General features: G+C 61.6%; 37 protein-coding genes. 17 read left to right on the top strand and 20 right to left on the bottom strand.

Going from position 1 to position 42,868, the window contains the following annotated elements; all coding sequences use genetic code 11:
* Positions 1-752 precede the first annotated feature (752 nt).
* Both CXZ05_RS21225 and CXZ05_RS21220 read left to right on the top strand, forming a co-directional pair.
* Positions 753-929 carry a CsbD family protein gene (locus CXZ05_RS21225; protein ID WP_102974441.1) on the top strand — a complete coding sequence of 59 codons (177 nt, stop codon included), beginning with the start codon at positions 753-755 and terminating at the stop codon, positions 927-929.
* Between the two features lie 466 nt (positions 930-1,395).
* Positions 1,396-1,818, top strand: a complete 423-nt coding sequence (locus CXZ05_RS21220; protein WP_102974440.1) for a hypothetical protein — start codon at positions 1,396-1,398, stop codon at positions 1,816-1,818.
* A 274-nt stretch (positions 1,819-2,092) separates the two neighbouring features.
* On the opposite strand, the gene CXZ05_RS21215 is transcribed toward CXZ05_RS21220, so the two are convergent.
* Complete coding sequence (locus tag CXZ05_RS21215; protein WP_102974439.1) at positions 2,093-2,548, bottom strand: 6,7-dimethyl-8-ribityllumazine synthase; 456 nt, start codon at positions 2,546-2,548, stop codon at positions 2,093-2,095.
* 349 nt (positions 2,549-2,897) lie between these two features.
* Between CXZ05_RS21215 and CXZ05_RS21210 the strand changes: the two genes are divergently transcribed.
* The gene (locus CXZ05_RS21210; protein WP_180987486.1) at positions 2,898-3,710 is read left to right on the top strand and encodes an HAD family hydrolase; all 813 of its coding nucleotides are present in this window, start codon (positions 2,898-2,900) and stop codon (positions 3,708-3,710) included.
* A 337-nt stretch (positions 3,711-4,047) separates the two neighbouring features.
* Here CXZ05_RS21210 and CXZ05_RS21205 read toward each other — a convergent pair whose 3' ends face one another.
* Genes CXZ05_RS21205 through CXZ05_RS21195 form a run of 3 tightly spaced genes read right to left on the bottom strand, consistent with a single transcriptional unit; the run spans position 4,048 to position 6,304 of the window.
* Complete coding sequence (locus CXZ05_RS21205) at positions 4,048-4,986, bottom strand: transketolase family protein (RefSeq protein WP_102974437.1); 939 nt, start codon at positions 4,984-4,986, stop codon at positions 4,048-4,050.
* Positions 4,983-5,864, bottom strand: a complete 882-nt coding sequence (locus CXZ05_RS21200; RefSeq protein ID WP_102974436.1) for a transketolase — start codon at positions 5,862-5,864, stop codon at positions 4,983-4,985. The genes CXZ05_RS21205 and CXZ05_RS21200 overlap by 4 nt, the downstream gene beginning before the upstream one ends.
* Positions 5,864-6,304, bottom strand: coding sequence for an RpiB/LacA/LacB family sugar-phosphate isomerase (locus tag CXZ05_RS21195; protein ID WP_102974435.1), 441 nt, complete (start codon positions 6,302-6,304; stop codon positions 5,864-5,866). Before CXZ05_RS21195 ends, CXZ05_RS21200 begins: the two co-directional genes overlap by 1 nt.
* A 230-nt stretch (positions 6,305-6,534) precedes the next feature.
* Between CXZ05_RS21195 and CXZ05_RS21190 the strand changes: the two genes are divergently transcribed.
* The 6 genes from CXZ05_RS21190 to CXZ05_RS21165 all read left to right on the top strand — a co-directional run bounded on the left by CXZ05_RS21190 (position 6,535) and on the right by CXZ05_RS21165 (position 11,957).
* Positions 6,535-7,185 carry a GntR family transcriptional regulator gene (locus tag CXZ05_RS21190; protein ID WP_102974434.1) on the top strand — a complete coding sequence of 217 codons (651 nt, stop codon included), beginning with the start codon at positions 6,535-6,537 and terminating at the stop codon, positions 7,183-7,185.
* A complete protein-coding gene (locus tag CXZ05_RS21185; RefSeq protein ID WP_102974433.1) occupies positions 7,178-8,698 on the top strand; it encodes an MmgE/PrpD family protein in 1,521 nt (506 codons plus the stop codon). The genes CXZ05_RS21190 and CXZ05_RS21185 overlap by 8 nt, the downstream gene beginning before the upstream one ends.
* 1 nt (position 8,699) lies before the next feature.
* Entirely contained in the window at positions 8,700-9,605 is a 906-nt protein-coding gene (prpB, locus tag CXZ05_RS21180) for a methylisocitrate lyase (protein ID WP_102974432.1), read from the top strand.
* A 38-nt stretch (positions 9,606-9,643) separates the two neighbouring features.
* Positions 9,644-10,786, top strand: coding sequence for a bifunctional 2-methylcitrate synthase/citrate synthase (locus CXZ05_RS21175; RefSeq protein WP_102974431.1), 1,143 nt, complete (start codon positions 9,644-9,646; stop codon positions 10,784-10,786).
* A 39-nt stretch (positions 10,787-10,825) separates the two neighbouring features.
* Positions 10,826-11,152 (top strand): hypothetical protein, encoded by a 327-nt coding sequence (locus tag CXZ05_RS21170; protein ID WP_146033133.1) that lies wholly within the window; start codon positions 10,826-10,828, stop codon positions 11,150-11,152.
* Positions 11,153-11,387: 235 nt separating this feature from the next.
* Entirely contained in the window at positions 11,388-11,957 is a 570-nt protein-coding gene (locus CXZ05_RS21165; RefSeq protein ID WP_180987485.1) for an adenylate kinase, read from the top strand.
* A 406-nt stretch (positions 11,958-12,363) separates the two neighbouring features.
* On the opposite strand, the gene CXZ05_RS21160 is transcribed toward CXZ05_RS21165, so the two are convergent.
* The 9 genes from CXZ05_RS21160 to deoC form a co-directional block, all read right to left on the bottom strand.
* Positions 12,364-13,245, bottom strand: a complete 882-nt coding sequence (locus CXZ05_RS21160; protein ID WP_102974428.1) for an enoyl-CoA hydratase/isomerase family protein — start codon at positions 13,243-13,245, stop codon at positions 12,364-12,366.
* 832 nt (positions 13,246-14,077) lie between these two features.
* Positions 14,078-14,470: a DUF779 domain-containing protein gene (locus CXZ05_RS21155; protein ID WP_102974427.1), complete on the bottom strand. Its 393-nt coding sequence runs from the start codon at positions 14,468-14,470 to the stop codon at positions 14,078-14,080.
* Complete coding sequence (locus CXZ05_RS21150; RefSeq protein WP_102974426.1) at positions 14,470-15,993, bottom strand: aldehyde dehydrogenase family protein; 1,524 nt, start codon at positions 15,991-15,993, stop codon at positions 14,470-14,472. The genes CXZ05_RS21155 and CXZ05_RS21150 overlap by 1 nt, the downstream gene beginning before the upstream one ends.
* Before the next feature lie 144 nt (positions 15,994-16,137).
* Positions 16,138-16,932: an HAD-IA family hydrolase gene (locus CXZ05_RS21145; RefSeq protein ID WP_102974425.1), complete on the bottom strand. Its 795-nt coding sequence runs from the start codon at positions 16,930-16,932 to the stop codon at positions 16,138-16,140.
* Positions 16,929-17,801: a class II fructose-bisphosphate aldolase gene (locus CXZ05_RS21140; protein WP_102974424.1), complete on the bottom strand. Its 873-nt coding sequence runs from the start codon at positions 17,799-17,801 to the stop codon at positions 16,929-16,931. Before CXZ05_RS21140 ends, CXZ05_RS21145 begins: the two co-directional genes overlap by 4 nt.
* A gap of 37 nt (positions 17,802-17,838) precedes the next feature.
* Entirely contained in the window at positions 17,839-18,918 is a 1,080-nt protein-coding gene (locus CXZ05_RS21135; protein WP_102974423.1) for a hypothetical protein, read from the bottom strand.
* A 36-nt stretch (positions 18,919-18,954) separates the two neighbouring features.
* Positions 18,955-20,517 (bottom strand): FGGY-family carbohydrate kinase, encoded by a 1,563-nt coding sequence (locus tag CXZ05_RS21130; RefSeq protein WP_102974422.1) that lies wholly within the window; start codon positions 20,515-20,517, stop codon positions 18,955-18,957.
* 63 nt (positions 20,518-20,580) lie between these two features.
* The gene (locus tag CXZ05_RS21125) at positions 20,581-21,345 is read right to left on the bottom strand and encodes an SDR family NAD(P)-dependent oxidoreductase (RefSeq protein ID WP_102974421.1); all 765 of its coding nucleotides are present in this window, start codon (positions 21,343-21,345) and stop codon (positions 20,581-20,583) included.
* Positions 21,346-21,400: 55 nt separating this feature from the next.
* A complete protein-coding gene (deoC, locus tag CXZ05_RS21120; protein ID WP_102974420.1) occupies positions 21,401-22,126 on the bottom strand; it encodes a deoxyribose-phosphate aldolase in 726 nt (241 codons plus the stop codon).
* 409 nt (positions 22,127-22,535) lie between these two features.
* On the opposite strand from deoC, the gene CXZ05_RS21115 reads away from it, so the two are divergent.
* From CXZ05_RS21115 to CXZ05_RS23220, 6 genes are all read left to right on the top strand, one after another.
* Positions 22,536-23,633 carry an NADH:flavin oxidoreductase/NADH oxidase gene (locus CXZ05_RS21115; RefSeq protein WP_219726578.1) on the top strand — a complete coding sequence of 366 codons (1,098 nt, stop codon included), beginning with the start codon at positions 22,536-22,538 and terminating at the stop codon, positions 23,631-23,633.
* A gap of 235 nt (positions 23,634-23,868) precedes the next feature.
* Positions 23,869-24,609 (top strand): GntR family transcriptional regulator, encoded by a 741-nt coding sequence (locus tag CXZ05_RS21110; RefSeq protein ID WP_180987484.1) that lies wholly within the window; start codon positions 23,869-23,871, stop codon positions 24,607-24,609.
* Positions 24,610-24,790: 181 nt separating this feature from the next.
* The gene (locus CXZ05_RS21105) at positions 24,791-26,671 is read left to right on the top strand and encodes a propionyl-CoA synthetase (RefSeq protein ID WP_102974418.1); all 1,881 of its coding nucleotides are present in this window, start codon (positions 24,791-24,793) and stop codon (positions 26,669-26,671) included.
* Positions 26,672-26,907: 236 nt separating this feature from the next.
* Positions 26,908-27,702 carry a triose-phosphate isomerase gene (gene tpiA / locus CXZ05_RS21100; protein WP_102974417.1) on the top strand — a complete coding sequence of 265 codons (795 nt, stop codon included), beginning with the start codon at positions 26,908-26,910 and terminating at the stop codon, positions 27,700-27,702.
* A 266-nt stretch (positions 27,703-27,968) separates the two neighbouring features.
* Entirely contained in the window at positions 27,969-29,000 is a 1,032-nt protein-coding gene (locus CXZ05_RS21095) for a zinc-binding alcohol dehydrogenase family protein (RefSeq protein WP_219726577.1), read from the top strand.
* Positions 29,001-29,185: 185 nt separating this feature from the next.
* Complete coding sequence (locus tag CXZ05_RS23220) at positions 29,186-29,329, top strand: hypothetical protein (RefSeq protein ID WP_180987483.1); 144 nt, start codon at positions 29,186-29,188, stop codon at positions 29,327-29,329.
* Between the two features lie 345 nt (positions 29,330-29,674).
* Here CXZ05_RS23220 and CXZ05_RS21090 read toward each other — a convergent pair whose 3' ends face one another.
* The 4 genes from CXZ05_RS21090 to CXZ05_RS21075 form a co-directional block, all read right to left on the bottom strand.
* Positions 29,675-30,919: an MFS transporter gene (locus tag CXZ05_RS21090; RefSeq protein ID WP_374754683.1), complete on the bottom strand. Its 1,245-nt coding sequence runs from the start codon at positions 30,917-30,919 to the stop codon at positions 29,675-29,677.
* Positions 30,897-31,475: an adenylate kinase gene (locus CXZ05_RS21085; protein WP_180987488.1), complete on the bottom strand. Its 579-nt coding sequence runs from the start codon at positions 31,473-31,475 to the stop codon at positions 30,897-30,899. Before CXZ05_RS21085 ends, CXZ05_RS21090 begins: the two co-directional genes overlap by 23 nt.
* 632 nt (positions 31,476-32,107) lie before the next feature.
* Complete coding sequence (locus CXZ05_RS21080; RefSeq protein WP_102974414.1) at positions 32,108-32,887, bottom strand: enoyl-CoA hydratase/isomerase family protein; 780 nt, start codon at positions 32,885-32,887, stop codon at positions 32,108-32,110.
* 72 nt (positions 32,888-32,959) lie between these two features.
* Positions 32,960-34,312 carry an MFS transporter gene (locus tag CXZ05_RS21075; RefSeq protein ID WP_102974413.1) on the bottom strand — a complete coding sequence of 451 codons (1,353 nt, stop codon included), beginning with the start codon at positions 34,310-34,312 and terminating at the stop codon, positions 32,960-32,962.
* 299 nt (positions 34,313-34,611) lie between these two features.
* Here CXZ05_RS21075 and CXZ05_RS21070 point away from each other — a divergent pair, with 299 nt between their 5' ends.
* Together CXZ05_RS21070 and CXZ05_RS21065 are read left to right on the top strand one after the other, a co-directional pair.
* A complete protein-coding gene (locus CXZ05_RS21070) occupies positions 34,612-35,493 on the top strand; it encodes a hypothetical protein (protein ID WP_102974412.1) in 882 nt (293 codons plus the stop codon).
* A complete protein-coding gene (locus tag CXZ05_RS21065; protein ID WP_180987482.1) occupies positions 35,490-37,064 on the top strand; it encodes an AMP-binding protein in 1,575 nt (524 codons plus the stop codon). Before CXZ05_RS21070 ends, CXZ05_RS21065 begins: the two co-directional genes overlap by 4 nt.
* Positions 37,065-38,519: 1,455 nt before the next feature.
* Here CXZ05_RS21065 and CXZ05_RS21060 read toward each other — a convergent pair.
* The 3 genes from CXZ05_RS21060 to CXZ05_RS21050 form a co-directional block, all read right to left on the bottom strand.
* Positions 38,520-39,761 (bottom strand): acetyl-CoA hydrolase/transferase family protein, encoded by a 1,242-nt coding sequence (locus CXZ05_RS21060; protein WP_258006677.1) that lies wholly within the window; start codon positions 39,759-39,761, stop codon positions 38,520-38,522.
* Positions 39,762-39,824: 63 nt separating this feature from the next.
* On the bottom strand, positions 39,825-41,249 hold the full coding sequence (locus tag CXZ05_RS21055) for an aldehyde dehydrogenase family protein (protein ID WP_258006676.1): 1,425 nt from the start codon (positions 41,247-41,249) through the stop codon (positions 39,825-39,827).
* Between the two features lie 617 nt (positions 41,250-41,866).
* On the bottom strand, positions 41,867-42,868 hold a 1,002-nt coding region (locus CXZ05_RS21050; protein WP_102974409.1), incomplete at its 5' end, for an aldehyde dehydrogenase family protein.

The following is a 42,868-nucleotide window of genomic DNA, read 5'->3' as shown; positions in this document are numbered from 1 at the left end:
TCCTTCGGCGCCAGCAGGTGTTCGACGACGGAGAATCCTCCTTCCGTTGCTCCTGCTTCGAGTATTGTCCGGGCAGTCATGGCGTCACCGAAACGGACCATGGGACCAATGTCGGCGCCGACGGGTCCGAATTTATCTGGGCTCATGGAGCAATGGTCCGCCTGGCCGGGCACTTCAATCAACGGTAAAGATAGATGCACGGCCAACAGTGGCAGGGAATCGTCGAACGTCGTTGCCCCGCCGTCAAGGCAATCTGTGGATGTACGCGGAGCCCTGCGAACGCAAACTGATCGACACGGAAGTTTAGATCAGCAGGTCCGAATGGGCATCCGTCGCGAACCACTTCATCGGAACCTCAGGGCAGCCAGGGGTCTCCGGTTGCAGCCCCCGCGCCCGGCCAAGTTGCAGTACAGCCCCTCACTTGCCGACCCAGTAGTTTTGCCGCAGCTGAACCGTGCGGCTTGACATAACGCCGATTATCGGCGTTCAAACAACGGGAGTAGAAGTAGCTGCGAGAGCTCCCGTTCCATGGTCGATCCGGTGGTTCCCCGGGTCATCCTGATGTGCGCCGATCAGCGCCAAAGCATAGGTGCCAGGCATCTAACGCACGTTTCCGCAGTAGCTATTCACTACGACAGTCAGGCCTTCCTAGGGTGCTGAGCAGCGGATTAGGACTTGAAAACAAGATTCTAAGCATGCTTATTATGTTCGTAGTCGAATGCGAACGGCTGCCAACCAGAGGAGGAAACACCATGGGATTGGGCGACAAGATTGAGAATGCCGCTGAGAAGGCCGGCGGCAAGGGCAAAGAGGCGGCAGGTGCCGCCACGGGCGATGAGAGCCTGCGGACCGAGGGCCAGGCCGATCAGGCCAAAGACGATTTGAAGCAGGCCGGCGAGAAGGTCAAGGACGCTTTCAAGAAGGACTAACCAAGCTGCAACGAAGGGCGCGCTCAGCGAACGCAGTGCGCCCTTTGTTATGCCCGGAAGAGCAAGCCGTTGAACGGGGCCCCTGCGCCGTACAGGGCGTAACGCAGGGGCTCCTAGACCCTCCAGCTCTTGGGGAAAGCTGGGTGCCTGCAGATAACCTATTCGGAGCGCCGGCACCGAAGCCGCCGTCACATCCGATTTCGATGATTCTTGAGCAAACCTTGAGCCCAACAGTGTGAAAGGGTTCCCTTGGATGTTCTTAACGCTGCTGCCGTTACCCGCTTCTTATGAGCACTGCACGGCGGATGCGCCCGCCTGTGAGTGGCTATGCGAGACCGGGTGTCATGATCGTCAACTCAATCAGTGGCGGGCAGCCCGTCGGGGCGATGGAACGCCGGTAACCCCTTGCGTGCGCGGTATTGGCGTTTCTCTTGACCCGTCGGTGACGTCAAGCTAGCTTGACTTCATGGATGGTGATGCAGGGTCGGTCGAGCAAGCTCTCAGCAGCGGTGATATCCACGAGTTGCTCAAAGTATGGGAAGACTTCAACCGCGGCGAAACCTGGCGCGAAATCTCTGCCACCGGCAGCGACCAGGCGCGGGCGGCTGCAGCACAGTTCCTTGCGGAGGTATCGGAAGTCGCAGCGCTGGAGGCGCTGCGCGCGAACGCGAAGGCCGTCGAGCTGCTGACAGGCAGGCGCTGGTATGTCATCAAATCCGCCCGTGAGGGTGGCGCGACGTGGGCCCAGATCGGAGAAGCGCTCGGGATCACGAAACAAGCCGCCCACGACTTCTACCGCCGCAAAATCGAAGAACAGGAGAAGTACCTTCCAGACCTTCACGACGCGGCAGCCGCGCGGGCAGTCCTGGAAGAAGGGAAGGAAGACTAGTAAAGGCTCCCGTATTCAGCCTCGCCTGCAGGTGGAGCATGATTAGTCGGACTACTCCCCTAGATTGACGGAATCACGGTTATGGGCGGTCCGAAAATAGGCAAAGTAGGGGAACGGCATAGCTACGTGTTGCTGGTGAGGCCGGTATAGCAAGGGTCCGGACTGAATTGGGAACGTTGTGCTGCATCTACCTCGCTAACCGGTAGGTCCGGAATTGGCCCCAGGACCCGACTGGGCACCGCATGCTGGAGGGATGGGGGTGAGTGGCAAGGGGTCAGGCCTGCAGGGAAGCCAACGTTGTGAGGGTTGACGCGACGGCGTCTGCCAGTTCCTCCCCCTTGGTTACGAAATGCCTGGAGAACTGATTGCGATGTTCTTCGTGCTCGTGAAAGTGGTGAGGGGTTAAGACGCCGGAAAATACCGGTGTATCCATTTCCAATTGCACTGTCATGAGGGCCTCCACGACGCTCTGCGCGACAAACTCATGGCGATAGATACCTCCGTCGACCACGAGGGCGGAAGTGGCGATACCGTCATACCGGCCAGACGCCGCAAGTCGTCGGACGAGTAGCGGAATTTCGAAGGCCCCGGGCACTCGGTAGACATCCACATTGACGACGCCGAGTTCCCTGAGGCGCGCCTGGAAGCTTTCGACGGCCCGGTCAACGATATCCGCGTGCCATTGCGCACTAACGATTGCTACGCGTGAAGAAATGGAGAGAGGTGACAAGAAAAATCCCTTTCTTTCGGAAGTCTTTGCAGGATTCTTTCAGATGGGGCACTGGCCCGGGTCTGATGGTAACTATACTTGATACATCTTGTATATACTGGCTAAGGATCGGGATAGCGCTTCCGCCGAGAACGAGCTCCCCGTCCCGCTCGCTGTAATAAGTGCTAAAGGGCTAGGCCCCAGATGTTGCATGAGCATGGATTGCGTTTCACGCTCAATGCCTTCACGGCGGTCCGGCCACAGGCCCAGAGTTCCTCGGACCAGCCGAGGGGCGGCCTAGTAACGGGCGTCGGCAGGGTGACGGTGAGAGGGTTTGAGGCTTATGGCACGGGCACTAGAAGGGATCGGGATGGAACTGGGACTGGATGCAATCCGGGCGGTTGCTGTGGACGTGGACGGCACATTGGCCAACACCGATCACGAGGTGTCGGAGCGCACCCTCAGGGCCCTGCGTGCGGTGCAAGACGCTGGCCTGCTGGTGGTGCTGGTTACCGGCCGCTCTCGGCAGAGCGCCCTGGGGATTGCCCATGGCGCGGGACTGCGAACGCCGCTGATCTGCTGTAATGGCGCACTTATCGTCGACCCTACGACCACCACAACCCTGCGCAAGGTCGCCCTCCCGGACGAGGAGGTCCAAGCGTTGCTGGACACGGCAGACGAGTTGGACCTGATGTCCACGTGGTGGAGCGCCGACGAAATTAATGTTTCCCGCGCTGGGGAGGGAGCGCGACTGCTGGAGCTCCTCAATGACCAGCCCATGGTGGTCGCCGACCCGGAGAATGTCCAATCCGGAACGGTGCTGAAGGCGATGGTGTACGGTACGACCGAAGAGCTGGACCGGGCGAAGGACTATCTCCTGTCGCGCCTACCGCGACTCAGCCGATCCATGGACCAGTTCTTCGAGCTCAGTCCCGCCACAGCCGGCAAGTGGCAGAGCTTGCAGTACGTGCTCGATGAGCACCGGATTTCCCCGAAGGATTGCCTCGGCTTCGGCGACGGGGGAAACGACGTCCCGTGGTTGCGGGAGATCGGACATCCGGTAGCCGTAGCGAACGCGCGCGAGGAGGTAAAAGCCGTTGCCCGGTACAGCACCGGGCACCATGGGGATGACGGCGTCGCAGCGTTCCTCGAACAACTCCTCAACACCGGATATGTAGCTTAAAAGAGCTCAACACCGGATATGTATCTTAAAAGAGCATGGGAAAGCGGTCCTCAGGCTGAATTGCCTGGGACCGCTTCCTTTTTCTGCCCGAGGAAGAGCCCTGGTTGGTGCTCTAGCGTGGCTTACCCACCTCACTGACGGGATTGTTGGTCTGTGCGGACGAGCCGACTGACCACTTCGGACCCGGATATGGGTCCGTCCATCAGCTCCACAATGCTGGCTTATTCGAGGCTGCGAAGGATGGCATCGATTGGCCTTCGGCATGCGGTGCCGAATTTCTCAGCGGTCTTCTTCGTGCCCACACCTCGGGCGATATATCGACAAACCGGTGGACGGGCTACCGAAGCAGCTCACTGAGCCGACTGTGCAGGGCAGGTGCGTCCAGTCTGTAATGCGACAGAAGTCCCGAGTACGTTCCGGTCGTGATGTGCTGATGCGGAAGCCCAATCGAGTCGTGCCGCACGCCTTGAGAGGAGATGCACTCGGAGACGGCGGCCGACAAGCCACCACGCACGTAGTGCTCTTCAATGGTGATCACGTGACCCGTCTTTGCCGCTGAAGAGAGGATGAGCTCGGCATCGATCGGTTCGACTGTAGGCATGCCGATCAGCTCAACATCCAAGCCGTCGTCGCGGAGTTGGGACACTGCTTTCATCACCTCTGCGGTCACCGGCCCGGTACTGACGATGGTTGCCCTGGTGCCCGCCGCTATCAGCCGGCCTTTGCCGATAACAAATGGCTCTTCAGGGAACAGGTTAGGGATGAGGGGGCCGCCGATTCGCATGTAGATAGGACCATCGTGTTCGAGCATGGCGGCGGAAGCAGCGCGGATCTCCCCGGGATCTTGAGGGGACAAAACGACGACGCCAGGCAACATGCGGATAATGGCGTAGTCCTCGAGGGAGTAGTGCGTGGGACCCAGGTCGGAGTACGTCATACCTCCATTGCGCCCCACGATCTTTACGTTCTGGCGCATGTAGGCGATGTCATTGCGGAATGCCTCGAAGTTGCGGCATGTTACGAAGGTTGCGATTGCTGCGAAGACTGGGATTTTTCCCGTCGATGCCAATCCCGATGCAACGCCGGTAACACCGTGTTCCTGAATACCGAACTCGAGGTAGCGCTCCGGGTACTCACGCATAAAGGTCCCGAAGCCTGACGAGTTGCCACTGTCGGCTGAAAGCACGACGACCCGGGGGTCGCTTGCAGCGAAGGAGGTGACGGCTTCACCGAAAGTCTTGCGGGGGTCGATAAGTTCTTCAGTGAGGGAAGTCATTTCGTGCCTCTGCTCGTGAACATAAGTTCGTCGGATCTGGCCTTGATTTTCTGCACGAGGGTATTCGTGAGCTCAACATGCGCTTCGAGAAGCGCCTCGGCATCCGGCTTCCAATAGTGCGATTGGGCGGTGTCTTCGAGAGCGCTAATCCCTTTAGCCTTAATCGTGCGTGCAACGATCGCGGTAGGCCGGCCTTGTATGAGCGGTGCAGACCGAAGGGTGTCCGTCACCTCAGACATGTTATTGCCGTCGATAGTTGTCACGGCCCAGCCGAATGCCTCGAACTTGTCGGCGATCGGTTCCATGTTCATGACGTTGGTCGTGCGTCCGCTGATTTGAAGGTCGTTGACGTCAATGACGGCTATGAGGTTGTCGAGACCGTGGTGCGCGGCAATCGAGGCACCCTCCCAATTCGACCCTTCCGGCAGCTCGCCGTCACCCAGGATTGTGAACACTCGGGACGCCGTCCCATCCATGCGCAGGCCAAGAGCCATTCCCGCCGCGATTGCTAGGCCGTGGCCCAGAGCGCCGGTGTTGGCTTCGATGCCAGATACCTTATGCATGTCTGGGTGGCCGGCAAATTTACTGTCAAGCCCGCCATACGTGTCGAGGAGGTCTTCCGGGAAGTACCCTCGTCTAGCCAACACTGCGTACTGAGCCATTGCCTTGTGGCCCGCCGACAGGAGAAACCGATCGCGAGTTCCATCATTGGGACTGCGCGGGTCTATGCGCAGGATGTCGAAGTAGAGCGCGGTGACAATATCGATGCACGACAACGCGCCTCCGACGTGACCGGATCTGCCCGCTTGAAGCATTCGAAGGACGAGCAGCCGCGCTCGAGCAGCCTCGATTTCTAAAGCCAGGACGTCTGCGCTCATTAGTAGGCCCGATTCTCGATGCGTTGGAGCTCATCGAGTTTCGGCGTGCTCCGCTCGGATGGCTGGTATGTGTTTTCGAGGTAATCGTGGAGCAGTCGTTTGGCTGATTCGGGGCCAGTGATTTGCGCGCCCAAGGCGATCATGTTCGCGTTGTTGCTGAGCTGGGCTCGTACTGCCTGATAGGCGTCGGTGAGCAGAGCGCAGTAGGCGCCTTTGACCTTGTTGGCCGAGATTGAAACTCCAATTCCCGTTCCGCACATCACAACGCCACGGTCTACTTCTCCCCCAGCAACCCCCTCCGCAACGTTTACGGCCGTCCGCGGGTAAAGCGGGTCCTCGGAACCGTAATCGCGTACTTCGTGGCCCAGTTCGACGGCGTACTGCATCAGCACCGTCTTCAGGGCGCTTGCATTAGGGTCGCATCCGAATCCGACAAGCATGATTTCCTCGCATTTTCGTAGAAGGGACTAATCGATAGGTCCGGTCCTCGAAACCCAGCATAGGAGCCTAAGCTGTACTTGTCTATACCGCACCATACATAGCTAGACGGGCTGCTCATTCGCCGTGGGCGGTTCTATGCTCCGCGGGGCCATGTATACAGTACATCGTCGTTTCGGGCATTTATCCGTAAGACGTGGCGCTTTTTCCCATTTCTGTATACATTGGAGGCATGCGAGCCAGTGAGAAGGCGTACACCGCCCTTCGTGAAGACATTGTCGAGTGGCGTCTTCTGCCGGGTACCGTCTTGGCGGAAGTAGAGCAGTCGGAGCGGTTGGGAGTCTCCCGAACTCCCCTCCGGGAAGCTCTCGGGCGGCTCAGTGCAGAGGGTCTGACGCGTGTGGCAGGGGGCCGTGGTGTCGTAGTTTCTGATATTTCTTTGGAGGACATCGATGAGTTGTTCGAGCTTCGCGAGACCCTCGAATGCAGGGCGGCAGCTTTGGCGGCTGAGCGTGGCGACAACAGCACCTTTGTCCGCCTGCTGGCCGAGCTTCGCGAGGCCCCAAGTCTTCTCGGCGGCTCGGACCCCGCCCGCCACGACTATTACGCCTTAGTCAGCAAGCTGGATGAGGCGATTGATTCAGCCATATCCAACTCTTATCTGGCACAAGCGATGCGAAGCCTGCGGGTGCACCTGGTGCGGGTACGTAGGCTTGCCGCCGACGATGCCGCCCGGCTCAACGCTGCAGCCGCAGAACATGCGGCGATTGCCGAAGCCATCGCCGCAGGCAATCCGCGGCTCGCCGAAGCCGCCACTACGGTGCACCTGCACCGCAGTCTTTCTCATCTCAAGGCCACCCACCGAAAGGAACCCCATGGTTAAGGAACACCACGTCCGCGTGTACAAAAGCGAGGAGAACCTGCCGCGCGAGGACCAGCTGGCCCACAAGATCGCAGTAGTGGCCGCCGATCCCGTCGGCGTGACGGACGACGTTACGGAGATGGTGATCAACCGGATCATCGACAACGCGTCCGTCGCCATCGCGTCACTGAACCGTGCTCCGATCGTCGCCGCGCGGGCGCAGGCCCTCACCCACGGTCCCTCCACCGGCGGCAAGGGCGCCAAGGTGTTCGGGATCGGTGAACGCGTCTCCCCCGAGTGGGCGGCGTGGGCGAACGGTGTGGCGGTGCGCGAGCTGGATTACCACGACACCTTCCTCGCGGCGGACTACTCGCACCCTGGCGACAATATTCCGCCGATCCTCGCGGTCGCCCAGCATGTGGGTTCCAGTGGCAAGGATCTGATCCGGGGTATCGCCACCGGCTATGAGATTCAGGTGAACCTGGTGAAGGCGATCTGCCTGCACAAGCACAAGATCGACCACGTGGCCCACCTGGGTCCCGCCGCGGCGGCCGGCATCGGCACCCTGCTCGGACTCGACGTTGAGACCATCTTCCAGTCCGTGGGCCAGGCCCTGCACACCACGACGGCCACCCGCCAGTCCCGCAAGGGCGAGATCTCCACGTGGAAGGCGCACGCCCCGGCCTTCGCCGGCAAGATGGCCGTGGAGGCCGTGGACAGGTCCATGCGCGGACAGACCTCCCCCGTCCCGATCTATGAAGGCGAGGACGGCGTCATCGCCTGGCTGCTGGACGGCCCGGACGCCTCCTACGAGGTCCCGCTGCCGACACCGGGCGAGGCCAAGCGCGCCATCCTGGACACCTACACCAAGGAACACTCCGCCGAATACCAGGCCCAGGCCTGGATCGACCTCGCCCGCAAGCTCCACGGTGAGTACCCCGAACTGAAAGACCCCGCCAACGTACAGTCTGTGCTGATCAAGACGAGCCACCACACCCACTATGTGATCGGCTCCGGCGCCGACGACCCGCAAAAGTACAGCCCCAGCGCGAGCCGGGAAACCCTGGACCACTCCATCCCCTACATCTTTACCGTCGCCTTGCAGGACGGGGCCTGGCACCACGTGGACTCCTACTCCCCCGAGCGCGCCGCAAGGCCCGACACGGTGGAGCTGTGGCAGAAGGTGTCCACGGTGGAGGACCCGGAATGGACCCGCCGCTACCACTCGCTGGACATCTCTGAGAAGGCCTTCGGCGGTTCCGTGGAAATCACCCTCACCGACGGCACCGTCATCACCGATGAGATCGCCGTCGCCGACGCCCACCCCCTCGGCGCCCGCCCGTTCACCCGCGACCAGTACGTCAACAAGTTCCGCACCCTCGCCGCCGGGCTCGTGGAGGAGGCCGAAATCGAAAGGTTCCTCTCCGCCGTCGAACGCCTCCCCGAACTCGCCGCCGGCGAGCTGGACCAGCTGAACATCACCGCCGCCCCCGGCGTGATCGACCTGGGTGCGGCGCCGAAGGGGCTGTTCTAGAGTGCTGTATTCCAAGACCACTCCCGAGCAGAAGCGGCTCCGGTTCCGCGAGCTCCTCGCCTCCGGGACCATCGCCCAGTTCCCGGGCGCGTTCAACCCGCTCTCGGCCCGGCTGATCGAGGAGAAGGGCTTCGCCGGGGTGTACATCTCCGGCGCCGTCCTCGCCAACGACCTCGGCCTGCCCGACATCGGCCTCACCACGCTCACCGAGGTCGCCACCCGGGCAGGACAGATCGCCCGCATGACCGACCTGCCCGCCATCGTGGACGCGGACACCGGCTTCGGCGAGCCGATGAACGTGGCCCGCAGCGTGCAGGAACTGGAAAACGCCGGACTCGCCGGCTGCCATATCGAAGACCAGTTCAACCCCAAACGCTGCGGCCACCTCGACGGCAAGAACGTCGTGGGCCTGGACACCGCCACCAAGCGCATTAGGGCCGCGGCCGATGCGCGGCGGGACCCAAACTTCCTCATCATGGCACGCACCGACATCCGCGCCACCGACGGGCTCAACGCTGCAAAGGACAGGGCTAAGGCACTGGTCGAGGCCGGTGCCGATGCCATCTTCCCCGAGGCCATGCGTGACCTGCACGAGTTCCGGGCCATCCGTGACGCCGTGGACGTGCCGATCCTGGCCAACATGACCGAGTTCGGCAAGAGCGATTTGTTCACTGTGAAGGAACTGCAGGCTGTCGGCGTGAACATGGTGATCTACCCCGTGACCCTGCTCCGTAGTGCCATGGGCGCGGCCGAACGCGTGCTGGACACTTTAAGGCTTGAGGGCACCCAAGAAGCGCAGGTTGGGACCATGCTGACCCGTGTGCGGCTGTATGACCTCGTGGACTACGAGGCCTACAACCGCTTCGACAGCGGGGTTTTCAACTTTCAGATCCCCGGCAGCCGCTAAGGAACTTCAACATCAGCAGGCCAAGACAAGGACCAGACATGAATACCCAAACTCTAGAAGTCCGCAAGGGCCTCGCCGGCGTCGTGGTGGATTACACCGCCGTATCCAAGGTCAACCCCGACACAAACTCGCTGCTGTACCGGGGCTATCCGGTCCAGGAACTGGCAGCGCGGTGCAGCTTCGAGGAAGTCGCCTACCTGCTCTGGAACGGAGAGCTGCCCAACGCTGAGGAACTGGCCGCCTTTACCCAGCGGGAGCGGGCAGGTCGCGCCCTGGATCCCGCGGTGAAACAGGTGGTGGACGCTCTGCCCGTCACAGCCCACCCGATGGACGTCTGCAGGACAGCAGCCTCGGTCATGGGCGCGCGGCACGAACTGGCCGAGGATTCCTCCCGCGAGGCCAACATGGCCAAGGCGGTGGACCTGTTCGCAGCCATGCCCGCCGTCGTGGCTTACGACCAGCGCCGCCGGCGTGGCCAGGATCTGGTGGAGCCGCGCGAGGACTTGGGCTACTCCGCCAACTTCCTGTGGATGTCCTTCGGCGAGGACCCCGCGGAAGAGGTGGTTGACGCTTTCAACGTCTCGATGATCCTCTACGCGGAGCACTCCTTCAACGCCTCCACCTTCACGGCTCGAGTGGTGACCTCCACCTTGTCTGATCTTCATTCAGCCGTGACTGCTGCCATTGGTGCACTGAAGGGACCCCTCCATGGAGGCGCCAATGAAGCCGTCATGCACACCTTCGATGAGATCGGCATCCGGCCCGAGGAATCCTTGGAGGGCGCTGCGGCACGCGCCAGGGCCTGGATGGAGGATGCCCTGGCCAACAAGAAGAAGGTCATGGGCTTCGGGCACCGCGTCTACAAGCACGGCGACTCCCGCGTGCCCACCATGAAGGCTGCCCTGGACAAGATGATCGCCCACTACGGCCGCCCTGAACTGCTGGGACTCTACAAGGGGCTCGAAGCCGCGATGGACGAGGCCAAGGGCATCAAACCGAACCTCGACTACCCGGCCGGGCCCACCTACCACCTCATGGGCTTCGACACGCAGATGTTCACCCCCATCTTCGTGGCCAGCCGCATCACCGGCTGGACCGCCCACATCATGGAGCAGGCCGCATCTAACTCCCTTATCCGCCCTCTGAGCGCCTACAGCGGGGTGGATCAGCGGTCCCTCTAGCCGGCGCCATGCCGGCCCGGAGCTGCGGTGAGGCGCCAGATGATCACCCGGATCATCAACTATCGCAACGTTCTCGGCGCCTCACCGCTTCATCCGCCAATATTTTTCATCGTTACTGGAACCGACAGGAAAGCCTTGGATCTTCACGTGCAGCCACACTGGCGGCGCCTTTTAGGGCAGCATGTGGAAGTCCGCCGTGACGGTGAGATCGTCCGAACGGGGACGGTCGAGGATGTTATGTCGGACAATTCCATACTTTGGATCTCAGCTGCTGGGTCATGCCCGCGCGAAATGTTGGGATATCAGGTCTACGCCGCTACCTATGAGCTCCACCACCGGTCCCCTTACGATGCGGCCAGCGACTGATGGCAACACATCACCCGACGGCCTGCCGGCCGCATTCGTGACCTGGACCGGTAGCGATGCATGTCTGCAATCAGCTTTGGTCATGAAAAGGCCTGCGGGACCCAGCAGACAACCACGTTTGGCAAGCGACCCAGGAACACCTCTGATCTGATCAGGCAGCTTGCCGGGAAAACACTAAGCAAACGACGCGCATCTACCCCAAGCGTCACTACGAAGGGCTATTACGATGACCAGAATGTTGATTATCGGACCTCCGGGTTCCGGCAAGGGTACGCAGGCGGAACGCATCTCGGAGCGCCTCGGCGTCGTTGCGATCTCCACCGGCGACATCTTCCGGGCCAACGTTACAGGCGAGACCCCGCTGGGTATCGAAGCCAAGGAGTACATGGATGCCGGAGACTTCGTTCCGGACACCGTGACCAACAAGATGGTCAGCGACCGTCTCAGCGAGGCCGACGTTGAGGACGGCTTCCTGCTGGACGGCTACCCCCGCACCACGGCGCAGGTTGACTACTTGGATCAGATCCTGGCCAACCGTGACCAGAAGCTCGATGTCGTCCTCCAGCTCACCGCGGACGACGAGGAACTGGTCGCCCGGCTTCTGGGCCGTGCGGAGGAAACCGGCCGCAGCGACGACAACGAGGCCGTCATCCGCCACCGACTGGACCTGTACCACGAGCAGACCGAAGCGGTTGTGGCCAAGTATGCCGAGCGGGGCATCCTGTCCCAGGTAGACGGCATCGGCCGGATCAGCGAGGTCACCGACCGCGTCATGCTGGCCGTCAAGGAGAAGCAGGCAGCCTGAGCGGAGCACGGGAGGCAGCGCCCCGCAGGTGGCGCAGCCTCCGATTAATAGCTTGTTTGCACCGGCTGGTCTACGGTTTGCTTGCGGCGATTGGTTGTTGATGAAGCCTGGCTAGCCGTTGCAGGATCCATCCGTGCCTGGGTTGGGCCATGAGCACGCCCTAATGCTCGTACCTGCGCTCAGCGGCCATCAGGGACTGGTTCCGCCCGCTGACTCGCGCTCCTTCCGGCCCAGCTGCCGGGGGGGTGGCTACGTTTGAATGTCTTATTTTCGGGCAGGTGAGGTGCGTTGCTGCTGCCTGGGCCCAATAAAGGGACCCGGCACAACGCCGCCGGGTACAAGGTCAGATTCTGTTTGCTCTGCCCGTTCCGAGATCGATGGTCAGCGGCTAGTGCTTGGACCGTTTTCAACGTGCACCGCGATACCTCTCTGTGGGGGCAGACCATTCGAATGCAGGAGGCTCTTTATTAATGAAGGCGCGAATACCTATTAAGGCATCCGGGCTCTGCCGCTGCTGGTCCTGCCAGTAGACACTGCGGTCAATGACCTCAGTTCCACCGGAGGCAATCGCGTCCACAAGATCCTTGTGGGCTTGGGCCGAGAGTTGGGAGCGGTTCGCCAGTTTTTCGGCAAGGACGCGAACCTGATCGTGAAGATGGGCCGGGGCAACCACCTTGGATACGAGACCGAACACGAGAGCTTCCTCAGCGGAAATCAAGTTTCCACTGAGGAGCAGATACTTGGCCCGTCCCGCCCCTGCCAACTCCACCAGACGTCGAATACCGGAGGTTGGATACACTATCCCGATCTTGCCGGCCGTAATGCCAATGGATGCCCTGGATGAAGCGATCCTGATATCGCAGGCTCCCGCGAGCTCCCATCCCCCTCCAACGCAGTAGCCGTCAATCGCTGCAACTGTCGGCTTTGTAGCTGATGCCAATGCCTCCTCAGCGCCGGTAACGTCGCCGCCATTTCTGGTCGACTCGTTGCCAATGACCGCTTGCAGGTCAGGTAAATTGACGCCCGCAGAGAAGTGCGTCCCGGCACCCCGGACGACGATTACCTTGATTTGTTTATCGGCGTCTAACTGCTCGACAGCGGCTCCGAAATGGCGCCACATGGCCTTGGAGAGAGCATTGCGGCGGCTGGGGTTGTCAATGACAAGCTCACCGACGGCTCCACTGCGCTCTATCCGCAAGCGTCCGGGAGGACTGGCTCGGGACTCGCCCGGATTATCAGCGCTATGACCTGACCTGTTTCCGACCATGATTCGCGGTGCTCCCTCCATGGGCTCCTCGAGTTGCTTCGACGACCAAGTCTTGTCTACACGTCCGTGGCTGTTTTACCCGTTACTGGCTGTCACTCCCCTTCGCTGGGCGCTGACCAGGCTAGTGGACAACGGCCCTGCAATTGCGCAGCAGGTGCGCTTGGTCAGGACAGAACTGAACTCCGGAAAGGACGGTGAATTCATGGCCAGATTCCATGCCGTCTTCGACTGGTCGTCGGCTTTCGTTATGAACACCGCCAGGCTATCGAGGCGTGTTGGCTTGGTTCGTCACCCGCCTTGGATGTGAGGATGCCCCGGATTTCGGCCATCCCCTTAAGCGAATCCAATGCTCTTTCACCTGCTCGATGACCATCAGGTGTCCGAAGTCATCCTCGGCGTAGACGCGGATGCCCCCGTAGGGTCCGCACGGCAGCCGACAGCAGCCCCGTGTTGTCGTAGTGGCGGATTATCCGCCGGGAGAGTGCCGTCCTGGCCGCCGATGTGCATCCTTCTGATGCCCTCTGTTGTCATCCGGGCGGGCTCCTGTTCCGGGGTTCAGGCCAGCCATTACGTCGGTCAAAGTTCAGATGAATGGCTGCAGGGCACCAACTCCATCGGAGGTGGCGCCCTGCAGCGCTACCACCACGCCTCGTCACCCCAGGGAATACGCCGGTCCAGCATTCAACGGCGCCAGATACTGACAGGGCCGCTAAGCGGCTCTCCTTATCCAAACGCGGCCCGGTACTGGCCTCGGACATTGCGCATGAACTGGCCTCGTCGGAGCGCCTCCCGTGCTACCGGCCGCTGTCCTCGTGCCCGCCAAACGATTCCATCACTATCGCAGCGGCATCCGTCACGGGATATTCAGGATTTCGCTGCGAAGCAGGAAACGCTTGCCTTCGGGAGCCTCGAGGGAGAATCCGGCCCCGCGGCCGGGAACCACATCCACCGATAGGTGGGTGTGGGACCAGTAGGCAAACTGCTCCTGCGACATCCAGAATCCGAGCTCCCCGCGCCCGGGCAGCTCGAAGACCCCGAGGAGCATGTCGGCCTCCGATGTCAGGAATTCCCCCGCCGGGTAGCACATGGGCGCGGAGCCGTCGCAGCAGCCGCCGGACTGGTGGAACATGAGCGGGCCATGTCGCTCCCACAGAAGGTCCAGGAGCTCTACGGCCTGCGGGGTCAGTGCGACCCGGGAGAAATCTTCTCCCGGGCGCACCGGCCGCGCCTGCAGTCCGACATTCATTAGAAGAAGCCGAGCTTGTTTTCGTTGTAGCTGACCAGCAGGTTCTTGGTCTGCTGGTAGTGATCCAGCATCATGGCGTGGTTCTCACGGCCGATGCCGGAGGACTTGTAGCCGCCGAACGCGGCACCGGCCGGGTACGCGTGGTAGTTATTGACCCAGACGCGGCCGGCCTGGATCTCGCGGCCTGCCCGGTACGCGACGTTGCCGTTGCGGGACCAGACGCCGGCGCCGAGGCCGTAGAGCGTGTCGTTGGCGATGCCCACGGCGTCGTTGTAGTCGCTGAATTTCGCCACCGAGACCACCGGCCCGAAGATCTCTTCCTGGAAGATCCGCATCTTGTTGTGGCCTTCGAAGACTGTGGGCTGAACGTAGTAACCGCCGGCCAGGTCGCCGGGCAGCTGCGCCCGGCTGCCGCCGGTGAGCACCTTGGCGCCCTCCTGCTTTCCGACGTCGATGTAGGACAGGATCTTCTCGAGCTGGTCGTTAGAAGCCTGGGCACCGACCTGCGTGTCGGTGTCCAGCGGGTTGCCCTGGACCATCTTCTCCACCCGTGCCACGGCGTCGGCCATGAAGGCGTCGTAAATGTCCTCTTGAACAAGCGCACGGGACGGGCAGGTGCACACCTCACCCTGGTTGAAGGCGAACAGCGCGAAGCCTTCCTGGGCCTTGTCGTAGAACGCGTCGTTGTTCTGGGCGACGTCGTTGAAGAAAATGTTCGGGCTCTTGCCACCGAGTTCCAAGGTGACGGGAATGAGGTTCTGGCTGGCGTACTGGCTGATCAGCCGGCCCGTGGTGGTCTCCCCAGTGAAGGCGATCTTGCGGATCCGCGGGCTGGAAGCCAGCGGTTTGCCGGCCTCCACGCCGAATCCGTTGACTACGTTCAGCACGCCGGCGGGCAGCAGGTCACCGATGAGTTCCATCAGGACCAGGATGGAGCTCGGAGTCTGCTCGGCGGGCTTGAGGACGACGGCGTTGCCGGCGGCGAGTGCTGGAGCGAGCTTCCAGACGGCCATCAGGATGGGGAAGTTCCAGGGGATGATCTGACCGACGACGCCGAGCGGCTCGTGGAAGTGGTAGGCGGTGGTGTCGTCGTCGAGCTGGGACAGGCGCCCTTCCTGAGCGCGGACGACGGAGGCGAAGTAGCGGAAGTGGTCCGCCGCGAGCGGGATGTCTGCGTTCAGGGTTTCGCGGACGGGCTTGCCGTTGTCCCACGATTCGGCAACGGCGAGCATCTCAAGGTTCTCGTCGATGCGGTCGGCGATCTTGTTCAGGATGGCAGCGCGCTCGGCCACTGAGGTCTTGCCCCAAGACGGCGCAATCTTGTGCGCGGCATCCAGTGCCAGCTCGATGTCCTCGGCTGTGCCGCGCGCCACCTCGCAGAAGGCCTTGCCCGTCACGGGAGTGATGTTTTCGAAGTACTGGCCCTTGACCGGGGCCACCCACTCGCCGCCGATCCAGTTCTCGTAGCGGTCTTTGAAGGTGACCTTCGCTCCCTCGGTCCCTGGCTGTGCATAAACAGTCATTACTAGCTCCTCTGTATATTGGCCCGGTGGTACCGAACCCTGCCGGGGTTCCCGGCTGGTACGTTGTGCGGATTCGTCTTTCCGATGATGCTTTTACTGCCCGGTTGGAGGTTCTAGCCCTCTCCGCTGCAGCTACCGCCCAAGTCAGCGGGCAGCCAGGGCTTCGTTTGGCTGGGGCAGCAACGCCTCGATGCCGGAAAGGTCAACGACACCCTGTGAGTTGCGGATATCCTGTCCGCTGACCAACCGAGCGGGAGCGTCGTAGTCCCCAAGGTCTGAGACCACGGCAGACGCATGTGGGAACGGATCGTTGGTGGTGAAGTGGCTGAGGGTGACGATGTGCCGCAGGCCCGCCCGTGCTGCGGCGGCCGCGCCTGCCTCCGAATCCTCAACGACGACGGCTTCGTCCGTCGACCGGCCCAACTCGCGGAGGGCCAGCAGATAGATGTCAGGCGCAGGCTTTTTGGCACTGACGATGTCGCCGGCGAAAACACCGCTGACGCGCTTAGTGTTGTTGGCTCCGATGACAGAGCTCAGGACCGCTTGCACGCTGCGGGAAGCGGACGTTGACGCTACTGCGACCTGCCAACCGGCGTCGAGCGCTTCGGTGATGAGGCGGCGCACCCCGGGACGGGCGGGCAGTGCCCCGCCTTCAACCAGATCGACGTACAGCTGGCTCTTGAGCTTGTGTACGGCGGCGATCACGTCCAACACCTGCCCCTCGGCACCGAGGTCGAACTCCGGGTGGGCGGCCAGGTAGGCGGCGAGCCTTTCCTTGCCTCCGCCGATTTTCAGCAGTCCGGCATATTCTTCGGCGCTCCAGCGGAACGGGAGGCCGAGCTGGGCAAACGCCTGGTTGAAGGCGACGAGGTGGCCGTCGCGCTCGGTGTCGGCCAAGACGCCGTCGCAGTCGAAGATCAGAGCTCGTGTTGCGCTCATGCGGCCACTCCCAGGGCCTTGCCTTTGCTGCCGAACAGTTCAATGTGTTCGATAACCATGACCTTTACGGCCTCCGCAACATCGTCGATAAGCTTGATCGGTTCCCATTTGTCCTTACGCTCCGCCTCGGCGAGGTGGGCGCGCGCGGAGTGCATGTAAGCCAGCTTGAGCGCGGTGGAAATGTTGATCTTTGACACGCCGGCACCAATAAATTGGTTGAAGTCCGACTCCGTCAGGCCAGTACCCCCGTGAAGTACGACAGGCCGGTCCGTTAGGGCACGCAGCTCTTTCGCCCGGTCGAACCGCAGCACCGGGGACGCCTTGTACAGTCCGTGAGCGGTGCCCAGTTGCGGCGCCAACATATCAGCACCCGTCTGCGCTGCGGCATCTGCTAATTGTGCAATCGTGTAGGAGTGCACCGCCTCGTCGGAGCCGACACCGTCCTCGACGCCGATGATGTTTTCTATCTCGGACTCAACGGCCACACCTTCCGCGTGGGCCTCGGCTACGACCTGGGCTGTTTCTTCCAACGCGGATTCCAGGTCACGGTCGGAAGCGTCAAAGAGGACGGAACTCCATCCGTGGCGGATTGCTTCGGTGATCACAGCCCTGTCCGGGCAGTGGTCTAGGTGCAGTGCAACCGGCACAGTTGCGGAATGCCCAACACTGTGGACGATTGCTGACAGCAATTCAGCGCCGACGCTTTTGAGCGTCTTGACAGAGGTCTGCAGAATCACCGGCGATTGAGTGGCCTCTGCGGCCGCAACTACTGCGCGGATGGACAGGTCATCGACGATGTTCACTGCAGGGACGGCGTAGCCGCGGCTGTGGGCCGCTCTAACGAGGTCGAGGGTGGAAGCTATAGGCATGAGAAAGGCCTTTCAAGGCGAGGCAGGAGGGAAATGGTTACTCGATATTGGCAACTGGCGCCGGCGCAACTGGTTCAACGCCGAATCGGTCGGTGAACGCCTTGTGTTTAATGTGCGTATAAATCGAGTAAGCAATGGCAGCGAGGACAATGAGCACGGGAAGGACAAACAGGTCCCGGAAAATAGACGTACTGGCCATTGCGACGCTGATAAGTACGGAACCGACGAGAATTATCATGGCGGGAGGGTCGACAAAACCGTGGCCAAAAGTGTTGAAGGCACGTGAGAGGAACTCAGCACCAAAGGCTGCCACGACTCCAAAAGCGACGCCCCACAAAATGCTCACGCTGCTCTGAGTTACCGCATAGCTCTGTACGGTAGCCAGGCCGGCGACCATACCGACGTGGTGAGTGACGGGAATCTTCAACCCGGAGATGAAGAAAAAGAAGGAAACCACACCGATCGCCCACGCAGGGAGGATGGCAAGTCCAGCGGTGGCCGGGTCCTTCAGGAGAACCCATGCTATCCAGCCGCCGAGGCCTCCGACGATGATGCCAACCAGTGTCAGCATCGGCGGGGTGCACTGCCAGGGCAGCCAGACAATCGGGCTGCGCCAGCTGTACCTACCTCCAAAGGCTTTAACCTCTGACGGTGTTTTGGCATAGATTTCGCGCAGACCGCGCCGGCCGAAGACCTTGCCCAGCAGGCAAATCAGGACAACGGCCAAGGCAATGGTGTCAACCTTGGGGCCGAAAACCTGGGCCAACCCGGACTGCAGGAAATAGCCGAAGGTGCCAAGCAAACCACCAACAACAATCGGTGAGATGTGATGGACACTGATCAGAGGGGTAAGGATATCCTTGCCGTCCGGGGAAAGATATCCACGCCGCCCCGCATATGCGGCTGCTGCGACAGCCGGCCCGAATGACACGTGCGGGCCGAGATAAAGACCGAAAGCGTAAATCCCGAGGAAGTCGACGTGGCCCTGGCCCGGGGCAACGAGGAGGGCAATGAGCGCAAAAAGTCCAGTGAGGGCGATTGCGCCCACAGCGCCGATCGCCGCGGCGAAAGCGCCTGCGCAAAAGGCTACTCCGGCACCAATAATAATGAGTTCCATAGCTGATGTGCCTTTTCTCAGATGCGGTTCCCCGCGTCAGAAGCCCTGGGCCTTGGCGAGGGCAGGGTAGACGTTTTGGGCCAAACACCGGTAGGTTTCGTCGAAGATGGCGTACATCTCGTTATAGATCCGTACGTTCTCTTCGATCGGTTCCCAGCGCTCCGTGACGTGCACCATTTCGCCGACGGCTTCTTCAACATTCTGGAAAAGGCCGACACCGACCGCGCCAATCATCGCGGCGCCCAGCGCGGTCGCTTCGGGGGCACGGACAATCTCTACCGGCTTGCCGTAGATATCTGCGGACATTTGGTTCCACAACGGGGAGCGGGCCGCACCACCGGAAACCCTGAAGACCTCAAAGGGCGGGAGTCCTACTTTGCCGAGTGCCTCGATCATGGCCCGCATCTCGTAGCAGACGCCCTCCATCGCGGCTCGGACGATATCGCACTTGCTGTGACCGAAGGTCATGCCGACAAACGCGCCGCGGGCGTCGGAATCGTAGTGGGGGCACGCAGCCCCGGCCAGCCAAGGGACGAAGATCAGACCTTTCGAGCCGGCAGGAGACTTTGCAGCCTGCCGGGTCAGCAGGTCATAACCGTCGATGCCTGTCAGTTCCTGAGCCGACATCTCCATCTGGCCGAAAGTCTGGCGGATCCACTTGAAGCTGCTAGCGGCGGCACTGGCGTGGCCTTCAATCTCCCATTTGTGCAGGGCCGAACCGATGACATGGGCCTTGCGGTTGGGATCGCGCACGGGCTTGGATGACTGTGCGACGATGACCCCGGCGGTGCCCAGCACGATAGAGGCCATTCCCTCACTGATGTTGCCCAGACCTATGGCGGCGCATTGCTGGTCTCCGCTGCCAACCACGAGCGGTGTGCCCTCAGCCAGGCCGGTTTTCTCCGCGACCTCTTTGCTGACCTTGCCGACGTGCGAACCGGAGGGCACGCTGGTTGAATACTTCTCGACATCGACCCCGAAGATTTTTGCGAGTTTGGCGTCGTACTCGAAGGTGTCAGCGTTGACGATCTGCCACCAGCCGGCGTCGTCGGTGTTATCGATGTAGCCTTCGGCGCCGTAAGCGTTCATCACCAGGGCGTGAATGCTGTGGATGACTGCCGTGCGCTCGTACTGTTCGGGATAGTGCTTTTTGACCCAGTAGATTTTCGACGAGGGCCACACTTGGCCGAGCGGGAACCCGGTGATGTCGTACAGATCGTCCGGCGTCATATCGTGTTCTGCGAGCTGCTCCTCCATCCACGGGAGCATTTCGGCGTTGCGCAGGTCCTGCCACATGATGATGTCGCGTACGAAGCCGCCCTCGGCGTCGCGCATGACGAAGCTGGAGCGCATCATCGTAAAGCTCACCGAGGCGATTTCACGGGCGTCGATGCCGCTCTTGTGGATTGCTTCTTGGGTTGATTCCAGGCAGTTGTCGATGAGCGCCTGTGGGCTGCACTCAACCCATCCAGGCTGCGGGTACCGGAGGGGGTTCTCCCGGTAGCCGGTGCCGATTTCGTTGCCTTTCAGATCGAAGATCACCGTACGGCACCCCGTAGTGCCCACGTCGATCCCGATGACATACTTTTGTGCTTCCACCTAGAATTCCTCCTTGAATTCGGCGACGCTGCTGAGTGGTGCTAGTGCTCGTTGTTGCTCGTGCTAGTTGTTGTACATGTAGCGGCCGCCGGCTACGTCCACGGTGATGCCTGTGACGTAGGAGCTTTCCTCCGAGACGAGGTACATGACGGCGCCGGCAACGTCTTCGGGCTGGGCGATGCGGCCCAGGGGCACGTTGCTGACCATTGCAGCGATGGTGGCTTCTGTAGATTCACCCTGGTCGGTGAGCGGGGTTTCGGTGGCGCCGGGGCAGATGGCGTTAACCCGGATGCCGTCCTTGGCGAAGTAGCCGGCCGCGTACTTGGTCAGACCGATCAGGCCGGCCTTGGAAGCGACGTAGTGTGCCCCGGCCCAGCTGCCGCCGCTTTTGCCGGACGTGGATGAAATCTGTACCACACGCCCCCCCGATTCCTTCATGTAGGGGTACGCCTCGCGCAGGCAACGAAAGGCGCCGGTGAGGTTAATGTTCATAACCAGGTCCCACTCCTCGTCCGTGCATTCCGGGAGCTGGGTAAAACGCGCGATGGCGGCGCCGTTGATCAGAATGCTGATTTTGCCGGTCTTTTCGTAGACGTCGGCGAAAGCCTGTTTGACGGACGCCGAGTCACTGATGTCGATGTGTACGGGAAAGGCTTCGCCGCCGGCTTCCACGATCTCTTTGACCGTAAGCGCGTTTCCTTCTGCGTTCAGGTCGGCGCAGGCAACCACCGCGCCGTGCCTGGCCAATTCCAAGGCTACGGCCCGGTCAATTCCGGATGCGGCGCCGGTAACTACGGCGACGTCGCCCTTCAAGCGTTCACTCTTCATTTTGTGCGGTCCTCTCGTCAAGCCTTGCTGGTGTCTTTGCGTGTTCGGATGAACGTCACTTGGTGATTTCGACTTGTGAGAATACTTCTTCAAACAGCGGGAGCTCGCGGATGATCTGGTCTCCTGCGCGGGTACCGATGATGTCCGCACCAGCGGCAATGGCGCCCAACGCAACACCCGTTGTCCAGAAGCGTCCCGTGCCGGCAAGTTTGATCTTGACACCAGTCCCCTCAAGGGTGTCCTTCATCAGCTTCATGGTTGACATGTCCGGTCCGCCTTCCCGACCGGTCGAGGTCTTGACATAGTTTCCGCCGCCCTCGACCACCGCGTTACAAGCCGCGACGATCTCATCCGGAGTCAGGTAGGAAACCTCAACAATGAACCGCGTTTCCAGGCCCTCGGCTGCCTTGACGAGCTCGGTGACCTCTTTGGTGACCTTGGCGTATTCGCCGTTCTTGAGGGCCCCGAATTCAACTACCGGGTCAATGAGCTGGGCGCCCCGGCGCACGGCGTCCTGCACAGCGGCCACCTTCACCGGCAGGGTGCTCGTGCCAAAGGGGTAGTCGGTGACGACGTTGGCTTTCGTGTTCGTGCCCTTGAGCTCGGAGACGATGTAGTCAAGGTAGTTCGGGTTCACGCAGCAGGCGTTCACGTTGTACTCGAGGCACAACGAGACGAGGTCCTTTATGGAAGCGAGGGTGGTGTCGGGGTGCACGAGCGAGATGTCGAGCATGCGTGCGAAAGACTGTGCGGTGATTTCCTTGCCACGGATCTTTATCATGGTGGTTTCGCTCCTTGAGAATTTAGGGGCAGTCTGCGCCAAAGGCGCTTGAGACTGAGTAAGTCGTCGGCCCGGCCAGGTTAGCCTGTATATACCGGGACTTACGAGCTGATACGAGACGATACTAGTGACTCAGGCCACGGTCAAGGACTGATTCCAAGTTGCCTCGCTTCAGCGGGCTGATCCGCCTTGGAGAAACCTTCGAGCCCCCCGTTTAAGGCTACTGCTGGCAGCAGGGCAGAGCGCCACGCGTGCAAGCTGCCGGCCAAACCTTCCCCTGCGTGTTTACGGGTAGGGGGTTGACATGCCTATGGCTGCGCCCTTAGATTCAACCGGTATATACAGGATTATTCCCCGCCATGCGGGTGTAGCGCATCAGCCGCTGTATCTGAAAACAAGGAGACTGACAGTGCCACTGCTTTTCGAGCCCATCGCCATTCGCGAGCTAACTATCCGAAACAGGGCTTGGCTTTCCCCCATGTGCATGTACTCGTGCAACGCGGAGGATGGAATGCCGAACGATTGGCATCTGACCCACCTGGGTGCCCGGGCTCAGGGTGGGTTCGGGTTGATCATGTCCGAGGCGGTTGCCGTCACCAAAGACGGGCGGATTACCCCGCAGGACGCCGGGCTGTGGAACGACGAACAGGCCGAGGCCTGGGCGCACATCGTGAAGTTCGTTCATGATCAGGGTGCCGCTTTCGGCTTCCAATTGGGGCACGCCGGCCGCAAGGCATCAACCTACCGTGGCTTTCCCGGAGAGCCCAAGGGGTGTATCGCGATCGAGGATGGAGGGTGGCAGACCCTCGGCCCCTCCACTATCGCGCATGAGGGATACCGTGCCCCTCGCGCCATGACCCGCGGGGATATGGACGATGTCATTGACGCGTTCACCGCAGCGGCCGGACGCGCTGACCGCGTCGGAGCCGATGTGGTCGAGGTCCATGCTGCCCATGGTTACTTGCTCCACGAGTTCCTTTCACCGCTGGCCAACGACCGCGCCGACGAGTATGGCGGTTCGTTCGAGAATCGCGTGCGCTTCCCATTGGAGGTGATCAAGGCTGTGCGGGCCGTCTGGCCGCAGGACAAACCTCTTTTCGTGCGGGTTTCAGCAACGGACTGGATCGAAGGCGGCTGGGATGTCGAACAGACCAGCCGCTTCGCCGGGTTGCTCCAGCGCATCGGGGTGGATCTGATCGACGTCTCCAGCGGCAGCATCGCGCCGGCCAAGATTCCTGCCACCCGCAATTATCAAGTGCCCCTGGCGGCGAAGATCCGCAGCGACAACACGATCCTCACCGCGGCAGTCGGGTTGATTCTCGAACCCAAGGAAGCCGAAAAGATTCTGATCAGCGGTGAATCCGATGTTGTCTTCCTTGCCCGCGTGGCACTACGCGAAGCGGCGTGGCCGCTGCGCGCAGCCTTCGAACTGGGGTTGGATGCGACCGAAATCCCCTACCCGCCCCAGTACACCCGTGCCCGGTTCGACCTCATCCCGGCCGAATAAGTCCCTGCCTCGATAACGCCCCTCCGGCCTAGTGCCCTCACACCGGGAGTGACCCCTTGTTCATTACACCTGATATCGAGACAGAACTCTCGGGATCGCCCCCCGGCGGAGGCGGCCGCCCAGGTCTCGCTCAGCATGGGTCCCCGCTATGCTGAGCGAGGCTGACCGCTCCCTGACCGGGGTTTCGCTAGGCTATCCTGTACATACAGGTTGGCATCTTGGGTTAGGAGATCAAGTGTTGTTGGACCGATTGAGCCCCACCCCGCTGCACGTCCAGTTGGAGGAGGCGATCAAGGACCAGATCGCTAACGAGGAGTGCAAACCCAACACCAAGATCCCTTCCGAGAATGAGTTCAGCGTCAAATACGGCCTGAGCAGGATGACAGTCCGGGCCGTCATCACGCGGCTGATGCAGCAAGGCCTGGTGTACCGCGTCCCAGGGAAGGGCACCTTCGTCGCGGAGCCGAAGATCGCCAACCGGCCGCACCTCATGGTGGGAATCCAGCAGCAGCTCGATGAGATGGGCGTCCCCAGCAAGGTCCAGGTGCTGAGCGTGTCGAGGCTCGAAGCGCCCGGGCGCATCCGGAAGGAACTCAATCTTGGCCCGGGTGAAGTGGTGTTCCGTGTTGAACGGCTCCGCACAGTTAACGGCGAGCCTTTGAGCATCCACCTTTCGTACATCCCCGCGAGTCTCTGCCCCGACTTGGATAGGAAGAATCTCGAGGCCGTCCAATTACGAGACGTTCTCAAGGCGGAGTACGGGCTGCGGAGCGACCGTATTGTCACGGGCGTCGAAACGGCATTGGCCAGCGAGGGCGATGCGCATTTGCTCCAGGTCAAGCCGGGATTCACGCTGCTGCAGATGGAAGAGACGAATTACGACGAGTCCGGTGCCCCCTTCGAGTACTGCCACAACCTATATCGGGGCGACAAGATGAAAGTCAGTTACGAATTCCAGCGCCCACCGGCGGATTAGACACATCATCTGAAAGTCCATTCGACGAGCCGGTTGCCGGGCGTTCGATGCGCTGTGGCGCGCCCTGAAGCGTCTGCCTCATGCCGCCGTGCCCTCAGACGGACCGGCAAGGACCGGCAATAACCGGCCTCATCACAAAGCATGCCCGGCAGCCGGGCGCAAGCCTCAAAGGAGAGACGAAATGGTAGCGTACCCGAAAGTCTACGCCGAGAGCCTGAATGACCCTGACCGGTTTTGGCTTGCCGCCGCCGGCGCTGTCTCCTGGTCCCGGCCGCCGCAGCACGCTCTGGACGACAGCCGCCCCCCTTTCTACCGGTGGTTCCCTGATGGCCGGCTCAACACCTGTTACAACGCCCTTGACCGCCATATTGAGGCGGGCCACGGAGACCGGCAAGCGCTGATCTACGAGTCACCCGTAACGGGCTCGTCCTCCCAGTTCACCTACAGCCAACTCCGCGACGAGGTGGCGCGCTTCGCCGGGGTGCTAAGGGGTTTAGGTGTCGAAGCAGGCGACCGGGTGGTCATTTACATGCCCATGGTGCCCGAGGCTGTAGTCGCGATGCTCGCCTGCGCGCGACTCGGGGCGGTGCACTCAGTAGTCTTCGGAGGTTTCGCCCCGAAGGAGTTGGCCGCCCGAATTGCCGACGCCGAACCGAAAGTGCTGGTCTGCGCTTCATGCGGCATCGAGCCCAGCCGGGTAGTCGAATACAAGCCCATGGTGGACGCTGCCATTAAGTTGGCTCCTGCGCCGCCAAGTGCCGTTGTTGTGCTGCAGCGCGACCAGGCGCGCGCCCAGCTTGGCCCCCGTGACCACGACTGGGATGAACTCATGCAGAAGGCCGAACCCGCAGACTGCGTGGATGTGGCAGCCGCTGACCCTCTGTACCTGCTCTACACCTCCGGTACCACCGGCAAGCCCAAAGGCGTCGTCCGTGATAATGGTGGTCACGCCGTCGCCCTTGCCTGGAGCATGACCAACATCTACGGCTTCGGCCCAGGGGACGTGTGGTGGGCGGCCTCGGACGTCGGCTGGGTTGTGGGCCACTCCTACATTACCTATGCGCCACTGCTGGTTGGTGCCACCACCGTGGTTTACGAGGGCAAACCTGTGGGGACGCCCGATGCGGGAGCGTTCTGGCGGGTGATTTCCCGGCACCGTGTCAATGCACTGTTTACCGCTCCAACCGCTATCCGGGCTATCAAGCGCGTGGATCCCCAAGCGACGGAGCTGGCCAAGTACGACCTGTCATCACTGCGAACCCTGTTCCTCGCCGGGGAGAGGCTCGACCCCGAAACCTACCACTGGGCTGTCGAAAGGCTTGGGGTCCCGGTCGTGGACCACTGGTGGCAAACCGAGACCGGATGGGCGATAGCTGCCAACCCCCGGGGCCTTCAGCCGATGCCGATTAAGCCCGGTTCCCCTACGGTGCCCATGCCCGGATTCGACGTCGCCGTTCTGGGGCCGGACGGCGAGCCTGTCCCCCAGGGATCTGAGGCCAACATTTGCATCAAGCTTCCTCTCCCCCCGGGCACCCTCACGACCCTCTGGCGCGACGACGAGCGCTACGTGCAGTCCTATCTCTCGCAGTTCCCGGGCTACTACGCCACTGGTGACGGCGGCTTTTTCGACGAAGACGGCTACCTGTTCGTGATGGGCCGCAGCGATGACGTGATCAATGTGGCTGGGCACCGCCTTTCCACCGGTTCGATGGAAGCGGTGCTCGCCGCGCACCCTGCGGTTGCCGAGTGCGCTGTCATTGGGGTGCGGGACTCGCTCAAAGGTCAGGTACCAAAGGGCTTCGTGGTCCTCAAAGCCGGCGTGAACGTTGTCCCCGGCGTGCTGGAAGAGGAACTGGTAAAGGCTGTGCGGCGCGACATCGGGCCAGTCGCCGCGCTCAAGGAGGTCACCATCGTCGACGGCCTACCCAAGACCCGCTCCGGGAAGATTCTGCGCAAGTCCATGCGCGCTATAGCGGACGGGAACAGCGAGCCCGTGCCATCCACGATCGAAGACCCGGCCGTACTCGACGCCCTCCGCACTGTGCTGGCACCGAGAGAGTGATCTCCAAGGCAGGCAGGCTCACTGCATTCGGTATAGCGGGATGGACGGACATGGCGGCCCTCCCCCACTGAGCCATCCTGGCTTAACTGAGCACCGTTTGAGACACGCTAAACAGAGGCAGGCCCCGGCCAAAAGCCCTTCAACCGGGTTCTGATGGCTCCGACCAAGAGTAATCCCGTATGTCACGTTAGATGGCTCCGGTACCTGCCGTTCGTGTAAAAAATTCAGGAGGAAGTATGACCGCATTCACCGATGTCACGTCTGACCGCATGCAGCTTATCGCCGGCAACTGGAAGATGAACATGGATCACTCCCAAGGCAGGACCCTGCTGTCGGAACTGGCGCGCACGTTGACCGACATGGGGCATAACTACAGCCGCGCGGAGGTTGCGGTCTTTCCACCGTTTACGTCTATAGGTGCAGTCCAGGCCGCAGTCCAGGATGCGGACCTTCAGGTGGCCTACGGCGGCCAAGACCTGTCCCCGTTTGATTCGGGCGCCCACACCGGGGACATCAGCGGCCAGTTCCTGGCCAAACTCGGGTGCGCGTATGTTCTTGTGGGTCACAGCGAACGAAGGACGATGCACCACGAATCCGGCGAAACCCTCAAATCCAAAGTCGCGGCCGCCTTCCGTAACCGGCTCACCCCCATACTCTGCGTGGGAGAAGGCTTAGAAATCCGGCGGGCAGGGAACCATGTGAAGCACACCCTGGCTCAGTTGCGTGCAGCCGTTGAGGACCTTACAGCAGATCAGGCATCCGAGCTGGTGGTGGCGTACGAGCCCGTCTGGGCGATCGGGACCGGAGAAGTCGCCGGTCCGGAAGATGCTCAGGAGATGTGTGCGGCAATCCGCACGGAATTGTCCAGGCTCTTTGACGGCGAATCAGCGGCTAAAACGCGTCTCCTGTACGGCGGCTCCGTCAAAGCCAGCAATGCGGCCGCCATCCTGAACGGGGCCGATGTCGACGGTGCGCTGGTGGGCGGTGCGAGCCTTGATGCGACGGAATTTGCCAAAATTGCCGCAAGCTGACATCACGCTTCAGGCCGTCTCCCCGCGGAGCCGAAGACCGGCTCCGACATCATGAACGTCGCTACCTTCGCGAGTGTTGTTCAAACACGTCTCATGTGGCATACGCCGTCACGTTCGGCCCAGTTAGCGCCACGGCCGAATCAGCCAATAGGTCAAACAGCATCAAAGGTAGCTCCAATAAGAGGAGGAAAGCCAAGCATGCAACGTTAGGTCATCAATTCGCTGGCACACCATCAGCTCCGCGCAGCGCTAGAGAAGAGATTCCGATGAACATCCCCAAGACAATGAAGGCAGTCGCTGTAACACCAGGGCTTCAGGTCGAGGACCCCCGCAGCTTTCAGGACACTGAACGTACGGTCCCGATTCCTGGCGACAGGGACCTGCTGGTCAAAATCGAAGCAATTTCAGTCAACCCGATCGACACCAAGGTTCGCCGTCGCTCGCCGAAGACCCCGAGCGGTTCCGATGTAATTGGGTGGGATGCAGCCGGCACTGTTGTTGCCATCGGCAAAGGAGTTTCACATTTCACCCTTGGGGACCACGTCTATTACGCAGGATCAATTCAGCGCCCAGGGGCCAACGCGGAATACCATCTGGTGGACGAACGCATCGCGGCGCGTATGCCGCAGAGCCTGTCGTTCGCAGAGGCTGCCGCCCTGCCTCTGACAGCCTTAACTGCATGGGAAACCCTCTTCCATAACTTCCAGCTGCCCCTTGGACTCGATTCCTTGGACCGCACGGTTCTGGTTGGTGCATCGGCAGGCGGAGTCGGATCGATGGCCCTGCAGCTGGCCCGGGTCCTGACGAATGCGCAACTCATCGGCACTGCGTCACGTCAGGAATCCAGTGCCTGGGCCAAATCGATGGGGGCCCACCATGTCGTCGATCATCGCTCCTCCCTAATCGATCAGGTCCATGAGGTGGCGCCCGACGGCGTCACGGACATTATCAGTTCACAGGCAACCGATCTACATTTCAGCGAATATGCGGAATTGCTCGCGCCGCGGGGAAAAATCACAATCCTCGACTCTCCCACATCGGTGAACATCTTGGAGTTGAAGGGTAAATCCGTTTCGCTGCACTGGGAAAACGTCTTCACCCGTCCGGTTCACCAAACCAGTGACATGAAGGTTCAGGGCCGCATACTCGAAGATGTCGCCCGTCTCGTGGACTCCGGCCTGGTGCGCACCACCCTTCGTCAAGAAATTGCAGGTATCAACGCGGCAAACCTTCGAACGGCTCACGAAGTGCTTGAGTCAGGTACGCAGATCGGAAAGTTGGTGCTCACAGGTTTTTGAGTTTGAATGCGGACGCCAGGGACCGGCGCGAAGTGCCGCAGCGTGAAGGGACTCCTACAGCGTTCAACAACAACTGCTGAGCGGGCTCAATTCAACGGCCAGGCTCAAACGCCCGGGTACCTCCTTGTGGACGAGCGAATTACGGCGCGCAAACCGGAGGGCGTACCTTTGCAGAGGCGGCTGCCTTGCCACTGACCACGTTGCCGGCCTGGGAGATCCCCTTCCATAACTTCCGGTTGCCCCTCGGCCTGTACTCAGCAGAGCGCACGGTTCTCATTGCTGCCGCGGCGGGCGGCGTCGGGTCCATCGCGCTCCAGCTTGCCCGCTGACTAACCCAGATGGGGTTACAGACGTTCTCAGTTTCCAGGCGACTGACGAGCATTTCAGCCATTACGCCGACCTGCCCGTTCCGAGGGAAGATTACGACCCTGGATTCCCCCCGTCGGTGAACATCCTGGCGTTGAAGGCAAATCCATATCGTTGTACTGGAAAAACGTGTTCACCCAGGCCTAATCCGAACGACTCTTCGTCATGAATATGCGGGCATCAACGCCGCGAATATTCGCAAGGCCCACCGACAGCTTGAATCCGGTGCGCCAATGGAAAGCTGGTCCCGACGGGTTCTTTAAAATGTGGACGTTCATGTCACGCCGTGTGCTGCCGGGGAAGGACTTCTACCCGTGGCTGTCGCGTAACCTGGGGGCCTTCCACGCGAGGCCTGCAGCTGCCGTGCCGAGCACTGCGAAGGTTGTCAGCACGCTTCCCTCCAGCCCCAGAACACTTCCAAGCATGCCGCTTCCCAGCACGCTGAGACCTGCAATGAGGTACGTTGTCGCAGCGTAGAACGACGACAGTGCTCCGTGGTCCGCCGGAGGGGTTCCCTTAGTGAACATAACGAGTCCGAGCCGGTGCGAGGCCCCGAGCCCGGCGCCTGTGAGGGCGGATCCTGCGATGGCCAAAACATCCCAGCCAAGCCGTGCACCAGCGAGTATTCCAGCAATCCCCAGGGCCATGGTGGGGAGACCGGAGGCCCAGGGCAGTCGCCTGGCTGCCCATGGGCTGCCGAGCTGTGCGGCCGCGCTGAGGGTGAGCATGGCGATTGTCCCGAAAGTCTGTGCCTGTGGGAGTCTGGTCTCCGCGAAGTAAGTGGGCAGGTAGACCAATGAGGTGCTGAGCGTACACCAGGCCATGCAGCCTACAGCCAGCGGCATCAAAGTGCTTCTCAATCCTGTGGTTGATCTCGGCAGTGCGGGATTGACGATGGATAGAAGTTCGCGGTTTGCGGTTCGGCAGGCTATCAGCACGATGGTCAGTGCTCCGGCTGCGGCGATACAGGCTATGGCGTGGAGGATGTAGGTCCAGTGCACGGCTTCTTCTGCGTAAATGGCCACGCAGGCTTGAGCAAATACCGTTCCAACAATGGCTCCAACGAGGTTTCCTGTGGCTGAAACGGAGCGCCCCGCGTGCCCCAAGGACGTCACAACCAGCGCCGCGGCGGCTCCTGTCCCGAGTCCGCCGGCCACGCCGGACATCGCCCGGCCGGTCAAGACGAAAGGCTCCGCGGCGACCCCGAGCATGGCATCAGCAGCGGCGGCCAGCAGGAGCGCCCCTAACAGCAAGAAACCTGACCGTTTCATCATCGAGGGCCGCGATAACACGAGGAGTGTCACGGTCATGACTCCTACGTAACTGACAAAAGTCAAGGACATAGAGAGTGGGGTAAAGCCCAGCATTGTGCGGTATATGGGCATCAGGGGCGTGATGGCGTTGCTGCCGGCCAGAAGGAGACTGAACGAGACAGCGCCCACTACACCCTGCGCCACAAGCAACCGGCCGCCGCCGGGTGTCAAACTGCTCGAGGCCGCCGCCAGAGGCAGCCCCTTTGGATGTGGCGAGTTAGGTGCGGATAAGTGCGGCATGTGCATGTAGAGCATGGAGAACGCGGTCGGTAACCTTATCGATCTGGCCGATGCCGTCAACCTGGGTCAGGATGCCGCGTTCGGCATACCTGGCCACGACAGCTTCGGTCTGCTCATGGTAGAGGTCCAGGCGGTGGCGGATGACGGCCTCGTTGTCGTCACTGCGTCCGGTTTCCTTCGCGCGGCCCAGCAGGCGGGAGACGAGTTCGCCGTCATCGGCGGTGAGCTGCAGGACGACGTCCAGCTTCTGGTCGCCGTCGGCCAGGATCTGGTCCAGGTAGTCAACCTGGGCGGTGGTGCGGGGGTAGCCGTCCAGCAGGAAGCCGTCCTCGACGCCGCCTTCGCTAAGACGGTCGCGGACCATCTTGTTGGTCACACTGTCCGGGACGAAGTCCCCGTTGTCCATGTACTTCCTGGCCTCAACGCCGAGCGGAGTCTCGCCCTTCACGTTGGCGCGGAAAATGTCGCCGGTGGAGATCGCGACGACGCCGAGGCGTTCTGAAATGCGTTCGGCCTGGGTGCCCTTGCCCGAACCCGGTGGTCCGATAATCAACATTCTGGTCATGAGGGTCCTGTCTTTTCCTTGATTCGGTCGTGATCCGCCGCGGAGTAATCAAGGGGGGTCCCGTCCGTGACTTCGTCCGGACGGTGGGCGGTGGAGCACTGTTGCGTTGCGATAATTGATGGTCCGGGTGACCGTTCAGCGCCCCACCGCGGTTTGGGATGTCCTGGCTCTGTTTTGACCAAGTGGGGCTACAACCCGTATCAGGCTTTGCAGCGTCAGAGGTAGTGGAGGTTGACCTTGGCACGTGTGACCGTCCCGGTAGCAGGTCTGCTGACCACTCTCCGGATGGCATAGCCATCTGAGCGGTGAATCACGTGCCTCGTCCATGTTTCATCTCTGATCCAAACGGCCGACCCGTCCTCCATTTTGCTGTCGATCCAGGCCGCGATCGGGGGACATTGACGCTTTAACAGCACCACCGGCAACCCAATCGGAGCTTCTGACCAGTCCGTGACAAAGGCCCCCAAACTGCTGGCGGGTGCGCCGCGTTCTGCTGGCCCAGAGCGCCTACTGCCGCGGCCCGCGAGTCCACGATCGTTCATGGAGATCCCCTTACTGCACTGGGTCGATGCCTTTCGCGTCAAACCCTCTGCCCGAGCGGCGTGTGCTCGACACGGTCGCCACTAGTTGTTCATGAATACAGGTGTTCGTTTTTCAATGAATGCTGTGACGCCTTCCGCTGCATCGCGTGTAGCGCATACCTGCCGAAAGAGCTCGTTGGACGACCTTATGGGTTGCTGGCCCGGTTCCTGGTAGGCAAGCGCTATCGATTCTTTGGCCAGGCGCACTGCCTGACTTGGACCCTCCGCTAGTCTCCGAGCCAAGTGTAGGGCGGCGGACAATGACTCTCCCCGCGGCACTACGCGGTTGATCAGGCCCCATTCAACGGCTCGTTCGGTGGGCAGGGGATCGCCCAGTAGAACCAGTTCAGTGGCGCGCGCTTTTCCGATCCGCCGGGCGGCACGAACCGCTCCGCCGGCCCCAGGGAATAGACCGAGCTTAATCTCTGGCATTCCTACCGACAGGCCTTCCTCCCCGACAATGAAGTCGCAACACATAGCCAGCTCCAGGCCACCTCCGTATGCCACGCCGTTCAGCGCAGCAATCGTTGCCTGCGGAAGGTTTTCCAAGAGGTTGAACGTCTGGTTCTCGAAGGCGATCTTTCGCTCCACGACGTCCCCACCGGCTATCAGTGCTGGCATCTCCGTAATGTCTGATCCCGCATTGAAGGCACGCTCCCCGGCGCCCGTGAGGACTACCGCTCTCACACTGGCATCGTCGGCGATGGATCGCAGCGTCTGATGAAGCGATCGGGTGAGTTCCAAAGTTGTCACGTTCAGAGGTGGATTATCCAGGGTAATCCGGGCAATTCCCTCCGAAATCGTGGTGTGGACAGTAGTCATCGCGTGCCTTTCAGATGCGCTGTAAGCTGCCGGAACGCCGCGGCCGGGGCCGCGGCGTCCTACATTCAGTAATCAGTTGCGGTGTGTAGACGAGAGGACAGCTGAGGTCTCCCCCGACGGGCCGGGAGTGCTGCTGAGGTCGTCCTTGTAGCTTTCCCTGGCGAGCGTCAGGCCCAGGATGCTGATGCCCGCACCGATGATCATGTAGAAGCTCAGCGGAAGGCTGCTGCCGGCCCAGGCCACGAGGGCCGTGGCGATGAGAGGGACAGGGCCGCTCGTGATCATCCCGCCGAAATGGTAGGCGACTGAGGTTCCGGTGTAGCGGACCTGGGTCGGGAAGAGCTCGGAGAAGAACGTTGCCTGCGTGCTGTAGGTGGTTGCGTGCCCGACTCCAAGAATCAGGGACAGAGCCAGCACGACCAGGACCGGGTTTCCGGAATCGACGAGCCAGAAGAACGGGAAGGCGAAGGCAGCGACGAAGACAGCCCCGCCGATGAGAACCTTCTTGCGGCCGATCCGGTCGGCCAGGATTGCGGAACCCGGGATGCCGAAGACCTCGACGAGGGACGCGATGCACAGGCCAATCAGCATCAGGTCGCCGCCCATGCCGGTCCGTTTGGCCGCGTAGCTGATGATGAACACCGTGGCGATGTAGTACGGGATGTTGGGCGCCGCAGTCGTGGCCATGCCGATCAGGGCGGGCTTCCAGTGGTGGCGGACGATTTCAAAGATGGGAACCCGGGCCTCTTCGCCCTTTTCCTTCATCTTGGCGAATGCCGGTGACTCCAGAACCCTGAGCCGGATGTACAGGCCGATGATGATCATGACGCTGCTGGCGAGGAACGGGATTCTCCAGCCCCAGGCCAGGAAGTCATCCGCGGGAAGCTGACGGACGGCGAGGAACGTGAGGGTGGCCAGGATCATTGCCATGGGGTTGCCGATCTGGGGCCAGCTCCCGTAGAAGGCTCGTTTGCCCTTGGGTGCATGCTCGACGGCCATCAGGACGGCTCCGCCCCACTCACCCCCAACTGCCAGACCCTGGAGCAGCCGGCAAAGCACCAGCAACGCCGGGGCGAGCAGCCCGACTTGGTCATAGGTGGGAAGGACGCCGACGACGACGGTCCCGCTACCCATCATGAGCAGGGAAAGTACGAGCATCTTCTTGCGTCCCAACCGGTCGCCGAAGTGCCCGAAAACGACCGCCCCGATGGGACGGGCAATGAAGGCCACGCCAAAGGTTGCGAACGAGGCGAGGATTCCGGTCGCCGGATCCAACGAAGTGAAGAAGATCTTGCTGAAGACCAATGCTGAGGCCGTGCCGAAGATGAAGTAGTCGTACCACTCGACCATCGTCCCGATCATGCTTGCGAAGGCTGTCTTTTGGGGCGTTGGCCGGTCGTCCTTGACCGGAGCTGTTGAAGTCATGCTTTTGTCCTTTTCCAGGAAACCCGCTGAATGTTTTGACTTGGATGTGGCGGCATCGGGGCAAATTTTTTCGTGCTCCTGACCGGGGTTCGCCCCTCTGGCCAGTGATGCAGCTAACACCTTCCACTGCCCATTCTGCAATTTCTATAGAATATTATCAAGTCCCTTTTTGGGCCCCTTGCTCTGACGGCCGGGGATTGACTTGCGATTCTATATTGTGCAGAGTTTGTAGTAGATGCGATGCAGCTCACTTTGGGCCGTCCGACGGGCGGCCAGGTTGAGGTACAGGAGGAGGGACGATGCAGTCACTTGAAGATGTGGCCCGGGAGTGGTCACCTGAACCGCAAGTCATGACCAGGAGCATCACAGGACAGCCGGTTGAGGCCTTTGCGGCGCTTCTGGACGAACAACGGCCGGCGCTCTTGTCCGGTCAGGCGATCCCCCCGCTCTGGCACTGGTTTTATTTTGCGGACCTCCGGCGGCAGGATGAGCTCGGCGATGACGGGCATCCGCGGGAGGGGGCCTTCCTGCCGCCGATTCCTGGACGAAAGCGGATGTTCGCGGGAGGCAGGCTCGAACAGTTCAGTCCTTTTTTGGTAGGAGGGGAGTACACGCGGAGATCCCGATTAGCAAAGACGGCATTGAAGCAGGCCAGGTCGGGACAGCTGCTCTTCGCCACCATCCGGCATGAGTATGAAGCCGGCGGTGAGCTTGTAGCCGCCGAGGAAGAAGACATCGTCTACCGCCAGCAACTTGCAGCGCCGAGCCGCAAAGAACCTCAAAGCGAGGAAAAGCGACCGGTTGAACACGCGGATGGCGGCTTTACCAGGACAACCAGAGTTGATGAAACGTTCCTGTTCCGGTTCAGTGCTCTCACCTATAACGCGCACAGAATCCACTATGACCGTACGTACACGACAGAGATCGAAGGCTACCCCGACCTGGTGGTACACGGACCTCTCCTTGCCTTGCTGGCGTTGGAAATTCCCCGCAAGGTGGAGGGCGGGGACAGCCTGCTGCGCAGTATTGACTTCCGGTTAACGAAGCCAGCCTTTCTTGGAGCCAGCGTAGAAGCGCGCGGACAAAGAGACGGCAACGTCTGGAAGGTGGAAGCCGGCAATTCCGGTGAAGCGCCGTCCGTAACGGCAACAGCGACATACACAGAAGGACAGAACCAGTGAACGTTAAAACGGCAGCTACCCCCCGTCACACATACGGGGAGCTCGTCCTGAACTCCCTGCTTAGGGGCAGGGGGACCGCATTCATCAGCGCCGATGATGCGGAGACAACGTACGAAGAGGCAGCCGCCCTCTTTGGACGGCTCCGGGCCGCCCTGCGCAGCGTCGGCGTCACCCATCGCACCGGATTCGGGATGCTCTCGGCAAACCGTCCCGACGCCTGGCTCGCCCAGTGGGCCGGTGTGGCAAACGGGGCCAGATACACTCCACTTCACCCCTTCGGTTCTTTCGATGACCACGTTTTCATCATTGACGACTCGGAAATCAGCGTTCTCATCGTCGACACCGAGGACCACCGGGAACGGGGACAACAGCTGGCCGCGGCAAGGCCGGGGCTGCGGGTCGTGACGCTGGGTGAGGCAGGGTTCGGCGCGAACCTCTTATCCCTTGCTGCAGACGCAGAGCCCGACCTGACGGTTGACCGCGCGGTGTCTGATACGGATACGGCGATGATCATCTACACCGGCGGCACCACGGGGAAACCCAAAGGTGTCGTGTTGCCCCACCGAAGCATTGTCGCCAACCACCTCCTCCAGCAGGCGGACTGGCCGTGGCCCATTGAACCAAGATTCCTGGTCTCTGCCCCGATGAGCCACGCCACGGGTTGGTTTCCGCTCGGCGCGCTCTGGCACGGTGGCACGGTTGTCATGCAACGGCGGTTCGACATCACGTCATTCGTCGAAACGGTGAAAAAGCATCGTGTCAACATGACATTCGCTGTTCCTTCCATGATCTACACCATTCTGGATTCCCCGGCGACGGCGGAAGCGGACCTCTCCTCCCTGGAACTCATCGTCTACGGCGGCGCCCCGATGACGGTTCCCCGGCTCACCCAAGGACTGGCAAGGTTCGGCAAGGTGTTCCTGCAGCTTTACGGCCAGTCAGAGATGCCGAATGTTGTCACCACCCTGCTACCGCGAGAACACGATCCCGCCCGGCCGGACCGTCTCGCTTCGTGCGGTCGGCCTTCAACAGGCATCGAACTTAGGCTGCTCAACGACCAGGACCAGGAAGTAGCGCCAGGTGAAGTGGGCGAAATCTGTGTGCGGGGGCCTCTGGTTATGGACGGGTACTGGAAACGTCCTGAAGAGACCGCTGCAACACTGCGCGGAGGATGGCTACGTTCCGGTGATTTGGGCATGCGCGACCAGGACGGCTTCGTGACCTTGGTATCCCGTTCCAAAGACATGATCATCACAGGTGGGTTCAACGTCTACCCCGCGGAAGTAGAAGCCCCGCTTCTTACCCACCCGGATGTGGTTGCCGCGGCAGTAGTAGGCCTTCCCGATGACCAGTGGGGTGAAGCAGTAACCGCCTTTGTTGTCCTGCGCGAAGGCGCCTCGGCCACCCCGACAGACCTGAAGAACCTGGTCAAGGAACGCAAGGGCGGCATTTACGCACCCAAGGCTGTCCACTTCATCGACGCCGTACCCCTGACCGACCTCGGAAAGCCTGACAAGAAGGCCCTGCGATCGCGATTCGGCGCAGGAGTTCCAGCAGCTTCGGTCCTCTAACGAAAATGAGTGCTGCGGCCCGTGAAGGTTTCGCGGGCCGCAGCCCGGAGCGTCCCCGACCGCCCCTTTCAATGAACCGCTTCCACCGGCGAGGGACGTTGAGCGCTACCAGCCAAGCCCCCACATGCGCGGTGTACTCTGCGAAGGGTCCAGACAGTAGCGATCGCTGCGTGCTGCCGTCTTCTGCTCGCCGCACAAACGCTGTGGCCTCGCTCCTCCCCTCTACCGACGCATCGGTCTGTCTGCAACGGTCGAAATGTGCCGCCGTCACTATGGCTCAGTTTTCGACCGTCACCGACACCGTGTCGGTGCAGCTGGTGCTGTCGCTGACAGGGGACGGCAACCACGGATTCAGGCAACCCTCATTGTGATGTGGCGCGGGCAAGCTCTCACAGCGCCGTCTCCGGACGGCCGCATCATCTGGGTGGCCGTGGGCAGGTCTACAACGTTCGTTCCCATCCATGGCCCAGGTCTGCTCGGAACCTTATCCAGAGAATCGGCGCACTCTAGTGTTTGGCCTGTGGCCATCGGTCCTTTCTGCAGCGGATGAATCGCTCCGCGCCTGCGCCCGATGAATGGCAGTGAGCTACCGCTTGCCGGCCGGGCTCCCAGCCCATGAGAGGACGTTCGCCTTGGCCGGCCTCATCCTTGTCGGGTCAGGCGAAGGTTTGACAGGCCGCGAGCCCTCAGGGCACCTCCGGGCCTCACCCCTAGGGGCCCAGGCGCGTTGTCTTAGCAGTATGCGGCACTCGCTATGTGGTGCAGCTCCTGGCAGTAGGAGGCATTCTCGTCTGCCGCTGTTCTCTCCGATTCAATGACCTTGCCAGGGCATCGCTCTTCCTGCTGAGGTCCCGCATTTCCTTCGTTGGCTCCGACCCTGAGAGCCGGCGGCAGGGCGGGACACCACTCGATGCGTCTCGAGCTGGGTGGCTCCCGTCCGGTCGGATCCGCCGATGGATGCACAGGTCCCTTGTCCGGCCACCCGTCGCAAAGACAGCTGTAGTGGGAATCGGCAAGCCTTGGCGGCGATTAACGGCGCCCTGCAAACGCCAGGCATGGTCCTGGCTCCTGAAAGCCGGTCCCCGCACGCTTCATAACCACAGGGACCTGCCTAGGAGCCAGCTGTACCGATACATGAACGCGCGCATCCCATGATCGGCCTTCGGACCGAACCCTTTAGAGACTCCATGCTCGCTCACGGCGTTCGGAGAACACGTTATGGGCGAAACCGTCCGGTCACATGGCGGGTCAAGACCCGGAAGGCCAGTAAGAAGTACCGCTGCCGGGACGGCTGGGGGAACCGCAGTTCCGGCAACGAGGCCTACCAACGTCCGTGGGAGTCGCGGGTCATTGCCTGCGACCCCCACGGACGTTACCGCAAGGGAGGGGTCAGGATGGTCTCTCGCTTCTGAACAACCGGGTCAGAACCAGACGACCAACCTGCCCGTGGCGGCCTCAGGCCGAGAGTGCCGATACGGCAGGGAGGATTCCTGCCGCGTGCAACAGCTCCGGCCGATGTTCCGGGGCTGCGATGTTGGCCAGAGCCAGTGCCCGTTCCACGGTAGAAAGGCCGGTCAGGGTGGCCACGCCATGTTCGGTGATAACCACATCGACGCTGTGCCGGGGCATAGTGACAGCTGTGCCGGCCCCGAATGATGAGGCGATGCGGCTTATGCCCTTGGCCGTTACAGAGGGCAATGCGACGATTCTCACTCCGCCCGGGGACAGGCCGGCGCCGTCGAAGAAATCAGCGCTTCCGCCGATTCCCGCCAGAACTTTTCCGTCCATGGTCTCAGAGGCAACCTGACCGCTCAGGTCCACGGCCAAGGCCGAGCACACCGAAATCAATCGGGGCAGGGAGGCAAGCCATACCGGGTTGTGGATGGTTTTTGATGATGCCAGCCAAATGCCGGGATGGTCCCCCGCGGCGGAAAAGATCTTCTCGGACCCAAGCAGCTCTGCGGCGATGATTGAAGGACGTCCATCGCTGATCAGCTGGCCCGATGCCATCAGATCTGTCATCTGGTCGCATCCCAGCCCGATCATCCGTAGCCCGCCCGGCCCGCTGCGGGCCAGCTCAGATGCGACGGCCTCGGCGACGGCACCGATGCCCAGCTGAACATGCGCGCCAGCCGGAATGAGGCCAACGACATGCCGCGCGATCTCGCGGACAGCCGACGATGGATCCGACGACGGGTACTCGGCCATTGGGGTATCTGAATCCATGAAGTAGTCAATCTGGTCCGTGCTGACCCAGGTGTCATCCCCCTGGGGTACGGGGAAATCAGGGTCTACTTCGGCGATGACTATACGTGCGCTCTCCACCAGTGTCTTGGTGTAACTGGCGGACGGTCCGAGGCTGCACCGGCCCCTGGAGTCAGGTGGAGACACGCGGATCAGCGCGACATCCGTATCGCGCCCCACCAGCGCGGAGACTGAACTGGCCCGTGCCGGAAGGTAACCGACTTGCCCCGATGTCGCCAAGGCACGCACCGGGCCCGAGGCGTGCCAAGTCCGAAACTGGAGGTCACCACGGCGCACGGCGTCAAGAAATGCCAGGTCGCCTAGGAGCAGTCCGGCCGACAGACTGAGGCCGGCACTTTTGTCGGCGACGGCCCCCAGTCTATTCAGCAGAGTTGTCGGGGTCGAACAATAAGATGATGCCACCAGCGAGGCCCCGCTGGGGATGGCCTGCATCAGGTGTTGGATCCGGTCCATGGGGAAGGTCTCCTAAAGTGGTGTCCCGTCTGAGGGGCGGGGCTACATTTGGATGGATTTCACTTCGAGGAATTCCTCGAGGCCTTCCTTGCCCATTTCCCGGCCGATTCCGGACTGCTTGTATCCGCCGAAGGGTGCCATCGGGTTGTATTTGGCACCGTTGATGTCGACGTTGCCCGTCCGGATGCGGCGGGCGACGGCCAGTGCCCTGTTCTTGTCCGCGGACCATACCCCTCCGGAGAGGCCGAAGCGGGAGTTGTTGGCGATGTCTACGGCGTTGTCCTCGTCGGTGTAGCTGAGGATGGACAGGACGGGGCCGAAGACTTCTTCCTGGGCGATCGTGGAGTCCGGGTCGACGTCGGCGAGGATGGTCGGGGCGACGTAGTAGCCCTTGGTCAGTCCTTGCGGGGTGTCGGTTCCTCCGGCGACCAGGCGTGCGCCCTCGGCGGCCGCGGTCTTGATGAGACCCTGGATTTTGTCGCGCTGGGCGCTGGTTACCACGGGGCCGAGCTTGGTCTCGGGCAGCAGCGGGTCACCGACGGTGTAGCTGTTGGCGAAGCCGGCGGCGAGCTGCACTGCTTCTTCGTACCGGTCCTTGGGCACGAGCATCCTAGTCATGGCCACACAGGTCTGCCCGGAGTTCAGGAAGGCGTTCGCGACTCCGACCTTGACGGCCGTGGCCAGGTCAGCATCATCAAGGATGATGTTCGCGGACTTTCCGCCCAGTTCCAAAGCGACTTTGGTGACGTTGGGCGCAGCAAGCTCAGCGACGCGGGTGCCGGCGCCGTGCGAGCCGGTGAACGAAATAACGTCGATGTCATGATGTCCTGCCAGTGCTTCACCCACGGGCCGGCCATGACCGGGCACCAGGTTCACCACGCCGGCGGGCAGCCCGATTTCGTGCAGGGCATCAAAGAGCAGGTAAGCAACCAGCGGGGAGACCTCGCTGGGCTTGAGGACAAAGGTGCAGCCGGCCGCCAGGGCCGGTGCCAGCTTGTTCGTGATCTGGTGCAGCGGGTAGTTCCAGGGCGTGATCGCACCCACGACGCCGGCCGGCTCGCGCGTCACCAGGGTGTTCGCGACGGTTTCCTCGAATTCATAGTTCTCGATCAGGTCCGCGTAGGCGGTGATCACGGTCTGGGGCAGGGGTGCCTGGATGCGGGTGGAGATCCGCATCGGGCTGCCCATTTCGAGGGTGACCGTCCGGGCGATCTCTTCCTCGCGCCGGGCAAGGGCCTGGGCCAGTTCACGAAGATAGCGGGCCCGCTCCCCCACGCTCGTCCGGGACCAGGACGGGAAAGCCGCCCGGGCCGCCGCCACAGCCCTGTTCACATCATCGGCGGTCCCGGCCGGAACCGTGGCAATAATCTCCTCGGTGGCCGGGTTCTCCACCTGAATGACGTCCGGCCCGGTGGAAGGGACCCATTCCCCGCCGATATAAATGTTTGTTCGATCCTGCATGGTCATCCGCCATTTCCTCGACTGGGGGTACAACGCCGTACCCTCTCTACTTTCTATAGAATATTATGTCAGGGCGGCGGGTGCAATACCTTGTCCTGTTCATTCTGAACTTCACGAGGACCCTGCCCTGAACGCTGAACACCCATCACCTTCGAAGCGCAGGCACCGAGTGAGCGAGGGCTGGTGGCGGGTCAACGACTTTTGGAGCCTGGCTGCCCGGGTCCCGTGCAGGTCTGCGAGTTTCTTAGCGGTGTTTTCATCCGGCGGTTCCAAGGCGCATCGGGGCGGTGCTGCTGCAGCACCTCTTACGCTGCCCTGGTTGTTGGGATCTCGGGCTCTGGCCTGTGACGCGGGAGGACGTTTTCGGTGGAGGTCTTTGGGCATGCCAGATCTTGGAAGGCGGCCCAGCGCGGGGGCAGTGGCGAGGGCTGACGCAATCGAACCGGGAATCCCGGCCCATCAGCAGCATTCCGAGGGAACAGGGGCTGACTTCCGTGCGGGTGACTAGGTGCCCAGTAGTTTCCTGCCGCGAGATCGGGGGAAGGGCCGAGGCCGATCCCTTGAGCTGCTCCCTTTATTCATGCTGGTATCCCGATGCGCTGAATCACAGGCGGGAGGGCGGGCTACATTTGGATGGATTTCACTTCGAGGAATTCCTCGAGGCCTTCCTTGCCCATTTCTCTGCCGATTCCGGACTGCTTGTATCCGCCGAAGGGTGCCATTGGGTTGTATTTGGCACCGTTGATGTCGACGTTGCCCGTCCGGATGCGGCGGGCGACGGCCAGTGCCCTGTTCTTGTCCGCGGACCATACCCCTCCGGAGAGGCCGAAGCGGGAGTTGTTGGCGATGTCTACGGCGTTGTCCTCGTCGGTGTAGCTGAGGATGGACAGGACCGGGCCAAAGACTTCTTCCTGGGCGATCGTGGAATCGGGATCCACGTCGGCGAGGATGGTCGGGGCGACGTAGTAGCCCTTGGTCAGTCCTTGCGGGGTGTCGGTTCCTCCGGCGGCCAGGCGTGCGCCCTCGGCGACCGCGGTCTTGATCAGCGCATGGATATTCTCGCGGGCAGCACCGTCGACCACGGGGCCGAGCTTGGTGTCGGGAAGGAGCGGGTCGCCGACCGTGTAGCCGTTGGCGAAGCCGGCGGCGAGCTGCACCGCTTCTTCGTACCGGTCCTCGGGTACGAGCATCCGGGTCATGGCCACGCAGGTCTGGCCGGAGTTCAGGAAGGCGTTGGCGACGCCGACCTTTACGGCCGTGGCAAGATCGGCGTCGTCGAGGATGATGTTGGCGGACTTTCCGCCCAGTTCCAGGGCGACTTTGGTGACGTTGGGCGCAGCCAGCTCGGCGACGCGGGTTCCGGCGCCGTGCGAGCCGGTGAACGAAATAACGTCGATGTCAGGATGTCCTGCCAGTGCTTCACCCACGGGCCGGCCATGACCGGGCACCAGGTTCACCACGCCGGCGGGCAGTCCGATTTCGTGCAGGGCATCAAAGAGCAGGTAAGCAACCAGCGGGGAGACCTTGCTGGGCTTGAGGACAAAGGTGCAGCCGGCCGCCAGGGCCGGTGCCAGCTTGTTCGTGATCTGGTGCAGCGGGTAGTTCCAGGGCGTGATCGCACCCAC

The organism is Arthrobacter sp. AFG20, from assembly GCF_002892795.1.
Taxonomy (GTDB): domain Bacteria; phylum Actinomycetota; class Actinomycetes; order Actinomycetales; family Micrococcaceae; genus Arthrobacter.
The sequence above is the reverse complement of the archived record's forward strand: the minus strand, read 5'-3'. Positions and strand labels throughout refer to the sequence as shown.

Bases quoted from the DNA above. Each gene is read 5' to 3' on its own strand.
- CXZ05_RS21225 (WP_102974441.1), top strand. From the start codon at position 753: ATGGGATTGGGCGACAAGATTGAGAATGCCGCTGAGAAGGCCGGCGGC.
- CXZ05_RS21220 (WP_102974440.1), top strand. From the start codon at position 1,396: ATGGATGGTGATGCAGGGTCGGTCGAGCAAGCTCTCAGCAGCGGTGAT.
- CXZ05_RS21210 (WP_180987486.1), top strand. From the start codon at position 2,898: ATGGAACTGGGACTGGATGCAATCCGGGCGGTTGCTGTGGACGTGGAC.
- CXZ05_RS21205 (WP_102974437.1), bottom strand. From the start codon at position 4,986: ATGACTTCCCTCACTGAAGAACTTATCGACCCCCGCAAGACTTTCGGT.
- CXZ05_RS21200 (WP_102974436.1), bottom strand. From the start codon at position 5,864: ATGAGCGCAGACGTCCTGGCTTTAGAAATCGAGGCTGCTCGAGCGCGG.
- CXZ05_RS21195 (WP_102974435.1), bottom strand. From the start codon at position 6,304: ATGCTTGTCGGATTCGGATGCGACCCTAATGCAAGCGCCCTGAAGACG.
- CXZ05_RS21190 (WP_102974434.1), top strand. From the start codon at position 6,535: ATGCGAGCCAGTGAGAAGGCGTACACCGCCCTTCGTGAAGACATTGTC.
- CXZ05_RS21185 (WP_102974433.1), top strand. From the start codon at position 7,178: ATGGTTAAGGAACACCACGTCCGCGTGTACAAAAGCGAGGAGAACCTG.
- CXZ05_RS21175 (WP_102974431.1), top strand. From the start codon at position 9,644: ATGAATACCCAAACTCTAGAAGTCCGCAAGGGCCTCGCCGGCGTCGTG.
- CXZ05_RS21170 (WP_146033133.1), top strand. From the start codon at position 10,826: ATGATCACCCGGATCATCAACTATCGCAACGTTCTCGGCGCCTCACCG.
- CXZ05_RS21165 (WP_180987485.1), top strand. From the start codon at position 11,388: ATGTTGATTATCGGACCTCCGGGTTCCGGCAAGGGTACGCAGGCGGAA.
- CXZ05_RS21160 (WP_102974428.1), bottom strand. From the start codon at position 13,245: ATGGAGGGAGCACCGCGAATCATGGTCGGAAACAGGTCAGGTCATAGC.
- CXZ05_RS21155 (WP_102974427.1), bottom strand. From the start codon at position 14,470: ATGAATGTCGGACTGCAGGCGCGGCCGGTGCGCCCGGGAGAAGATTTC.
- CXZ05_RS21150 (WP_102974426.1), bottom strand. From the start codon at position 15,993: ATGACTGTTTATGCACAGCCAGGGACCGAGGGAGCGAAGGTCACCTTC.
- CXZ05_RS21145 (WP_102974425.1), bottom strand. From the start codon at position 16,932: ATGAGCGCAACACGAGCTCTGATCTTCGACTGCGACGGCGTCTTGGCC.
- CXZ05_RS21140 (WP_102974424.1), bottom strand. From the start codon at position 17,801: ATGCCTATAGCTTCCACCCTCGACCTCGTTAGAGCGGCCCACAGCCGC.
- CXZ05_RS21135 (WP_102974423.1), bottom strand. From the start codon at position 18,918: ATGGAACTCATTATTATTGGTGCCGGAGTAGCCTTTTGCGCAGGCGCT.
- CXZ05_RS21125 (WP_102974421.1), bottom strand. From the start codon at position 21,345: ATGAAGAGTGAACGCTTGAAGGGCGACGTCGCCGTAGTTACCGGCGCC.
- deoC (WP_102974420.1), bottom strand. From the start codon at position 22,126: ATGATAAAGATCCGTGGCAAGGAAATCACCGCACAGTCTTTCGCACGC.
- CXZ05_RS21105 (WP_102974418.1), top strand. From the start codon at position 24,791: ATGGTAGCGTACCCGAAAGTCTACGCCGAGAGCCTGAATGACCCTGAC.
- tpiA (WP_102974417.1), top strand. From the start codon at position 26,908: ATGACCGCATTCACCGATGTCACGTCTGACCGCATGCAGCTTATCGCC.
- CXZ05_RS21095 (WP_219726577.1), top strand. From the start codon at position 27,969: ATGAACATCCCCAAGACAATGAAGGCAGTCGCTGTAACACCAGGGCTT.
- CXZ05_RS21090 (WP_374754683.1), bottom strand. From the start codon at position 30,919: ATGCCGCACTTATCCGCACCTAACTCGCCACATCCAAAGGGGCTGCCT.
- CXZ05_RS21085 (WP_180987488.1), bottom strand. From the start codon at position 31,475: ATGTTGATTATCGGACCACCGGGTTCGGGCAAGGGCACCCAGGCCGAA.
- CXZ05_RS21080 (WP_102974414.1), bottom strand. From the start codon at position 32,887: ATGACTACTGTCCACACCACGATTTCGGAGGGAATTGCCCGGATTACC.
- CXZ05_RS21075 (WP_102974413.1), bottom strand. From the start codon at position 34,312: ATGACTTCAACAGCTCCGGTCAAGGACGACCGGCCAACGCCCCAAAAG.
- CXZ05_RS21070 (WP_102974412.1), top strand. From the start codon at position 34,612: ATGCAGTCACTTGAAGATGTGGCCCGGGAGTGGTCACCTGAACCGCAA.
- CXZ05_RS21060 (WP_258006677.1), bottom strand. From the start codon at position 39,761: ATGCAGGCCATCCCCAGCGGGGCCTCGCTGGTGGCATCATCTTATTGT.
- CXZ05_RS21055 (WP_258006676.1), bottom strand. From the start codon at position 41,249: ATGACCATGCAGGATCGAACAAACATTTATATCGGCGGGGAATGGGTC.